Origin of the sequence: Novosphingobium sp. AAP1, from assembly GCF_001295765.1 — a bacterium.
Taxonomy (GTDB): Bacteria; Pseudomonadota; Alphaproteobacteria; order Sphingomonadales; family Sphingomonadaceae; genus Novosphingobium; species Novosphingobium capsulatum.
On the sequence record NZ_LJHO01000002.1, the window covers coordinates 519045 to 575721 of the forward strand.

The 56677-nt window shown below is 65.3% G+C and carries 53 protein-coding genes and 1 tRNA gene (2 of these 54 only partly in view); 37 read left to right on the forward strand and 17 right to left on the reverse strand.

The window, feature by feature from the left end; all coding sequences use genetic code 11:
* Positions 1-15: the 3' portion of a uracil-xanthine permease family protein gene (locus IP65_RS06265; protein WP_054131260.1), read on the forward strand. 1353 nt of this gene lie to the left of the window's left edge; only the last 15 of its 1368 coding nucleotides appear in the window; its start codon lies off the left edge, out of view; it ends in the stop codon at positions 13-15.
* Between the two features lie 106 nt (positions 16-121).
* The gene (locus IP65_RS06270; RefSeq protein ID WP_054131261.1) at positions 122-1168 is read left to right on the forward strand and encodes an aromatic ring-hydroxylating dioxygenase subunit alpha; all 1047 of its coding nucleotides are present in this window, start codon (positions 122-124) and stop codon (positions 1166-1168) included.
* Between the two features lie 16 nt (positions 1169-1184).
* On the opposite strand, the gene IP65_RS06275 is transcribed toward IP65_RS06270, so the two are convergent.
* Positions 1185-1272, reverse strand: a tRNA-Ser gene (locus IP65_RS06275).
* Between the two features lie 253 nt (positions 1273-1525).
* On the opposite strand from IP65_RS06275, the gene IP65_RS06280 reads away from it, so the two are divergent.
* The 9 genes from IP65_RS06280 (at position 1526) to IP65_RS21265 (ending at position 9705) form a co-directional block, all read left to right on the forward strand.
* Positions 1526-2542, forward strand: coding sequence for a lytic transglycosylase domain-containing protein (locus IP65_RS06280; RefSeq protein WP_054131262.1), 1017 nt, complete (start codon positions 1526-1528; stop codon positions 2540-2542).
* The gene (locus tag IP65_RS06285; RefSeq protein WP_082349815.1) at positions 2526-3542 is read left to right on the forward strand and encodes an SPOR domain-containing protein; all 1017 of its coding nucleotides are present in this window, start codon (positions 2526-2528) and stop codon (positions 3540-3542) included. The genes IP65_RS06280 and IP65_RS06285 overlap by 17 nt, the downstream gene beginning before the upstream one ends.
* A 108-nt stretch (positions 3543-3650) precedes the next feature.
* Complete coding sequence (locus IP65_RS06290; protein ID WP_054131264.1) at positions 3651-4766, forward strand: D-alanyl-D-alanine carboxypeptidase family protein; 1116 nt, start codon at positions 3651-3653, stop codon at positions 4764-4766.
* Complete coding sequence (tmk, locus tag IP65_RS06295) at positions 4763-5413, forward strand: dTMP kinase (protein WP_054131135.1); 651 nt, start codon at positions 4763-4765, stop codon at positions 5411-5413. Before IP65_RS06290 ends, tmk begins: the two co-directional genes overlap by 4 nt.
* Entirely contained in the window at positions 5407-6372 is a 966-nt protein-coding gene (locus IP65_RS06300; RefSeq protein WP_231627580.1) for a DNA polymerase III subunit delta', read from the forward strand. Before tmk ends, IP65_RS06300 begins: the two co-directional genes overlap by 7 nt.
* A 17-nt stretch (positions 6373-6389) precedes the next feature.
* Positions 6390-7958, forward strand: coding sequence for a methionine--tRNA ligase (gene metG, locus IP65_RS06305; protein WP_054131137.1), 1569 nt, complete (start codon positions 6390-6392; stop codon positions 7956-7958).
* Positions 7958-8743: a TatD family hydrolase gene (locus tag IP65_RS06310; RefSeq protein ID WP_054131138.1), complete on the forward strand. Its 786-nt coding sequence runs from the start codon at positions 7958-7960 to the stop codon at positions 8741-8743. Before metG ends, IP65_RS06310 begins: the two co-directional genes overlap by 1 nt.
* Positions 8740-9507 (forward strand): MBL fold metallo-hydrolase, encoded by a 768-nt coding sequence (locus IP65_RS06315; protein ID WP_054131139.1) that lies wholly within the window; start codon positions 8740-8742, stop codon positions 9505-9507. Before IP65_RS06310 ends, IP65_RS06315 begins: the two co-directional genes overlap by 4 nt.
* Before the next feature lie 21 nt (positions 9508-9528).
* Complete coding sequence (locus tag IP65_RS21265; protein ID WP_022678466.1) at positions 9529-9705, forward strand: hypothetical protein; 177 nt, start codon at positions 9529-9531, stop codon at positions 9703-9705.
* 77 nt (positions 9706-9782) lie between these two features.
* Here the strand turns inward: IP65_RS21265 and IP65_RS06320 are convergent, their stop codons facing one another.
* Both IP65_RS06320 and IP65_RS06325 read right to left on the reverse strand, forming a co-directional pair.
* Positions 9783-10109, reverse strand: a complete 327-nt coding sequence (locus tag IP65_RS06320) for a transcriptional regulator (protein ID WP_022678467.1) — start codon at positions 10107-10109, stop codon at positions 9783-9785.
* Positions 10106-10555, reverse strand: a complete 450-nt coding sequence (locus IP65_RS06325) for a hypothetical protein (RefSeq protein ID WP_156306440.1) — start codon at positions 10553-10555, stop codon at positions 10106-10108. Before IP65_RS06325 ends, IP65_RS06320 begins: the two co-directional genes overlap by 4 nt.
* 140 nt (positions 10556-10695) lie before the next feature.
* On the opposite strand from IP65_RS06325, the gene mazG reads away from it, so the two are divergent.
* Positions 10696-11514 carry a nucleoside triphosphate pyrophosphohydrolase gene (gene mazG / locus IP65_RS06330; protein ID WP_022678469.1) on the forward strand — a complete coding sequence of 273 codons (819 nt, stop codon included), beginning with the start codon at positions 10696-10698 and terminating at the stop codon, positions 11512-11514.
* Here mazG and hflX read toward each other — a convergent pair.
* The 7 genes from hflX to dusB all read right to left on the reverse strand — a co-directional run bounded on the left by hflX (position 11476) and on the right by dusB (position 20983).
* The gene (hflX, locus tag IP65_RS06335; protein ID WP_028658439.1) at positions 11476-12813 is read right to left on the reverse strand and encodes a GTPase HflX; all 1338 of its coding nucleotides are present in this window, start codon (positions 12811-12813) and stop codon (positions 11476-11478) included. The genes mazG and hflX overlap by 39 nt on opposite strands.
* Positions 12810-13400, reverse strand: a complete 591-nt coding sequence (gene hfq, locus IP65_RS06340; protein WP_022678471.1) for an RNA chaperone Hfq — start codon at positions 13398-13400, stop codon at positions 12810-12812. The genes hflX and hfq overlap by 4 nt, the downstream gene beginning before the upstream one ends.
* Before the next feature lie 217 nt (positions 13401-13617).
* Positions 13618-15003 carry a sigma-54 dependent transcriptional regulator gene (locus IP65_RS06345; RefSeq protein ID WP_022678473.1) on the reverse strand — a complete coding sequence of 462 codons (1386 nt, stop codon included), beginning with the start codon at positions 15001-15003 and terminating at the stop codon, positions 13618-13620.
* Positions 15004-15059: 56 nt separating this feature from the next.
* A complete protein-coding gene (locus IP65_RS06350; RefSeq protein ID WP_022678474.1) occupies positions 15060-17327 on the reverse strand; it encodes an ATP-binding protein in 2268 nt (755 codons plus the stop codon).
* A 74-nt stretch (positions 17328-17401) separates the two neighbouring features.
* Positions 17402-18847: a sigma-54 dependent transcriptional regulator gene (locus tag IP65_RS06355; RefSeq protein WP_028658440.1), complete on the reverse strand. Its 1446-nt coding sequence runs from the start codon at positions 18845-18847 to the stop codon at positions 17402-17404.
* 4 nt (positions 18848-18851) lie between these two features.
* Positions 18852-19970 carry a nitrogen regulation protein NR(II) gene (locus IP65_RS06360; protein ID WP_022678476.1) on the reverse strand — a complete coding sequence of 373 codons (1119 nt, stop codon included), beginning with the start codon at positions 19968-19970 and terminating at the stop codon, positions 18852-18854.
* Positions 19967-20983, reverse strand: coding sequence for a tRNA dihydrouridine synthase DusB (gene dusB / locus IP65_RS06365; RefSeq protein ID WP_022678477.1), 1017 nt, complete (start codon positions 20981-20983; stop codon positions 19967-19969). The genes IP65_RS06360 and dusB overlap by 4 nt, the downstream gene beginning before the upstream one ends.
* 128 nt (positions 20984-21111) lie before the next feature.
* Between dusB and IP65_RS06370 the strand changes: the two genes are divergently transcribed.
* The 3 genes from IP65_RS06370 to IP65_RS06380 are packed head-to-tail and all read left to right on the forward strand — an operon-like array spanning position 21112 to position 23416.
* On the forward strand, positions 21112-22299 hold the full coding sequence (locus tag IP65_RS06370; RefSeq protein WP_051146503.1) for a bifunctional 2-C-methyl-D-erythritol 4-phosphate cytidylyltransferase/2-C-methyl-D-erythritol 2,4-cyclodiphosphate synthase: 1188 nt from the start codon (positions 21112-21114) through the stop codon (positions 22297-22299).
* The gene (locus IP65_RS06375; protein ID WP_022678479.1) at positions 22287-22868 is read left to right on the forward strand and encodes a hypothetical protein; all 582 of its coding nucleotides are present in this window, start codon (positions 22287-22289) and stop codon (positions 22866-22868) included. Before IP65_RS06370 ends, IP65_RS06375 begins: the two co-directional genes overlap by 13 nt.
* Positions 22869-22888: 20 nt before the next feature.
* A complete protein-coding gene (locus IP65_RS06380; RefSeq protein WP_022678480.1) occupies positions 22889-23416 on the forward strand; it encodes a CinA family protein in 528 nt (175 codons plus the stop codon).
* Positions 23417-23461: 45 nt separating this feature from the next.
* Here IP65_RS06380 and IP65_RS06385 read toward each other — a convergent pair whose 3' ends face one another.
* Together IP65_RS06385 and lipA are read right to left on the reverse strand one after the other, a co-directional pair.
* A complete protein-coding gene (locus tag IP65_RS06385) occupies positions 23462-23908 on the reverse strand; it encodes a type II toxin-antitoxin system RatA family toxin (RefSeq protein WP_022678481.1) in 447 nt (148 codons plus the stop codon).
* A gap of 1 nt (position 23909) precedes the next feature.
* Complete coding sequence (gene lipA, locus IP65_RS06390) at positions 23910-24857, reverse strand: lipoyl synthase (RefSeq protein ID WP_022678482.1); 948 nt, start codon at positions 24855-24857, stop codon at positions 23910-23912.
* A 67-nt stretch (positions 24858-24924) separates the two neighbouring features.
* Here lipA and IP65_RS06395 point away from each other — a divergent pair, with 67 nt between their 5' ends.
* The gene (locus IP65_RS06395) at positions 24925-25578 is read left to right on the forward strand and encodes a carbonic anhydrase (protein ID WP_022678483.1); all 654 of its coding nucleotides are present in this window, start codon (positions 24925-24927) and stop codon (positions 25576-25578) included.
* A gap of 83 nt (positions 25579-25661) precedes the next feature.
* Here the strand turns inward: IP65_RS06395 and IP65_RS06400 are convergent, their stop codons facing one another.
* A complete protein-coding gene (locus tag IP65_RS06400) occupies positions 25662-27008 on the reverse strand; it encodes a hypothetical protein (RefSeq protein WP_022678484.1) in 1347 nt (448 codons plus the stop codon).
* A 307-nt stretch (positions 27009-27315) separates the two neighbouring features.
* On the opposite strand from IP65_RS06400, the gene gyrA reads away from it, so the two are divergent.
* From gyrA to trmFO, 3 genes are read left to right on the forward strand one after another with little or no spacing between them, the layout of a single operon-like run.
* Positions 27316-30093 (forward strand): DNA gyrase subunit A, encoded by a 2778-nt coding sequence (gene gyrA / locus IP65_RS06405; RefSeq protein ID WP_022678485.1) that lies wholly within the window; start codon positions 27316-27318, stop codon positions 30091-30093.
* Entirely contained in the window at positions 30090-30440 is a 351-nt protein-coding gene (locus IP65_RS06410; RefSeq protein ID WP_022678486.1) for a DUF952 domain-containing protein, read from the forward strand. Before gyrA ends, IP65_RS06410 begins: the two co-directional genes overlap by 4 nt.
* 3 nt (positions 30441-30443) lie before the next feature.
* Positions 30444-31781: a methylenetetrahydrofolate--tRNA-(uracil(54)-C(5))-methyltransferase (FADH(2)-oxidizing) TrmFO gene (gene trmFO, locus IP65_RS06415; RefSeq protein WP_022678487.1), complete on the forward strand. Its 1338-nt coding sequence runs from the start codon at positions 30444-30446 to the stop codon at positions 31779-31781.
* A gap of 113 nt (positions 31782-31894) precedes the next feature.
* Here trmFO and IP65_RS06420 read toward each other — a convergent pair whose 3' ends face one another.
* From IP65_RS06420 to IP65_RS06430, 3 genes are read right to left on the reverse strand one after another with little or no spacing between them, the layout of a single operon-like run.
* Positions 31895-33685, reverse strand: coding sequence for an acyl-CoA dehydrogenase C-terminal domain-containing protein (locus IP65_RS06420; protein ID WP_022678488.1), 1791 nt, complete (start codon positions 33683-33685; stop codon positions 31895-31897).
* Between the two features lie 15 nt (positions 33686-33700).
* Entirely contained in the window at positions 33701-36034 is a 2334-nt protein-coding gene (locus tag IP65_RS06425) for a 3-hydroxyacyl-CoA dehydrogenase/enoyl-CoA hydratase family protein (protein ID WP_054131140.1), read from the reverse strand.
* Positions 36034-37167 (reverse strand): thiolase family protein, encoded by a 1134-nt coding sequence (locus tag IP65_RS06430; RefSeq protein WP_054131265.1) that lies wholly within the window; start codon positions 37165-37167, stop codon positions 36034-36036. Before IP65_RS06430 ends, IP65_RS06425 begins: the two co-directional genes overlap by 1 nt.
* A 265-nt stretch (positions 37168-37432) precedes the next feature.
* Here IP65_RS06430 and IP65_RS06435 point away from each other — a divergent pair, with 265 nt between their 5' ends.
* The 4 genes from IP65_RS06435 to IP65_RS06450 all read left to right on the forward strand — a co-directional run bounded on the left by IP65_RS06435 (position 37433) and on the right by IP65_RS06450 (position 41569).
* Complete coding sequence (locus IP65_RS06435; RefSeq protein WP_054131141.1) at positions 37433-37858, forward strand: DUF2147 domain-containing protein; 426 nt, start codon at positions 37433-37435, stop codon at positions 37856-37858.
* Positions 37859-37943: 85 nt separating this feature from the next.
* On the forward strand, positions 37944-39245 hold the full coding sequence (locus IP65_RS06440) for an OmpP1/FadL family transporter (protein WP_054131142.1): 1302 nt from the start codon (positions 37944-37946) through the stop codon (positions 39243-39245).
* A gap of 153 nt (positions 39246-39398) precedes the next feature.
* Positions 39399-41021, forward strand: a complete 1623-nt coding sequence (locus IP65_RS06445; protein ID WP_054131266.1) for a long-chain fatty acid--CoA ligase — start codon at positions 39399-39401, stop codon at positions 41019-41021.
* Positions 41022-41104: 83 nt separating this feature from the next.
* Entirely contained in the window at positions 41105-41569 is a 465-nt protein-coding gene (locus IP65_RS06450; protein ID WP_054131267.1) for a MerR family DNA-binding transcriptional regulator, read from the forward strand.
* On the opposite strand, the gene IP65_RS06455 is transcribed toward IP65_RS06450, so the two are convergent.
* On the reverse strand, positions 41535-42473 hold the full coding sequence (locus IP65_RS06455; protein WP_028658446.1) for a DMT family transporter: 939 nt from the start codon (positions 42471-42473) through the stop codon (positions 41535-41537). The genes IP65_RS06450 and IP65_RS06455 overlap by 35 nt on opposite strands.
* 200 nt (positions 42474-42673) lie before the next feature.
* On the opposite strand from IP65_RS06455, the gene IP65_RS06460 reads away from it, so the two are divergent.
* The 14 genes from IP65_RS06460 to IP65_RS06525 form a co-directional block, all read left to right on the forward strand.
* Entirely contained in the window at positions 42674-42985 is a 312-nt protein-coding gene (locus IP65_RS06460) for an STAS domain-containing protein (RefSeq protein ID WP_022678496.1), read from the forward strand.
* Positions 42982-43350, forward strand: coding sequence for a response regulator (locus tag IP65_RS06465; RefSeq protein WP_022678497.1), 369 nt, complete (start codon positions 42982-42984; stop codon positions 43348-43350). The genes IP65_RS06460 and IP65_RS06465 overlap by 4 nt, the downstream gene beginning before the upstream one ends.
* Entirely contained in the window at positions 43347-45386 is a 2040-nt protein-coding gene (locus IP65_RS06470; RefSeq protein WP_054131143.1) for a chemotaxis protein CheA, read from the forward strand. The genes IP65_RS06465 and IP65_RS06470 overlap by 4 nt, the downstream gene beginning before the upstream one ends.
* 4 nt (positions 45387-45390) lie before the next feature.
* The gene (locus tag IP65_RS06475; protein ID WP_022678498.1) at positions 45391-45894 is read left to right on the forward strand and encodes a chemotaxis protein CheW; all 504 of its coding nucleotides are present in this window, start codon (positions 45391-45393) and stop codon (positions 45892-45894) included.
* A 107-nt stretch (positions 45895-46001) separates the two neighbouring features.
* Positions 46002-47939, forward strand: coding sequence for a methyl-accepting chemotaxis protein (locus IP65_RS06480; RefSeq protein ID WP_028658448.1), 1938 nt, complete (start codon positions 46002-46004; stop codon positions 47937-47939).
* A complete protein-coding gene (locus IP65_RS06485; RefSeq protein WP_051146504.1) occupies positions 47936-48484 on the forward strand; it encodes a chemotaxis protein CheW in 549 nt (182 codons plus the stop codon). The genes IP65_RS06480 and IP65_RS06485 overlap by 4 nt, the downstream gene beginning before the upstream one ends.
* Before the next feature lie 51 nt (positions 48485-48535).
* Positions 48536-50374, forward strand: coding sequence for a methyl-accepting chemotaxis protein (locus tag IP65_RS06490; RefSeq protein ID WP_054131144.1), 1839 nt, complete (start codon positions 48536-48538; stop codon positions 50372-50374).
* A complete protein-coding gene (locus IP65_RS06495; protein WP_022678502.1) occupies positions 50371-50871 on the forward strand; it encodes a chemotaxis protein CheW in 501 nt (166 codons plus the stop codon). Before IP65_RS06490 ends, IP65_RS06495 begins: the two co-directional genes overlap by 4 nt.
* 4 nt (positions 50872-50875) lie before the next feature.
* Complete coding sequence (locus tag IP65_RS06500; RefSeq protein ID WP_022678503.1) at positions 50876-51745, forward strand: protein-glutamate O-methyltransferase CheR; 870 nt, start codon at positions 50876-50878, stop codon at positions 51743-51745.
* A gap of 4 nt (positions 51746-51749) precedes the next feature.
* Positions 51750-52859, forward strand: a complete 1110-nt coding sequence (locus tag IP65_RS06505; protein WP_054131145.1) for a chemotaxis response regulator protein-glutamate methylesterase — start codon at positions 51750-51752, stop codon at positions 52857-52859.
* An 11-nt stretch (positions 52860-52870) separates the two neighbouring features.
* The gene (locus tag IP65_RS06510; RefSeq protein ID WP_054131146.1) at positions 52871-54664 is read left to right on the forward strand and encodes a hypothetical protein; all 1794 of its coding nucleotides are present in this window, start codon (positions 52871-52873) and stop codon (positions 54662-54664) included.
* 77 nt (positions 54665-54741) lie between these two features.
* A complete protein-coding gene (locus IP65_RS06515) occupies positions 54742-55374 on the forward strand; it encodes a TetR/AcrR family transcriptional regulator (protein ID WP_022678505.1) in 633 nt (210 codons plus the stop codon).
* Positions 55375-55852: 478 nt separating this feature from the next.
* Complete coding sequence (locus IP65_RS06520; RefSeq protein ID WP_022678506.1) at positions 55853-56533, forward strand: response regulator transcription factor; 681 nt, start codon at positions 55853-55855, stop codon at positions 56531-56533.
* On the forward strand, positions 56523-56677 hold the start of the coding sequence (locus IP65_RS06525; protein WP_022678507.1) for a BLUF domain-containing protein. The gene runs 295 nt beyond the window's last position; only the first 155 of its 450 coding nucleotides appear in the window; it begins with the start codon at positions 56523-56525; its stop codon lies off the right edge, out of view. Before IP65_RS06520 ends, IP65_RS06525 begins: the two co-directional genes overlap by 11 nt.

Below are 56677 nucleotides of genomic sequence, written 5' to 3' on the forward strand. Positions count from 1 at the left end.
CCCAAAGAGATTTAACCGCGCGCATTTTTGCAACAGAGCGTGAGAATCATTGCGTTTGATCGAACACCGCCGCGCCGCCATCATGGCGCCATCGCGTTGAAACGATAAGGTAATGCTGCCCATGGCCACGGCCCCGCTCGCATCTTTCGAACCGGTCCTCCCGCATGGTTGCACGTATACGCCGCAGGATTGGGCCATCCTGTCGCGCCATTGGTATCCCGTTGCCCTGGCGCGCGAGGTAGGCGAGGCACCGATCAAGGCGCGGCTGCTCGATCAACCTTTGGTGCTCTATCGCGCCCAGGATGCGCTGGTCATCGCGCCCGACCGTTGCCCCCATCGCGGCGTTCCGCTCAGCATGGGGCGGGGCAACGGACGCGGGGTGGAATGCCCCTATCACGGGCTGACCTTTGGCGCCGGCGGGCGCTGCGTGCATATTCCTGCGCAACCGCAACGGTCGATCCCAACGCAGTTCCACCTTCACACCTATCCGGCAGTGGAACGCTACGGCCTGATCTGGACCTGCCTCGATCCTGCAGCGGGCGCACCAGACGCAGACGCGATCATTGCCATGCCACATTGGGAAGAAGCGGGCTTTCAGCAGATTGTCTGCCCGTGGATCGATATTCGCGGCTCGGCCGGGCGGCAGATGGAGGGCTTTCTCGACGTCGCGCATTTTGCCTTCATCCACAGCGAAAGCTTTGCCGATCCCGATAATGCCCAGGTGCCCGATTATCGGCCGCGCCGCACGGCGCAGGGTTTCGAGGCGGAATATTGGAGCAACGTGGCCAACTATCCCAAGGGGGTGGACAAGGCGCCGCCGGGCTTTCGCTGGCTGCGCCACTTCCGCTGCCATGTTCCGTTCACGGCCACGCTCGAAGTCCATTTCCCCGGCGATGATCGAATGGTGATCCTCAATGCGGCATCGCCGGTTTCAGCCACGGAAACCCGCCTGTTCGTGCCGATTGCCCGCAATTTCGATACCGATCAGCCGGTGCAGGGCGTCTATGACTTCAACCGCCAGGTGTTCGAGGAAGACCGCGCCATGGTAGAGGCGCAATGGCCCGCGCAACTGCCGCTCGATCCCAGCGCCGAAGCGCACCTGACCGCTGACATGAGTTCGATGTTCTACCGCCGCGCGTTGCGCGACCTCGGCCTGCGTGGTGGCTGATCCGACAGGGCAGGGTTGGCGGAAGGGGTGGGATTCGAACCCACGGATGCTTGCACATCGGCGGTTTTCAAGACCGCTGCAATCGACCACTCTGCCACCCTTCCGGCGCGCCGCCGATAGCGGTTGTCATGCCATGCGCAAAGAGGTTTTGCACGACCATCCCCGTAAATTGTGCAGAGCGGCGATTTTTCGGCAGCCTTGGTGCCTCACCTGGGCGCGGGGGTGTTCCATTGTCGGGCAAGGCATGCAAGACAGCCTGCAATGATGGCCCAACTGATCCGTTTCGTTTCAACCGTTAATTCCTCGCGCCCGATGCCGGCCGCCGCGTGGGGCCGCCGGGCCTGGCGCCGCGTGGCGATGGGCGCGGCTTTGGCGCTGGCGGCGCTGGCTGGGCCGGCCGTGGCACAAGACAGTGAAGAGGCCGGCTTTCAGGGCTATCTGCAACTCCTGGCTGCCAAGGCGCGGGGCGCCGGGGTGCGCGAGCAGACCATTGCCAGCGTGCTGCCCGGGCTCACGTTCAACCCGCGCGTGATTGCATTCGATCGCAGCCAGCCCGGCGGTGCGCAGTCGGGCGGGGGTACGCCCTCGTTCGAGCCGTATCGCCGGCGCCATGTGGATTCGGTGCGCATTGCCAAGGGGCGGCGCATCTATGCCGAATCGATGCAGCAGATCGAGACCGTCAGCCGCCGCTATGGCGTGCCCGGCCCGGTGATCCTGGCGATCTGGGGGCATGAGAGCAATTTCGGCAGCTATACCGGCGATTTCGATCTGCCGCGCTCGCTCGCCTCGCTCGCCTTTGAAGGACGCCGGCGCGAGCTTTTCGCTGATGAGTTCGTGGCCGTGCTCAAGATGATCGATCGTGGCGTGCCCCGGCAAAAGCTGGTCGGCAGTTGGGCCGGCGCCTTTGGCAATCCGCAGTTCCTGCCCAGTGTCTATTTGCGCGTAGCCCAGGATGCCGATGGCGATGGCCTTCCCGATATCTGGGCGAGCCGGGCCGATACCATCGCCTCGATCGCCAACTATTTCCGCGATGCCGGCTGGCGCCAAGGCGAACCCTGGGGCTTTGCCGTGGCCGCGCCGGCCGGGCTCGACCGCAGCCGCCTGGGCACGGCGCTGGTCAGCCCGCGTTGCCCGCTGGTGTTTGCCCGGCACAGCCGCTGGCGCACCCTGCGCGAATGGCGGGCGATGGGCATCACGCCTCAAGCTGGCGTCTGGCCTGCGGGCGATGATACGCTCGCCACCTTTTTCGAGCCGGACGGACCAGGGCGCACCGCCTATTTGCTAACCGGAAATTATCGGGTCATCCTCGATTACAACTGCTCGAACTTTTACGCCCTGTCCGTGGGATTGCTCGCCGATGAAATCAGCCGCTGATCGCCTTCGCCTGACCGCCGCCGCCCTGGCCATCCCCTTGATGCTGGGCGGTGGCACAGCGCAGATGGCCTTTGCCCAAGCGGTCAGCGGCCCGGCCGCCGATTACCCCATGGTACTGGGCGCTCCGTTCGCGGTTGGCGGGGTGACCTATACCCCCGCCGATACGATGAACTATGATGCGGTTGGCTATGCCGTGCCCGATGCCGCAGGCGGGGGCGGGATCAGCGGCGCGCATCGCACGCTGCCATTGCCGAGCTATGTCGAAGTGACCTCGCTTGATACCGGGCGCACGATCCTGGTGCGGCTGGAACGGCGCGGGCCGATGGAAGGCGATGGGCTGGTGGCACTTTCGCCCGGCGCCATCGCGCAGCTCGGGCTGAGCGGCGCGCATTCGCCGGTGCGCGTGCGCCGCGTCAACCCGCCAGAGGGCGAACGCGCATTGCTGCGCAATGGGCAACAGGCGCCTGCCCGCATGGATACGCCGCCCGGACTGCTCACCGCGCTCAAGCGCAAGCTCGGCATTCTCCCGCCGGCCGAGCCCAAGCCCGAATTGCTCGCCGCCGCCCTGGCCGGTAAACAGCCGCCAGCCCCGGCGCCCAAGCCGGTCGTGCGCAACACCACGCCCATGCCCGCGCCGCGCCCGCCAGCGCCGTCAGCCCCCTCGGCGGCGCCAAAGGCCGTTGCCGCACCGGTACCCAAGCCCGTTACGCCTCGGCCCGAACCCAAGGCACCGGCAAAGGCAGAGCCCAAGCCTGCGCCCAAGGCCGAGCATCCGGCCGCCCCGCCGCCCCATGCCAAGGCTTATGTCGTGCAGGTGGGCGCCTTTTCTACGCGCGCCAATGCCGACAAGGCCGCACGCGAAGTGGGCGGCGCGGTGGCGCCGGCCGGCAAGTTCTTCCGCGTGCGCATTGCCGCTGGTTCGCAAGACGAGGCCAAGGCGGCTCTGGGCAAGGCGAAGCGGGCGGGCTATGCCGATGCCCAGATCCAGCGCGCGCCATAAGGCAGGCGGGCTGGTCCCATCGTGAATTCGGGGTTTTGCTTGCGCCGTCTGCTTTCCGTTGCCGTTGCCCTGGCCGCTGTGGCCACCATTGCCGTGCCTGCCCAGGGCATGAAATCTCCGCACGTGCAGGTGTCGGCCGATCCGGCCCATCCGCCCGAAGTGGTGGCGCCGATCGCCCTGCTGATTGACGTCAATTCTGGGCGGGTGCTGTTCGAGAGGCAATCCCACCGCCGCTTCGTGCCGGCTTCGCTGACCAAGATCATGACCAGCTATGTCGCGTTCGAACTGGCCGCGCGGGGCAAGCTCAAGCTCGATGCGAGCTTTGCCATGCGGGCCGAAACCTTCCGCCAGTGGCATGGCGTGGGCAGCACGATGTTCCTGGAAAACAACAGCCAGACCCGCGTCGCCGATCTGCTGGAAGGCATCGTGACTGTCTCGGCTAACGATGCTTGCGTCGTCCTGGCAGAGGGGGTTTCGGGCGACGTGCCCGGCTTTACCGCGCTGATGAACGCGCAGGCCCGCGCGCTGGGCATGCGTGACACGCACTACAACACGCCCAATGGCTGGATGGATGAGGGCCGCACTTACGTTTCGGCGGCAGACCTGGCCACGCTGAGCACCGCGCTGATCACCCGCCACCCCGATTTCTATCGTCGGTTCTATGGCCACGAAACCATGATCTGGAACGGGATCGAGCAGCGCAACCACAACCCACTCTACGGCGTGGTGAACGGCGCCGATGGGGTGAAGACCGGCTTTACCAACGAGGCCGGCTATGGCCTGGTCGGATCGGCGCAGCGCAACGGCCGGCGCCTGATGATGGTGGTGGGCGGCTATGGCCGGCCGCAGGACCGTGCCCGTGATGGCGCGGCGCTGATCGAATGGGGCTTTGCCGCGTTCGATGAAAAGCCGCTGTTTGCCGCCGGAGATCATGTCGGCAGTGCACGGGTGCAGGGCGGCACGATTTCTAGCGTTGGCTTGGTGGCGCCCCGTCCGCTCGCGATGCTGGTAGGCCACGGCCAGTCGATGCGCCCGACGTTGTCGATCCGCTACAAGGGGCCGCTGCGCGCGCCGATCGCCAAGGGCCAGGAAGTGGCCACGCTGGTGGTTCACGCGCCAGGCCAGCCCGACGCACGCCTTCCCTTGGCGGCGGCAGATGCCGTGCCCAAGGGCGGGCTGTTCGATCGCCTGCGCAACGGCTTTGCCGCGATGACCGGGCAATGAGCGGCACTGGTCCCACCGGCCGTTTCGTGGTGTTCGAGGGTGGCGAGGGCGCCGGCAAATCGACCCAGGCGCGCCTTCTGGTCCAGGCGCTGGCCGCGCGCGGGATCGGCGCGGTGCTCACCCGCGAACCGGGCGGGACACCCGGCGCCGAGGCGATCCGCAACCTGCTGTTGAGCACGCAAGGCGAAGGCTGGGGCGCGCGAGCCGAAGCGCTGCTGTTTGCGGCCGCGCGTGCCGACCATGTCGAGCGGTTGATCCGCCCGGCGTTGGCGCGCGGCGACTGGGTGATCTGCGACCGCTTCATCGATAGCAGCCGCGCCTATCAGGGCGGCGGCAACGGGCTTTCGGATGCTGATGTCATGGCACTCCACGCCATTGGCAGCGAAGGGCTGCTGCCCGATTGCACGATCCTGCTGGAACTGCCAGCGGAAGAGGCCGCCGCGCGCTGCGCGCTGCGTGACCAGGGCCAGGCAGACCGGATCGGCGGGCGCGATGCCGCCTATCACGCGCGCGTTGCCGCCGCATTCGCTGGCTTTGCCGCTGCCGAGCCGGGGCGCTTTGCCCGCGTTTCCGCGCTGGGCAGCCCCGAGGCGGTCGGCGCGCGCATTCTTGATGCGCTGGCGCCATGGATGCCGCCAGCATGCTGATCGGCCACGAACACCCCTGGGAAACCTGGAATGCGGCCATGGCTGGGCAGCGCATGCACCACGGCTGGCTGCTGGCCGGTCGCGAGGGGCTGGGCAAGGCCAGCTTTGCGCTGGAAGCCGCAGCCAAGCTGGTGGCCGAGCCGGGCGTGCCGCAACCGCCGGCGCTGCATCACCCCGATATCCTGGTGCTCGAGCCGCTGCCGGCCAACGACGATGAGGCCAAGAAGCGTGACGATGGGCGTCCCTATGCCCGCAAGCGCAATATCAACGTCGACCAGATCCGCACGATGCTCCATCGCCTGCACACCCGGCCGACGCTGGGCGCGCGCCGTGCGGTGATCGTGGACGCGGCCGATCATCTGGAAAAAGGCGCAGTCAACGCGCTGCTCAAGGGGCTGGAAGAGCCGCCCCAGGGCACGTTCTTCCTGCTCGTGGTGCATCAGCTTGGCCGCCTGCTGCCCACGGTGCGTTCGCGCTGTCAGGTGCTGCGCTTTCGCCCGCTCGATCTCAAGGAAATGAACGAAGCCGTTTCATTATCCGCGCCCGAACTCGATGGCGAAACGCGCGCTGCCGCCATTGCCGTGGCGCATGGCTCGCCCGGGGCTGCGCTGACCTTTGCAACGCAAGATCTTGGGCGCCCCCTGGCGCTGTTGCGCGAGATACTACGCACCGGAGATCCCGACCTTGGCCTGCGCGGCGAACTGGGCAGCGCCTTGGGCGCACGGCCCGATCGCGAGCGATTGTTGGCAACGATCGAGGCGGCGCGCACCGTTCTGGCCGAAGAAGTGACGCAGGCCGGCGCCGACAACCGTCTGGCAATCATCGCGGCGCACCAGCATCTGGTCGACCTGGCACGCGAGGTGCCAACGCACAACTTTGATCCGGCATTGCTGGTTATGGAAATCGGCGGGTTGCTGGCGCGCGCTGCGCGCACTAGAGCGGGGGCAACATCCCGCTGAAGGAAGCGACTGTCGCCATGGGCGAACCCTATTACATCACCACCGCCATTTCCTATCCCAACGGCAAGCCGCATATCGGCCACGCCTATGAAGCGATCGCCGCCGATGTGATCGCGCGGTTCCACAAGGCGATGGGCCGCGACGTGCGCCTGCAGACCGGCACGGACGAGCACGGCCTGAAAATGGCGCAGAAGGCGCGCGACCTGGATCTGACGCCGGCGCAGCTGAGCGACCAGATGTCGCAGCATTTCATTGATATGTGCGCCGCATTGAACGTCAATTATGACGTATTCCTGCGCACCACCGAGCCACGCCACCACACCGCTAGCCAGGAAATCTGGAAGCGCATGGAAGCCAACGGCGATCTCTATCTCGATCGCTACGAAGGCTGGTACTCGGTGCGCGACGAGGCCTATTACGACGAAAGCGAACTGGTCGAAGGGGAAGGGGGCAGCAAGCTCTCGCCCCAGGGCACCCCGGTGGAATGGACCGTGGAGGAAAGCTGGTTCTTCCGCCTGTCGAAGTATCAGGACAAGCTGCTCGCGCTCTATACCGACAATCCCGATTTCATCCGGCCCGAGGCGCGCCGCAACGAGATGATCGCGTTCGTCTCGCAGGGACTGCGCGACCTTTCGGTCTCGCGCACCAGCTTTGACTGGGGGGTAAAGGTTCCGGGCAGCGACAACCACGTGATGTACGTGTGGGTCGATGCGCTGACCAACTATCTCACCGGCCTCGGCTGGCCGGAGGAAACCGACGCCTTTGCAAAGTATTGGCCGGCAAACCTGCACCTGATCGGCAAGGATATCGTGCGATTCCACACGATCTACTGGCCCGCCTTCCTGATGAGCGCCAACCTGCCGGTGCCGCACCAGGTGTTCGGTCATGGCTTCCTGCTCAACCGGGGGCAGAAGGAATCCAAGTCACTCGGCAACGTGACCGACCCGATCGCGCTGGCCGAACGCTTTGGCGTCGACGCAGTGCGCTATTTCTTCATGCGCGAAGTGGCGTTTGGCCAGGACGGCTCGTGGTCGGCCGAAGCGATCGTGACGCGCTGCAATGCCGAGCTGGCCAACAGCTATGGCAACCTGGTGCAGCGGGTTCTTTCCATGATCTTCAAGAACATGGACGGCAAGCTCGACACGTTTTCGAGCACCGATGCCGATGATGTCCTGCTCGCCACGGTCCACGCTGCCGCTGCCGAAGATCTGCCGCGCGAATTTGCCGCGCTCAACTTCTCGGCCGGGATCGATGCGTGGATGCGCGCAGTCTTTGCCTGCAACGCCTATATCGACGAGCAGGCACCGTGGACGCTGCGCAAGACCGACCCGGAACGAATGCGCGCCGTGCTGCTTACCCTGTTCATGGCCATTCGCGACCTGACCATTGCCATCGCCCCGATCGTGCCGACGGCGGCGGGCAAAGTGCTTGACCAGCTGGACATTCCGGCCGGCGAGCGCGGCTATGGCGCCTTGCACCATGCGGGCTGGTACATGGAGCGCGTGGCCACCGGGGAAGCCTTGGCGCAGCCGGTCGGCGCGTTCCCACGGCTTGAGCTGCCGGCCGAGGAAAGCGCGAGCGCCTGATGCTGATCGATTCCCATTGCCACCTCATTTACGAAGGCCTGGTTGATCGCCAGGCCGAGGCACTGACGGCAGCCCGCGCGCGCGGTGTGCGCGGCTTCCTCAACATCTCGACACGGCAGCGGGAGTGGGAAGAAGTCGTGGCCGTGGCCCATCGAGAGCCTGACGTGTGGGCAAGCGTGGGCATCCATCCGCACGAGGCGGATAGCCATGCTGATCTGGGCGCTGCGGTGCTGGCAGCGGCCACGGCAGACCCGCGCGTGATCGGCATCGGTGAAACCGGGCTCGATTACTTTTACGATCACTCCGACCGCCAGGTGCAGCAGGACTTGTTCCGCATGCACATTGGGGTGGCGCGAGACACCGGCTTGCCGCTGATCATCCATACCCGCGATGCCGAAGACGATACGCTGCGCATTCTGACCGAAGAAATGGGGAAGGGCGCCTTCCCGGCGTTGATCCATTGCTTCACCGCCAGCGCCGGCTTTGGCCGCGCGGTGCTCGACCTGGGCTTGACGATCTCGATTTCGGGCATCGTCACGTTCAAGAATGCCAAGGACTTGCAGGCCTTTGTTGCCGACATTCCCGATCATCGCCTGCTGGTGGAGACCGATGCGCCGTTCCTCGCGCCGATCCCCCATCGCGGCAAGAAGTGCGAACCGGCGTTCGTGGCCGATACCGCCGCGTTTGTCGCCGCGCTGCGTGGCGTCGCGATTGAGCAACTGGGCGCAGTGACCACCGACAACTTCTTCCGCCTGTTCAGCAAGGCGGAAAGGGTCACGGCATGAAGCTGGTCATGTTGGGATCGGGCACCTCCACAGGGGTGCCGCGCATCGGCAACGACTGGGGGGAATGCGATCCGGCCGAGCCGCGCAACCGCCGCACCCGCGTGGCGATCGTGGTGGAAGGCGCCGATGGCGCACGCATCCTGGTCGATACGCCAACCGATCTGCGCCACCAGTTGCTCGCCACCGAAATCGACCGGATCGATGGCGTGGTGTGGACGCACGACCATGCCGATCACACCCATGGCATCGATGATCTGCGCCCGCTGCGCATGGGCCGCGGCGCACCGATCCCGGGTTATGCTGCCGATGAGACCGTGCGCCGGCTGCGCCAACGCTTTGGCTATGTCTTTGCTGGCCAGCATGGCTATCACACGATCTGCAACCTCGATAACCTCGATCGCGTGCGCATGGTCGCCGGCATTGCCATCAGCCATTGCCAGATGGCCCATGGCCCGGCGCAATCAACCGCTTTCCGGTTTGAGCAGAATGGCAAGTCCATTGGCTATGCGACTGATTTTTCTGAAATAAATGATGAAATGATCAACCTGTTCTATCGGGTTGACGTGCTGGTAGTCGATGCCTTGCGGCGGCAGCCACATCCCACGCACGCCCATCTGGCGATGGCCCTGGAACTGGTCGACACCTGCCGGGCAGGCCAGGCGGTTCTGACGCATCTCGACAAGTCGATGGATTATCGCACCTTGTGCGGCGAAACGCCCGACAACGTCCAGCCAGGCTATGATGGCCTGGAAATCAGCCTGTGAGCGCACTGAAAGGATAGCGCCATGATCACGCCCGATCGCATCGTCGCCTTGATCGGCCTGATCATGGCGCTGGTCCTGGTATCCCGCAACGGCGCGCTGCGCCGCGTGCAATGGCCGGCACGGCTCCAGATGGCGCTGATCTGGGGCGTGATCATCGTGCTGACGGCCTTAGTCTATACCTGGCTCAAAGCCCGCTGATCCGGGCTTCAAGTCAAGTTCATTTTACATAATAAATCTTATCCATACCGCGGATAGCGCGTGACGGGCGGTGCCGATCACACCGCCGCACCCGCCAGGATCTGCTTGAGCGCGGCGACGTGTTTGCCAAAGCGCGTGCGCCCGATTGCGGTGATCCGCGCCCAGGTGCGCTGCCGCCCATCGACCGGCGCCTTGCGCAGTGCGATCAGGTCTGCGTCAGCCAGGGCCGACAGATGCTTGGACAGCACGGAATCGCTGCACTTGGTAATCTCGCGCAGCCGGGCGAATTCGGCATCCTGCACGTGGCTCAACACCGCCATGACTTGCAGCCGCGCTGGCGCCTGGAGCAAAGGTTCCAGCCCATCGAGATCGGCCGTGGTTTCAGCCTCGGTCGCCACGCTCATGCCTCTTGCATTTCGCGCACGAACACGCGCTGCCACGTCACGCTGCCCCAATAGCTGATGCCAAAGGTGATGACGGCCAGCGCCAAGCTGAGCAGCGGCATGCCGGCATGCAGGCTGGCCCAGACACTGGCGATGTAGAGCGCGGCGATACCCAGCAACAGCAGCAGCGCCACGCGCCGCGTGCGCCCACGGCGATAGCCATTGATGAACACACCGAGCCGGCGGCGGTCGGACATCACGCAGGCGATGATCCCGGCCATGACGGCGACAAACAGCGCGATGCGCCAGCCAAACGCCACCGCTGGCGTTGCCACCAGCACCGCTTCGCACAAGGCGAAAGCCGCGTGGCGCCAGGGCGGACAGGCGAGCGTGGACAGCTCGCGCTGGGCGCCAACGACGGCACCCAAGGCGGCGCGGGCTTCATCTTTTCCAATTGCGCTCATCATGTCATTCCTCACTTTCCATGTTGGAAAGCGATACAGCAGACTTTCCGATTCGGAAAGAGATAATTTTCCAGAATGGAAAGTGATCATGTCGGATTGCTAGAGGGGTGCCATTTGACCGTTTGCAGCCTAGAAACAGCGTCATGTCTGACTCCGTTTCCGCACCCGCCTTATCGTCTCCCTCGCTGATCCGCCTTTTGGCGATCATGGCCCGCCTGCGTGATCCGCACGGCGGCTGCGAATGGGATCTGGCGCAAAACTTCGCCTCGATCGCGCCCTACACGATCGAGGAAGCCTATGAAGTGGCCGATGCCATCGCGCGCGACGACATCGCCGCGCTGCGCGAGGAACTGGGCGATCTGCTGCTCCAGGTGGTGTTTCACAGCCGCATGGCGCAGGAGGCCGGCCATTTCGCCTTTGACGATGTTGCCGCCGCGATCGCCGACAAGATGGAAGATCGCCATCCTCACATCTTTGGCGGCGAGGATGATCACGGCCAATCGCGCGAGGAACGCTGGGAAAACCGCAAGGCTGCCGAACGCGCCGCCAAGGGCGCGCAGAGTGCGATGGATGGCGTCGCCCTCGCCCTGCCCGCGCTCATGCGCGCGGAAAAGCTGCAGAAGCGCGCCGCGCGCGTGGGGTTCGACTGGCCCGATACGGCAGGTCCCACCGCCAAGGTGATCGAGGAGCTCGACGAGCTCGCCGCGGCGCAAACCACAGCGGAACAGCTGGATGAAGCCGGCGACCTGCTGTTTGCCGCCGTCAACGCCGTGCGCGCCTATGGCATTGCCCCCGAAGACGCGCTGCGCCACGCCAATGCCAAGTTCGAGCGGCGTTTCCGCGCGATGGAGGCATTGGCGCAAGGACGCTTTGCCACGCTGGACCTGGATGCCCAGGAAGCACTGTGGCAGGCGGTGAAAGTGTCAGAGCGTGGTGAAGCGGCCGATATCAGCGAGGCTTAACCGCACGCTGAGGCGCAGTGCCGTCTGGTCTTCGTTGGGCTCTTCGCGCAGCACTTCACCATGGGCGTGCAGCCAGGCCAGGCGCTGGCCATCGCTGACGGGCACAGTGAGTTCCAGCACTTGCGCATTCCCGGTCAGCATGTCGCTCAAGACACTGAGCAGGGTATCGGTGCCCTCCCCCGTCATGGCGGAGATCGGCACGACCTTCTGCTCGGGCACGCCATGAGCAATCATCGCCTCGCGCATGGCGCGTTCGTCTTCGGCGAGCAGATCCCACTTGTTCCAGGCCTCGATGATCGGGATTTCGCTGCCACCCTCACCGATCACGCCCAGATCCGTAAGGATTTCTTCCACCTCGGCCTTTTGCTGGGCCGCCGCCGGGTTGGCGATATCGCGCACGTGCACGATCACATCGGCCGCCGTCACCTCTTCCAGCGTGGCGCGGAACGCCGCGACCAGCTGTGTCGGCAGATCGGAAATGAAGCCGACCGTGTCTGACAGGATCGCCTTTTCCACCCCCGGCATGCGGATGGCGCGCATGGTGGGATCGAGCGTGGCGAACAGCAGGTCTTCGGCCATCACCGCGGCGCCGGTCAGGCGGTTGAACAGCGTAGATTTTCCGGCGTTGGTATAGCCGACAAGGGCAATCACCGGCCATGGCGCGCGCTGGCGCCGTTCGCGATGCAGGCCACGGGTGCGGCGCACCTGTTCCAGTTCGCGGCGCAAGCGTGCCATGCGGTTGCGGATCATCCGCCGGTCCGCCTCGATCTGGGTTTCACCTGGGCCGCCAAGGAAGCCAAAGCCGCCGCGCTGGCGTTCGAGGTGGGTCCAAGAGCGAACCAGGCGCCCAGCCTGGTAATCGAGATGGGCGAGTTCCACCTGCAGCCGCCCTTCGGCGGTGGCGGCACGTTCGCCAAAGATTTCGAGGATCAACCCGGTGCGATCTATCACCTTGCGCTTGAGCTTGTCTTCCAGGTTGCGCTGCTGGATTGCCGACAGCGCCCCATCGATGATGACGAGCTCTGCCTCGTTCTGTGTGGCGCTGACGGCGAGGCGTTCGACCTGCCCTTCCCCGAACAGCGTGCCGGGGCGCACCGCGCGGATCGGCACGATGAACGCGTCGACCACTTCGATGCCAATGGCGCGGGCCAGGCCCTGCCCTTCTTCCAAGCGCGCTTCGGCATCCTCGCCCAAGCCGCCGCGCTGGCGAATATCGGGCAGAACAACAATGGCGCGCGCGCCACGGGTGACTTCGCCTTCGATGTCACCCGCATTGCGTCCAAATTCGAAAGTGCTCAGTTCGCTTCGCCTTCCCAGTCACCCGTCAGATCGACATGGCCGGCCGGCTGAATCGTCGAGACGGCATGCTTATAGGCAAGCTGCACATAGCCTTCGCGTTCCAGCAGCATGCAAAAAAGGTCGTAGGCCGCGACCTTGCCCTGCAGCATGACGCCGTTGACGAGGAACATGGTAACCTGCACGCCGGCATCGCGCACGCTCGACAGGAACACCTCCTGCAACAGGCGCTTCTTGCCGTTTTCGTCGTTGCCGCTCTGGAAGTGGGCAACCGAAAGCTGCTGGCCCGGCATGATCGTGGAGATCGCATGCTTGTAGACCAACTGAGACTGACCATCGCGGCGCAGCAGGATCGAGAAATTGTCAAACCAGGTGACGATGCCCTGCAGCTTGACGCCCTTCACCAGAAACATGGTGACGGGAATCTTGTTCTTGCGCAGATGGTTGAGGAACACGTCCTGAAGGTTCTGGCCCTTCACCGCGCCGCCGCTGGCGACAGGTGCGGGCGTAGTCGCAGGCGCAGCGGCCTCGGCAGGGGCTGCGGCTTCAGACTTGGCGCGGGGACGCGCAGACAGGGTCTTTCCGGTCATTCTTGTGACTCCGTTCTATTGGCGGGCCCCGGTCCTTTCGGCGCTATTCCGGGGCTTCGCGATCTGGCTCACGATCATTGCGGTGCAAGATGACACGACAATGGCCATGGGCCGGCTTCGAACCTTGTCTTATGGCCGCTTTGCGGCTGCGTAAACCGGGTTTTTGTCGCAAACGTTCGCTTGTGCGTAAAAGCCTGGTGGAACGCCCGCCAGGCGGTCAGTCGTCTTCCTCGTCCTCGCGCCGCTCGGCCATGCCCAACAGCTTGAGCTTGCGATGCAGGGCAGAGCGTTCCATTCCGATGAAGCTGGCGGTCTTTGAGATGTTGCCGGAAAAGCGCCGGATCTGCACCTTGAGGTACTCGCGCTCGAAATTCTCGCGCGCCTCGCGCAGCGGCACGCCCATCAACGCCGAGGTGCCGGTATCGGCGCCAAGCCGGGTGGAGACGATTTCGGCGGGCAGCATGTCTGCCTCGATCCGGGCCAGGCGCTCGCGCGGGGTGAGGATGATCGTGCGCTCCACCACATTGCGCAGCTGGCGCACATTCCCCGGCCAATCATAACTTTGCAACGCGGCCATGGCCTCGGGCGTGATGCCCGGCGGCGAAACGCCCTGCTCGCTGGCATAGCGGGTGAAGAAATGATCGACCAGCGAGGGGATGTCGTCGCGCCGATCGGTCAGCGGCGGGATCGCGACTGGTACCACGTTGAGGCGGTAGAACAGGTCTTCGCGGAAACGCCGCTCGGCGATTTCCTTTTCGAGCGGGCGCGAGGAAGAGGAAACGACCCGCACGTCCACGCGGATTTGGCGATGGCCTCCCACGCGCACGAATGCCTGCTCGGTCAAGACGCGCAGGATACGCGCCTGGCTCGAGGCTGGCATGTCGGCCACTTCATCGAGGAAGAGCGTGCCGCCATCGGCCATTTCCAGCAAGCCGGCGCGCACCAGCTTGCCATCGGCTTCTTCGCCGAACAGTTCCTGTTCAAAGCGTTCGGGCGTGATGCGCGCGGAATTGACGGTAATGAAGGCGTTCTGCGCGCGCGGGCTCCAGCTGTGGAGCAGGCGCGCGGCCACTTCCTTGCCCGACCCGGCCGGGCCGGTGATCAGCAAGCGGCTGCCGGTGTTGGCCACCCGCTTGAGCGTGGCGCGCACCTGGTTGATTGCCGCCGAATTGCCGGTGAACTCTTCCGAGGCGACGAAGCCCTGGCGCAGGCGCTGATTTTCCCGGCGCAGGCGTTCCGTTTCGGTGGCACGTTCCACCAGCAGCAGCAGGCGTTCGGCCTCAAACGGCTTTTCGAGAAAATCCATCGCACCGCGGCTGATGGCCGAAACGGCGGTATCGATATTGCCGTGGCCGGAAAAGATGATCACCGGCAGTTCCGGCTCGCGCTTCTTGATCTCGTCCAGCACTTCGAGCCCGTCCATCGGGCTGCCGTGCAGCCACACGTCGAGCAGGACCAGGCTGGGGCGGCGTTCGTCCACCGCTGCCAGGGCCGAAGTGCTGTCACCGGCCAGGCGGCAGCCATAGCCTTCGTCGCTGAGCACGCCCGCCACGAGTTCGCGGATGTCACGTTCATCGTCGACGATCAGGATATCGAGAGCCATGGGAATTTCTGAGTCCTGTGGAAAAAGCCTGATGGAATCGTGCGGTCCAGAAAGGATCAATGCGGCGCGGCAGCCACTGTATCGACGGGCGGTGCATTGGCAGGGGCCACGCCCCCGGCCTGGGCCAGGGGATCGCGGGCAAAGCGCATGGTCACGCGGGTGCCACCTTCCGGCTCGTTGGCAAAGGCCATGTCGCCGCCATGCTCCTCGACAATCTTGTTGACGATTGCCAGGCCCAGCCCGGTGCCCTTTTCACGCGTGGTGACGTAGGGTTCGAGAATGCGCTCGCGCTCCACCGGCAGGCCAACGCCATTGTCGATCACGGTGACCACGACGGCCGCATCATCGGCATGCAGCTGCACCGCGATGCGGCCGCGGTAATCAAGGTCAGACACCTTTGCGCGCTGCTGCTCGATCGCCTCTACCGCGTTCTTGAGCACGTTGGTCATCACCTGGCCGAACTGGTGCCGATCGCACTGGAATGGCACGGCCGGCGCATCGCTGGTAAAGCTGAAGCTGACCTCGCCATGCGCCACTTCCTGAAGGAACAGCGCCTGGCGCACCAGATCGCTGGCATCCTCACTGCGGAACACCGGCTTGGGCAGGCGCGCGAACGAGGAGAACTCGTCCACCATTTTGCGCAAGTCGCCCACCTGGCGGATGATCGTGGCAGTCAGTTCCTCGAACAGTTCGGGATCGGTCACGATCTGCCGGCGATAGCGGCGCTTGAGGCGCTCGGTCGCCAGCTGGATCGGCGTCAGCGGGTTCTTGATCTCGTGTGCGATGCGGCGGGCGACGTCCGACCAGGCCGCGCGGCGCTGGGTGATCAGCTGGCGGGTGATGTCCTCGAACGTGATCACGTGGCCGTGGCGATCGGCCCGTGCCTTGACCGCGAGGGTGAGCAGTTCACCCTGGCGGGCATATTGTACGATGCCGCTGCTTTCGCCGTTGGCAACAAGCTGCGCGATCTGTGGCGCGATTTCGGTCAGCGTGCGGCCATCGGCAGAGACGCGGGGATCTTCGAGCAGGAGCTTCTGCGCCGAAGAGTTCATCAGCTGGATGGTGCCATCCGGCCCAACCGAAACGATCCCGGCCGTGATCGATTCCAGCACGGTTTCGATGAACACGCGCCGCACGTCGAGCTGGGCGTTGGCATTGACCAGCGCCTGGGTCTGCCCTTCCAGTTGCGCCGTCATGCGGTTGAAAGCGCGGGTCAGCATGCCGACCTCGTCGATGTTCTTGACCGGTGCCACGCGCATGGCAAAATTGCCGCTGCCCACGCTGCGCGCGGCCTTGACCAGTTCGGCCAGCGGGGCAACCTGGCGATCGGCAAAGCGCAACGCCACCCACACTGCCAGCATTACCAGCGCCAGGCTGATCACGAACAGCGCGACATTGAAACGCAACTGGATCGCGCGCGCACTGCGGCTGAGCATGTCATAGGCGGACAGCACGCTGTTGGCGCGCTCGAACTGGCTCAGCGCCAGCTTGTCGGAGTTGCGTGCCACATACAGATAGATGCCGCGCTGGTGATCGATTGGGGTGACCGCCTCGATCCGCTCGGCTGAGGCGTTGACGACGACCTGCTCCCCGGCATCGAGCTTGCGCAGTTCATCGGGCGTAACGCGCTCGCGGTTGTCCTTCGCATTGGGATCAACGATTGCAGCGGTGCGCAGGGTGCCATCGCGGCCGCGCTCGATGATCGCGCTCTCGTCCATCTTGCGGCTGTAGACCTGCCAGGAATAGCCGGCGAGAAAGTCCTGGCTGGTGATCGGGGCCTGGTCGAAATAACCGCGCACGTCGCCGGCCATGGCCACGCTTTCGCGGCCGACATCGCGCAGCTTATCGGCGTAATAGCCGCGGGCCAGGCTGTTGGCATTTTCCAGCATGCCGCGGGAATCGCTGGAAAACCAGAATTCCACGCCAGATTGGAAAAGCAGCGAGGCAAAGATCACGACCAGCAGCGTGGGGATCGCCGCGATCAGCGAAAACAGCCAGACCAGGCGCACGTGCAGCCGCCCGCTGGTGCCAAGGCCGCTGCGCGCGGCCCGCGCCAGGGCCAAGCGGCGGCCCGCCAGCACGATAAGCGCCATGGCCGGCACCAGCGAGCCGATGAGCAGGACCGAGGTGAGCCGTGCCGGCAACAGTTGATTGGCGGCGCTGTTGGCGCTGACCGTCTGCCATGAGACCATCAGCATGGTGATCAGCGCGGTTCCGGCAGTCATTTCCAGCAGGAGGAACACGTTGGCGCGGCGCAGCGACACCAGCAGCCGTCGCCACCAGCGCGGCAGTCGTTTGCCCGAACGTGTTGCATTTGCGACCATCGTGGCGCCTTTACAACGCTGCTGTTGCAAAAATGCAAGTGCTTTTATGACACACCGCGTCTGGACGAGGCGCGTCAGCGACCACCCAAGGCATCTTCCGGCGCAATGCCCAGATCGACCAGGCGCTTGCGCAGCGTGTTGCGGTTGATCCCCAGCAGTTGCGCGGCTCGCAACTGGTTGCCGCCGGTCTGCGCCAGGGCATGAAGGAACAGCGGCCGCTCGAACGCGGCCAGCGCGGTGTCATAGAGCATGCCCGGCTCGGGGCGCGCCTGGATCAGGAATGCGTCGAGGGCCGTAGCGAAATCGGCCGGGGCAGCGTTGCCGATGCCCGCTTCGGGCTCGCCAGCGCGCTGGGCCGCGTTATCGCTGGCCAGCAGTGGTTCGATCGTGGCGTCATCGACCACATCGTCGCGCGCCAGCAGGGCCAGGCGGAAGATGAAATTGCGCAATTCGCGCACGTTGCCGCGCCAGGGCTGGCGCGCGAGCAGTGCCGCACCCGCGGCCGACAGCTGCCGCCGGGGCAATCCCTCGGCTGCGGCCCGCGCCAGGAAATGGCGGGACAGCGCCTCCACGTCGTCAGCCCGCTCGCGCAGTGGCGGCAGTTCGATCGGCACGACGGCGAGGCGGTAGTAAAGGTCTTCGCGAAATGTGCCGGCGGCGATCATCGGCACCAGATCGCGATTGGTTGCCGCAATGATCCGACAGTTGAGCGCGATTTCCTCCGTGCCGCCCACGCGGCGGATGCGCCCGGATTGCAAGGCGCGCAGCAAGCGGGTCTGCGCCTCCAGCGGCATGTCGCCGATTTCGTCGAGAAACAGCGTGCCGCGCGCGGCCTGTTCGAACTTGCCGATCTGGCGGGCAACGGCGCCGGTGAACGCGCCCTTTTCGTGGCCGAACAGCTCGCTTTCGATCAACTCGTGCGGGATGGCAGCGGTGTTGACCGCCACGAACGGCCCGTCCCGCCGGTTGCCCAGTTGGTGAATCGCTTCGGCCACGAGTTCCTTGCCGGTGCCGGATTCGCCCAGGATCAGCACGGTCAGATCATTGCGCAACACGCGCGTGATCATGCGATAGACCGCCTGCATCGCCGCGCTACGCCCGACCAGCGGCAGGCCCTGCCCCAGGTCTTCGGCAGCATCGGGCAGATCGCTGCCGTCCAACGCGCCCAGCGCCTGGCGCACGGTGCGCACCAGTTCTTCCAGGTCGAACGGCTTGGGAAAATATTCAAACGCGCCAGTATCGCTCGCCCGCACCGCGGTATCGAGCGTGTTCTGCGCCGACAGGATGATCACCTGCATGCGCGGAAACGCCGCGCGCACGGGGGGAAGCGTTTCGATGCCGTCACCATCGGTCAGCATCACGTCGGTCAACATCAGGCCATAGGGCTTGCTCGCCAGCAGGCAATCGCGCCCGGCAATGCTGTCGCAGCGGTCAACGTGCAGGCCCTCGGCCTCGAGCGCCGCGGTGATGACGATGGCGATGGAGGAATCATCCTCGACCAGCAGAATCGACTCTTTCATGCGCTCAATCATTCTGCACAGTGCCGGCAACGGGCAGATGCAGGCGGAAATGCGTCCACCCCCCCACCTCGTCGCGATCATGGGTAATGCGCCCGTTCATTTCCCGCACCAGCTTCTGCACCAAGGCGAGGCCCAGGCCCTGGCCGTTTTTCTTGGCGGTAACGAAGGGCTCGAAGATATGGTCGCGCAGCGCGGGGTCGATACCCGGGCCATTGTCGCTGACGCGCACCTCGATAGGCAAGCGCAGCGGCTTGCCCGCGCGCGAATGCACCTGGATGCCGCTGGCAAAGCGCGTGCGCACCACGATGCGGCGGTTGTCCTGCCCCTCGCATGCCTCGCGCGCATTGGTCATGAGATTGAGCAGGATCTGCACCAGGGCATCGGGATTGGCCGTGACCGGGGGCAGCGAGGGATCGAATTCCTCCCGCACCACCACGCCACCCGGGTCGCTGGCGGCGATCACCGCCTGGGCGCGGCGCACCGCTTCGTGCAGGTTGCAGGGCACGGCAGGCTCGCGGATGCGGCGGGAAAGCGACTGCATGTGATCGATCAGCTTGGCGATGCGATCGACCTCGGCGGTGATCAGCCCGGTCAGCGCGCGGTCCGCCTCGCCCAGCTTGCGGTCGAGCAATTGCGCCGCGCCGCGAATGCCGGCGAGCGGATTCTTGATTTCATGGGCCAGCACCTCGGGCGCGCGCAGGGCGCCGGTCTCGCCCGCACCGGCACCGGGCACGTCGTCGCTTAAGCCTTCCACCCCGCTCATTTCGTGCAGGACCAGCATTTGCCAGCCCGGATGATGCTGGACCGGCGCGGTCATCACATCGAGCGCGCGGGTGCTGCGCCCGGGCAGGCCAACGCGCACGCGCCGCGCCACCAGGTGCGTCTCGGCATCGGCAAGGCGATGCAGGATCAGCGGTTCTTCAAAGGCCAGAACGTCGATCAGGGCCTTGCCGACCAGGCGCCGCGCCCCCTGGCTCAGCAATTGTTCGGCCGCCGGATTGACCGCCGAAATCGTCATGTCGGGCGCCAGCAGCAATACGGCCAGCGGAAAGCTGGCAATCATGCGCTTGGGATCGGGCCGCACCAGATGCTCGGCGCGGGCGCGGTCCAGCCCTTGCGTCATGCCGCTTCGCGGTGGTGCAGCGGGGCGTAGAACGCTTCGAGATTGGCGAGCACGTCCTGCGCATCATCGATGAAGTTGACACGGTTGCGGAACTCGGCCGACCCCGGCAGGCCCTTGGTGTACCAGCCCAGGTGCTTGCGCGCCATGTTCACGCCGGTGACGGCGCCATAGTGGTCGAGCATCGACTGGTAGTGTTCCACGATCAGGCGGTATTGCTCCTCGATCGTGGGATCGGGGCGCACCTGGCCGGTCTGCAGCCAGTGCATCACCTGCCCCAGCAGCCACGGGCGGCCATAGGCACCGCGCCCGATCATCACGCCATCGGCCCCGCTTTGCGCCACGGCCTGCGCCACTTCCTCGATCCCGCAGATATCGCCGTTGACGATCACCGGAATGGTCACCGCTTCCTTGACCTTGCGAACAAACGCCCAGTCGGCGCTGCCCTTGTACATCTGGTTGCGGGTGCGGCCGTGGACGGTGATCATCTGCGCGCCAAGATCCTGCGCGATCCGTGCCAGTTCCGGGGCATTGAGGCTGTCATGGCACCAGCCCATGCGCATCTTGACCGTGACCGGAACCTTCACCGCCTTGACCGTCGCTTCGATCAGGCGCGCCGCCAGCGGCACTTCGCGCATCAGCGCAGACCCGGCATAGCCGTTGACCACCTTGCGCACCGGGCAGCCCATGTTGATGTCGATGATGGCCGCGCCGCGATCTTCCGACAGCTTGGCCGCTTCGCCCATCTGCTCGGGATCGCAGCCGACCAGCTGCATCGAGACCGGTTCCTCGGTGGGGTGCCAGGCCCATTTCTGGATCGACTGGCGCGTTTCGCGGATCGCGGCGGGGCTGGCGATCATTTCCGTCACGTTGAGGCCCGAACCGAAGCGCCGCACCATCAGGCGGAACGGCAGATCGGAAACGCCCGTCATCGGCGCCAGCACCACCGGGCAGCCAATGCGCACGGGGCCAACGTCGAGCGGGGCGAGAACGGGGGGAGTGGGAACCTGGGTCATGACCGAACGATACTGCCTAAAAAACAGGCAGCCCTTAGTCGAATACGCGCGAGTGGGCAAGCGCCCGTCCGGGAGGGCCAAGCCGCCGCTTGGCTTCCCTCCGCCCTGCTGGTAGAGGCGCACCCGGAATGAACCCTGTCCCTCCCCCTTCAGACCAGCAGTCCTTTAGCAGGACGGCCGCCATCGTGGTCGCCGCCGGCAAGGGCCTGCGTGCCGGTGGCAGCGTGCCTAAGCAGTTTGCCCTGTGGCAGGGCCAGCCACTGGTGCGCCACAGCGTGGAATCGCTGATTTCTGCCGGTGTCGCGCCGGTGATGGTGGCGATCCCGCGCGGTTGGGAAGAGGTAGCGGCCGCAGCCCTGCAGGGATTGCCCGATGTCGTATTCGTCCATGGCGGAGAGACGCGGCGAGAATCGGTAGCGTGCGCGCTGGAAGCACTGGCTGACGATGCACCGGACCATGTGCTGATTCACGACGCTGCCCGTCCGGTCCTGCCGCGCGCAGTGATCGATCGCTTGTTGGCGGCGCTGGCATCGGCGCCTGGTGCCATTCCGGCGCTGCCGGTGGTCGACAGCGTGGTGCGTGGGCGCGAGGATGGCCGACGCGATGTTGCCGTGGCGCGCGAGGGCCTGTTCCGTGTGCAGACGCCGCAAGCGTTTCATTATCCTGCCATCCTTGCCGCCCATCGTGGCTGGAACGGCGGCGCCGAAGCGGGCGATGATGCACAGGTGGCCGATGCCGCGGGCCTGGCCGTGGCGCTCGTTGCCGGAGACGAGGCCTTGCGCAAGGTGACCTTTGCCAGCGATCTGGAGACTGCCCCGATGCCAGCCCCCCTTCCCCGCACGGGCATGGGTTTTGACGTTCACCGCCTGGTCACGGGGCAAGACCTGTGGCTGTGCGGCGTCAAGATCGATCATGCCAAGGGCCTTTCGGGCCACAGCGATGCCGACGTGGCGATCCATGCCCTGGTCGATGCGCTGCTCGGCGCTATTGCAGCCGGTGACATCGGCGATCACTTCCCGCCGTCCGATGCGCAGTGGAAAGGCGCCTCGTCCGATCGTTTCCTGGCGCATGCCGCCGCGCTGGTGGCGCAAAGCGGCCATGCGATTGCCAATGTCGACGTGACGATCATCTGCGAAGCGCCCAAGATCGGCCCACACAAGGCGGCGATGCGCGCCCGCCTCGCCGAAATCCTGGGCCTGCCGATCGACCGCGTCAGCGTGAAGGCGACGACCACCGAGCGCCTGGGCACGACCGGTCGCGGTGAAGGCATTGCGGCGCAGGCCGTTGCCACCGTGGTGCCGCAATGGTCAGCCTGACCCTTGCGCGCCGCAGCGCCGCCACGCTCGCCCTTGCCGGATTGCTCGCGGGGCAGCAGGCCTTTGCGGCAGACGCCCGCGCCTGCCTGGAGCCGGCCGATGTCGATGCCATGGTAGCCTATGCCCTGCCATCGGCGATGGACAGCGCGATCACGTTCTGCGCGCCGCACCTGGCGCCGCAGGGCTATTTCGCCCGCGAGGGCCAATCGCTGGTGCAGCGCTATGCCCAGGCCAAGCCGGCTGCCTGGCCGCGCGCCAAGGCAGCGCTGCTCAAGCTGGGCCAAGCCGACGCCAAGGGCGGTGACCAGACTATCGCGCAGATGGCCCGGTTGCCCGACAAGGCCCTGCAGCCGTTTGCCGACGGCATGGTGGGGCAGATGGTCACCGAATCGATCAAGCCGCAAAGCTGCGCGCCGCTGGAACAGATGACGCGCCTTCTGGCGCCATTGCCGCCGGAAAACACCGCCAGCCTGTTCACCTTCATCATCCGCATGGTCGATTCGCCATCGCGCAAGCCGGGCATCGTGCCCCGCAAACCTGGGCTGCCCCTGTGCCCGGAAACCCCATGACAACGGAACACCCCCCAATCATGCCCCCCGAAACCGACTCCCTTCTTCCGCACGACATCGTCGCGCTGGCCCAGCGCGTGATCGAGGCCAATCGCAGCATCGGCCGCACGGTCGCTTTGGCCGAAAGCTGCACCGGCGGTCTGGTGGCAGCAGCGCTGACCGAAATCGCCGGCAGTTCGAGCGTGCTCGATCGCGGTTTCGTGACCTATTCGAACGAGGCCAAGCACGAGTTGCTGGGTGTATCGCTCGATGTGATCGACGCGGTGGGCGCGGTATCGGTGGCGACCGCCTGGTCGATGGCGCAGGGCGCCCTTGCCCATTCGCAAGCGGATGTTGCGGTGGCGATCACCGGCATTGCCGGCCCAGATGGCGGTTCGGAACAGAAGCCGGTCGGCACCGTGGTGTTTGCCCGTGCGCACCGCGGCCAGAACCCGGAAGACATCATGGCCGAAACCCGGCTGTTTGATGACTGCCAGACCCGCAGCGCCGTGCGCCACCAGGCCACGCTTTGCGCCCTCGAACTGCTGATGCCGCCCGAAGCGGACTGAGGCCACGCGGCCCCGCGCAAAAGCGGGGCCGAAGCTCAGCCGTGATCAGGCCTCGACCGGGCCATAGAGCTTGGCCGCGCGGGTTTCGAAGGCGGCGACCATCTTGCGGAACGCGCGATCGAGGTACTGGCCTGCCAGCTTTTCGAACAAGGCGTTGCGAAAGCTGAAATCAACGCAGAAATCGATCACGCAGCCAGTGCCGTCGTCACCCGGGCGAAACGACCAGGTGTTGGACAGGCTTTTCATCGGGCCATCGAGGTATTCCACCTCGATCCGGTCAGGCTTCGCCTTGCGCACGCGCGAGGTGAACTTTTCACGCAGCGCGTTGAAGCCGACGAGCATGTCGGCGACCATCTCGGTTTCACTGTCCGCCTTGATCCGCGTGGCCACGACCCAGGGCAGAAACTCTGGATAGCGGCGCACGTCGGCGACGAGGTCGAACATCTGTTCCGGCGACCATTGCAGCCGCCGCTGTTCGGCGATGCGCGGCATCTTATGCCCCGGCGCGCGCCGCTGCCTTGGCCAGCTGCGCCTCACGCGTGGCGCGCATCTGGGCAAAGTCTTCGCCGGCGTGATAGCTCGAACGCGTCAGCGGGCTTGACGCCACTTGCAGGAAGCCCTTGGCCCGGGCAATCGCGCCATAGGCATCGAACGCCTTGGGCGTGACGAATTCCATCACCTTGGTGTGCTTGGGCGTGGGCTGGAGATACTGGCCCATGGTGAGGAAATCGATCTGCGCCGAGCGCATGTCGTCCATCACCTGGTGCACTTCCAGGCGCTCTTCACCCAGGCCCAGCATGATGCCCGACTTGGTGAAGATCATCGGGTTGAGCCGCTTGACCTGTTCGAGCAGGCGCAGCGACGCGTAATAACGCGCGCCGGGCCGGATCGTGGGATAGAGCCGGGGCACGGTTTCCAGGTTGTGGTTGTAAACGTCCGGCCCCGCCTCGACGATGGCGGCAACCGCGCCTTCCATCTTGTTGCGGAAATCGGGCGTGAGGATTTCGATCGTGGTCTGCGGCGTCTGTTCGCGCAGCGCCTTGATCACCTTGACGAACTGCGAGGCGCCGCCATCAGGTAGATCGTCGCGATCGACCGAGGTGATGACGATGTGTTCCAGCCCCATGCGGGCCGCCGCTTCGGCCACGTGGCCCGGCTCGGAAATGTCGACCTTGCGCGGCATGCCGGTCTTGACGTTGCAGAACGCGCAGGCGCGGGTGCACACGTCACCCAGGATCATCACGGTGGCGTGCTTCTTGGTCCAGCATTCGCCGATGTTGGGGCAGGCTGCCTCTTCGCACACGGTATTCAGCTTCAAGTCGCGCATCAATTGGCGCGTCTCGCCATAGCCCTTGCTGGTGGGCGCCTTTACACGAATCCAGTCAGGCTTGCGCATGCGCTGAGGCTGGGCGGGCTCAAGGTTCGAGGCAGTGTCGGTCATGCCTGCGCAGATAGGCGTAACTTGGGGCACTTGAAAGTGCCAATCGAACACGGCATGGCGTTTGCTCATGGCAAACGCGACATCCCCCGAGCTGGATCAGCTCCTCGCCGGCTACCGCCGCTTCCGTGACCATGGTTGGACCCCGCATCGTGAGCGCTGGGAGCGCTTGCGCGAAGGGCAGGAACCCAAGGTGATGATCATCGCCTGTTCCGACAGCCGCGTCGACCCGGCCCAGGTGTTCGACACCGATCCGGGCGAAATGTTCGTGGTCCGCAACGTGGCAGCCATGGTGCCGCCGTTCGAAACCTCGCCCGGTCATCACGGTGTTTCCGCCGCGCTGGAATTCGCCGTGCAGGTGCTCAAGGTCAAGGAAGTCGTGGTGATGGGCCACGGCATGTGCGGCGGCTGCCGCGCCGCGCTGACTCAGGAAATGGCCGGGGCCGCACGCGGCGCCGGTGGCTTTGTGGCCGACTGGATTTCGCTGCTCGACGAGGCACGCAAGCCGGTGGTCGAAGAGCACGGCACCAGTGGCCGCACGGCCGAGCGCGCGATGGAACTGGCCGGCGTGAAGGCCAGCCTTGCCAACCTGCGCACCTTCCCGTGGGTGAAGGAAAAGGAAGACGCCGGCGACCTTACCTTGCGCGGTGCATTCTTTGCCATTTCCGATGGCATCCTGCACCTGCTGGACGAGGAAACGGGCACGTTCGCCCCGGCAGCCTGATTTCAGCTAGCAAAAAGATCCCAGAAAGGAAAAGGGCGGCCCCGCAAGGAGCCGCCCTTCAACCTTTGTGGCGTTAAAGGCGCTTACTTGGCGCCCTTGGTCACCACGTACTGGATCCAGAGCTGCGCCAGGGGCAGGCGCACGCCGCTGGTGATCGTGGAAAACGCTGCCTTGGCTTCATCGTACTTGCCCTGATCGGCCAGCGCGATGCCCAGGCGGGTTTCGATGCGGTCCTTGTCGGCTTGGGCTGCGATGCCCTTGCTCAGCGCCGCCTTGTAGAGCGTTTCGGCCTTGGCCGCATCGCCATACGAGAGGTAGGCGTCAGCGGTGATCGCCGAGAGCTTGCCATCGGCGGTCTTGGCCGCATCGCGTTCCATGGCCGGGAGCGAGGCCTTGTCGCCAGCGGCGATACGGGCCTTGGCCTGGGCCAGGGCATCAGACACGAACGGGTCGGATGCCTTGAGCGCGCCCGAAGCAATGCCCTGTTCGGCCAGCTTCTGCACTTCACCGGGCAGACGACGCGGGTCGGCCGCCTGGATGTATTCCACGAATTCGCGGCCGGTGTACTGCTTGTCGACACCCAGCGCGCCGGTGCGTTCGAACAGGCGGCCCAGATCGACCGACTCTTCCTTGCCGAACTGGCTGAATTCGCGGGTCAGCTGACCAGCGCCGAGCCAGTTGATCGGGGTGGGATCAGCCGCAACCGACAGCAGGCCCCATTCGATCGCCTGCGGGCCCAGCTTGGCGTTGTAGGCAATGACCTGGCCACGCTTGTACCAGCTCACCGGCACGGTGCCGTTCGCAGCCTTGCGGGCGGCGATGGCAGCCTTGAGCGCGTCGAGCGCCTGGGTCGGCTGGTTCTGCTGGACATAGGAATCGGCCAGCAGTTCGGCGGCGTTGTCTTCGCTGTAGTTGGCGTCGATGGCAGCGCGCAGCGCCTTGGTGGCGGTGGCATAGTCCTTGTTCTGATAGGCAGTGGCGCCCAGGAAGTACTGCACCATCGGCACCTTGTCGGCGCTGAGCTGGCCGCTGTCGGCCATGTTCTGCAGGCCCTTCTGCTGCAGCGCGCCGTCACCCATGGCACCGCCCAGGATCTGCTGCCACTGGCCCAGGATCAGGCGATCGAGGGGGGTCTTGGCGCCGGCTTCCACCGGGCCGATTTCACCGGCCAGCTTCTGCGCGCCAGCCTTGAATTCAGCCTCGGGGGCCTTGCCCTTGGTGGCCTGCCAATCATTGAAAGATTTCTGGAACGGCGCGGCCGCTGCCGCAAATTCCTTGGAGTTGCCGCCAGCGGCAGGCTGCTCCTTCTTGGCTTCCTTGGCGATCGCAGGAGCGATCATGCCGCCAAGACCAAGCCCCGATGCCAGCGCAACGGCCATCGCCGTACGCGCAACCGTGCCCTTACCCGAATTCCACAAAGAACCGCGCATCTCTTATCTCCTGTTCGACCCCGACGGTGCCCGTGTCGCATGTTTCGGATTCACGTGGCCCCGCCGTTTACCCTGGTCGGCCCTGCGCTAGTGGCGCGGAATGGCTCCCTTGGCAACTCTGCGCTTGCTAGGTGGCACGGGGTGAACGCGGATTGAATGGCATTTCGTCCTGCTGTTCAGGCAGCTTGTCGCATGTGTGGAAAAGTGATGGTTAGTTGGGTCGGAAACGGCATGGTTTGCTGGCCTTTTGCGCGCAAGGCGCCTAGGGCGGTTACTTTCCAGACAACGAAATGACAAAGCCACCATCGTGAGCGACGACACCCCGAACCTCGATCCCACCCCCGGCACGCCGGACCATGAATTCCAGCGGATCGACATCGTCGACGAAATGAAGACCAGCTACCTCGATTACGCGATGAGCGTGATCGTGGCGCGTGCGCTTCCCGATGTGCGCGACGGGTTGAAGCCGGTGCATCGCCGCATCTTGTGGACCAGCCACGAGAACGGCTTCACCTCGACCAAGCCCTATCGCAAGTCTGCCCGTATCGTCGGCGATACCATGGGTAAGTATCACCCCCATGGCGACGCGGCGATCTATGACGCGCTGGCGCGTATGACCCAGGACTGGTCGATGCGCCTGCCGCTGATCGACGGCCAGGGCAACTTCGGTTCGATGGACCCCGATCCGCCAGCCTCGATGCGCTATACCGAAGCGCGCCTGGCCAAGGTGTCGGACTCGCTGCTGGCCGATATCGACAAGGACACGGTCGACTTCCAGCCCAACTATGACGGGGCGGAGCACGAGCCGCAGGTTCTGCCGGCGCGCTTCCCCAATCTGCTGGTCAATGGCGCCGGTGGCATCGCGGTGGGCATGGCCACCAACATTCCGCCGCACAACCTGGGCGAAGTGATCGACGGCTGCCTGGCCTATATGGACAACCCGTTGATCACGATCGACGAACTGATCCAGATCATTCCCGGCCCCGATTTCCCCACCGCCCCGTTGATCCTGGGCGCCGCCGGTGCGCGCAAGGCCTATACCGAAGGCCGCGGCTCGATCATGATGCGCTGCCGCCACGAGGTGGAGGAAGGCCGCGGTCGCGACGCCAACCGGCGCTCGATCGTGCTGACGTCGATCCCCTACCAGGTCGGCAAGTCCAACCTGGTCGAAAAGATTGCCGAGGCCGCCAAGGACAAGCGGATCGAAGGCATTTCCGACATCCGCGACGAATCCAACCGCGAAGGCGTTCGCGTGGTGGTGGACTTGAAGCGCGATGCCTCGCCCGAGGTCGTGCTCAACCAGCTGTGGCGCAATACCCCGGCCCAATCCAACTTCCCGGCCAACATGCTCGCCATCCGTGGCGGGCGTCCGGAGATCCTGACCCTCAAGGATATCATCGAAAGCTTCGTGCGCTTCCGCGAGGAAGTGATCACGCGGCGCACCAAGTTCGAGCTGAACAAGGCGCGCGACCGCGCCCACGTGTTGCTTGGCCTGGTGGTGGCGGTCACCAACCTCGATGAAGTGGTCAAGATCATCCGCGGCTCGGCCAATCCGGCGCTTGCCCGCGAGGCGCTGCTCGCCCGCGAATGGCCGATGGGCGAAATCGCGCCCTATATCCGCCTGGTCGAGGCGATCGAGGACGACGCGGTTGCCGGCGAAGGCACCTATCGCCTCTCGGAAATCCAGGTCCGCGCGATCCTCGACCTGCGCCTGCACCGCCTGACGGCACTGGGCCGCGACGAAATCGGCGAGGAACTGGAAAAGCTGGCCGCCGCGATCGCCGAATACCTGGCTATCCTGGCCGACCGCCAGAAGCTTTACGCTGTGATGCGCCAGGAACTGGTGGAAGTGCGTGCGGCCTATGCCACGCCGCGCCTGTCGCAGATCATGCCGGCCGCCGATGGCATCGACGATGAAGACCTGATCGAGCGCGAAGACATGGTCGTGACCGTCACCCTCGACGGCTATATCAAGCGCACGCCCCTTTCCACGTTCCGCGCCCAGGCGCGCGGTGGCAAGGGCCGCTCGGGCATGGCTACCAAGGAAGAGGATGCCGTCGCGACGATGTTCGTGGCCAGCACCCACACCCCGGTGCTGTTCTTCTCCACCGCCGGCAAGGTCTATCGCCTCAAGGTGTGGCGCCTGCCCGAAGGCGGCGCGGCCACCCGCGGCCGACCGGTCGTCAACCTGCTGCCCGCGCTTGACCAGGGCGAAACGATCGCCGCCGTGCTGCCCTTGCCCGAAGACGAGGCCGAATGGGGCGCGCTCAACGTCATGTTCGCCACGGCCAAGGGCAACGTCCGCCGCAACGCGATGGATTCGTTCGCCAACATCCCGTCGAACGGCAAGTATGCCATGAAGTTCGAGGAAGATACCGACGATCGCCTGATCGGTGTCGCGCTGCTGTCCGAAGGGGACGACGTGCTGCTGGCCAGTCGCGCCGGCAAGGCCATCCGCTTCCCGGCCGACGACGTGCGCGAGTTCCAGAGCCGCACCTCCACTGGGGTGCGCGGCATGGCGCTCAAGGACGGGGACGAGGTCATCTCGCTCTCGATCCTGCATCGCGCCGGGGTCAAGGACCAGGACGAGCGCGAGGATTACCTGCGCTTTGCCCCGTGGAAGGCCGAGAAGGAAGGCGAGCCGCAGATGAGCGCCGAACGCTACCAGGAACTGGTGGCCAAGGAGCAGTTCATCCTCACGGTCTGCGCCAACGGCTATGGCAAGCTGTCTTCGGCCTATGAATATCGCCGCACCGGCCGCGGTGGCCAGGGCATTACCAACATTGACAACATCGGCCGCAATGGCCCGGTCGTCGCCAGCTTCCCCGCCTCGCAGGCCGACCAGCTGATGCTGGTGACCGACCAGGCCAAGCTGATCCGCCTGCCGCTTTCGTCGCTGCGCGTGATCGGGCGCGGATCGGCCGGCGTGCGCCTGTTCAACGTTTCGGGTGACGAGCACGTGGTGGGCGCGGTGCGCCTGGCCGAGCAGGACGCCGATGACGTTGAAGGTGAAGCGATCGCGGACGAAGCAATCGCCGGCGACGCTGCCGAAAGCGATGGCGCAGAAGGGGGTGCGGACGAATGAGCGGGCATCCCGTGATCGCCTACAAGGTGCTGACCGCGCCGCAGCGCGCCGAACTGGAACAGGGTTCGTTCGGCGGCGCGCCGGTCGATCTGGCCGACGGCTATATCCATATGTCCACAGACGATCAGCTGACCGTTACCGTGGATAAGCACTTTGCCGGGCAGGACGACCTGCATGTGGCCGCCATCGACCTGTCGGGCTTTGGCGAAACCCTGAAATGGGAAGTGTCACGCGGCGGGGCGCTGTTCCCCCATCTCTATGCCCCGTTGCCGCTGGCCGCGGTGGTGGCGATGGAGCCGCTTTCGCGGCAAAGCGATGGCAGTGTGGCGCTGCCCCGGGCGCGCTGAACGATGACGCACCAGATTCACATCATCGGCGGCGGAATGGCCGGCAGCGAGGCTGCCTGGCAACTCGCCCGGCGTGGCTTTCGCGTGCGGCTTTCAGAAATGCGCGGCAGCGGCGAAACCACCGCCGCGCACCAGGGCGATGGCCTGGCCGAATTGGTCTGCTCCAACTCGTTCCGCTCGGACGATGACGAAAAGAACGCGGTCGGCCTGCTGCATCACGAGATGCGCCGCTGTGACAGCCTGATCATGGCCGCCGCCGACAAGGCGCGCGTGCCCGCCGGCTCTGCCCTGGCGGTGGACCGCGACGTATTCTCGGCCGCCGTCGAAGCGGCGCTGCGCGAACTGCCCAACCTGGAAGTGGTGCGCGAACGCGTCGATGCCCTGCCTGCCGAGGGCATGACCATCGTGGCCACCGGGCCGCTGACCGCTGCGTCGCTCGCCAGCAGCATCGGCACCGCCACGGGCGCGGAAAGCCTGGCGTTCTTCGATGCCATTGCCCCCATCGTCTATCATGATTCGATCGACATGGACGTGTGCTGGATGGCGAGCCGCTGGGACAAGGCCGCCGGCCCGGAAAGCACCGGCAAGGACTATATCAACTGCCCGATGAACAAGGAGCAGTACCAGGCATTTCGCCAGGGCCTGCTCGATGGTGACAAGACCGTGTTCAAGGAATGGGAGGCCAACACCCCCTATTTCGACGGCTGCATGCCGATCGAGGTGATGGCCGAACGGGGCGAGGACACTCTGCGCTTTGGCCCGATGAAACCGGTTGGTCTGGACGATCCGCGCACTGGCCGCTGGCCCTATGCCGTGGTGCAGCTGCGCCAGGACAACAAGCTGGGCACGCTGTGGAACATGGTGGGCTTCCAGACCAAGCTCAAGCATGCCGAACAGGTGCGCCTGTTCCGCACCATTCCGGGCCTGGAAAACGCCGAATTTGCGCGGCTGGGCGGCTTGCACCGCAATACGTTTATTCACTCTCCCACGCTGCTCGATCGGCAGCTGCGCCTGAAATCTGCGCCGCGCATCCGCTTTGCCGGGCAGATCACCGGCTGCGAGGGCTACGTCGAAAGCGCATCGGTCGGCATGCTGGCTGGCCTGATGGCAGCGGCGGAACTGGCCGGCCGTGAATGGACGCCGCCGCCGGTAACCACGGCGCTGGGCGCCCTGCTTGGCCACATCACCGGGGATGCCGAACCCGACACCTATCAGCCGATGAACGTGAACTTCGGGCTGTTTCCGCCGGTCGATCCATCGGTGAAGAAAAAAGTGCGCAAGGAAGCCTATACCACGCGCGCCAAGGCCGATTTTGGGCCTTGGCTTGAGACGTTGGCGTAAGGCTTCCACCACCCCCCGACCCCCTCCTCTAAAGAGGATGGGGCTTTAACCTGCTCCTCCCCCTCCTCTTCAGAGGAGGGAGTCGGGGGGTGGTGCGAAGCCTTACCCAAGCCTCAGAACGCTTCCTCGGCAAAGTCCATGACCGAGCCCTTGCCGGCCTTGATCGCCAGGTACAGCGAGGCCGACTGCGGCAGCAGCTTTTCATAGAAGAAGCGCGCGGTGTCGATCTTGGCCTTGTAGAACGCCGCCTCGCCAGTGCCCGACATCAGCTCGCGCGAGGCAAGCTTGGTGGCCTTGGCAAAGCAGTAGGCCATGGCGACCAGGCCCATCAGGCGCAGATAGTCGGTTGCCGCCGCGCCCCCTTCCTCAGGGTCTTTCATGCCACGTTCGGCGATGATTGCGGTTGCACCCTGCAGCGCTTCGAATGCGCGCTTGAGACCGGCAACCATCTTGCCAATCGCCGGATCTTCCAGGTTGGCATCGATGAAATCGCTGACCGGATGGAAGAAGCTGCGCAGGTAGCGGCCCATTTCGGCAGGCAGCTTGCGGCCCACCAGGTCAAGCGCCTGGATGCCATTGGTGCCTTCATAGAGCATGGCGATGCGCGCATCGCGCATATACTGCTCAACCCCGCTTTCGCGGATGAAGCCGTGGCCGCCATAGCACTGCACCGCGAGGCTGGCGCTTTCGAGGCCCAGGTCGGTGAACATCGCCTTGACCACCGGGGTCATCAGCGCAACGAAGTCCGACGCGCGCTGGCGCTGTTCCGGCTCTGCCCCATGCTTTTCGGCATCGAGCGCGCGGGCGACCCACGCGGAAACGCCACGGCAGCCTTCGTTCCACGCGCGCATGGTCAGCAGCATGCGCCGCACATCGGGATGCACGATGATCGGATCGGCCGGCTTGTCGGGATGCTTGGTGCCCGACAGCGAGCGGCCCTGGAGGCGATCCTTGGCGTACCACACGGCCGACTGATAGGCAGCCTCGCCAATGCCCAGGCCCTGGATGCCCACGCCGACGCGCTCGGCATTCATCATCGTGAACATGGCTTCGAGGCCGCGATGCGGTTCGCCCACCAGCCAGCCCTTGGCATCTTCGAACAGCATCTGGCACGTGGCCGAAGCCTTGAGACCCATCTTGTGCTCGATCGCGGTGCAGCGCGCACCGTTGCGCACCGACGGGTTTCCGTCAGCATCGGGCAGGTACTTGGGCACCAGGAACAGGCTGATGCCCTTCACGCCCTTGGGCGCATCGGGCAGGCGCGCCAGCACGAGGTGGACGATGTTGGTCGTCAGGTCATGCTCGCCGGCCGAGATGAAGATCTTGGCGCCCGACAGCTTGTAGCTGCCATCTTCGCCCGGTTCGGCGCGGGTGCGCAGCAGGCCCAGGTCGGTGCCGCAGTGCGGCTCGGTCAGGCACATGGTGCCCGACCATTCGCCGCTGACCATCTTGGGCAGGTATTCCTGCTTGAGCGTGTCGTTGGCATAGACGGTGAGCGCGGCGATGGCGCCGTTGGTGAGGCCGGGATAGAGGCTGAACGACACGTTGGTGGCGCAGATCATCTCTTCCACCAGCTTGCCCACGGCCTCGGGCGCGCCCTGCCCGCCCCATTCCGGCGGCAGGACAAGAGCGTTCCAACCGCCCTCGGTAAAGGCCTTGTAGGCCTCGATAAAACCCTTGGGCGTGCGGACCACGCCGTTTTCCAGGGTGCAGCCTTCCTCATCGCCGCTGCGGTTCAAAGGCAGCAGCACGTCCTGGCACAGCTTGGCGGCTTCAGACAGCACGGCCTCAGTCAGGTCAGGCGTGAAATCAGCAAGCGCGGGAATGTCACCAAAGCCGTCGTCGGTGTGCAATTCGTTGAGCACGAAGCGCATGTCGCGCAGGGGAGCGGTATAGATCTGCATGGCAAATCTCCTCAATCAGTTGCGAAGCGGCTTGCCGGTCTTGAGCATATGCTCAATCCGGGCCTGTGTCGCGGGGTTACGGACGAGGCTGGTGAATTCCCGGCGTTCGGCAGCCAGCAGTTCATCCTCGGTCACGGTATCGATCAGGTCAGCATCGCCGCCGGTCAAGATGCGCGCAAGGGCACCCGATACCACCTCGTCATGCGAGGTGGCCATGCCGCGGGCGCGGAAGCCCTGCACCGCCATGTCGAGCGCGGCCTTGCCACCGGCACCCGGCAGGCGGAACACCGGCGGTTCGGGCGGCTGATAGCCTTCGGCCAGGGCCAGAACGCGGGCCTTGGCATCGGCCAGAAGACGATCACGGTTCATCGTCACCTGGTCGGTCGGGCGCAGGAAGCCGAGTTCGATCGCCTGGGCGGCCGACTTGGACACCGTGGCGGTCGACACCGTTTCGAACACCTTGGCCACGGCCGGCATCGGCCCCTTGGGCAGCGCCGGATTGTGCCGCCAGCGATCGAGCAGTTCGCCATTGCCGCCCCAGCCCGGCACGAGGCCGACACCGCATTCGACCAGGCCGATATAGCTTTCGGCGTGCGCCTGGATGGCGTCGCAATGCAGCAGGACTTCGCAGCCGCCGCCCAGCGCCATCCCCGATGGCGCGCCGACCACCGGGAACGGCGCATACTTGAGCGCCTTCATCGCCTGCTGGCCACCGGCAACGAGCTTTTCGATCTCGCCCCAGGCGGCGATGTTCATGGCGAACAGCGCCAAACCCAGGTTGGCACCCGCCGAGAAGTGGCTGCCTTCGTTGTAGATCACCAGGCCCTTGAACTTTTCCGCCACCAACGGAATGGCCTGGCCGATCAGCTTCATCACCTCGGCATCGAGCGCGTTCATCTTGCCGGTGAATTCCAGCGCGGCAACGCCATCGCCAACGTCCCAGAGCGCGGCAGAGGCGGTCTTGAGCAGGGGCTTGGCGGCCAGCTTGATGTCTTCGAGCAGCACCACACCCGCGGCACGCGCCACATCGTGGTATTCCCCATCAAGGCCCAGCGCCTGGCGCTTGCCCGCTTCGACCCGATAGAACGGCCGACCGGCGGCCAGTTCCACGATCGCCGGCACGGGCTTGCCTTCGGCCTTGAGGCGTTCGGCAAAGGCGGCCGTGCCGAGCTTGTCGATCAGTTCGAACGGGCCGGACTTCCAGTTGTAGCCCAGCTTCATCGCCACATCGATGGCAACGATATCGTCAGACGCGCTAGGCACGAGCGACGCGGCATAGGACAGCGTCGGCGCCAGCACGGCCCAGGCATAGGCACCCAGCTTGCCGGGCAGGCCAACCAGCGCCTTGAGATCCTTGAACACGGCGCCGGGCAGCGATGGCGGCTTGGCGGCAGCGCGGTATTCGCCGGTGGCCAGATCGATCGCTTCCTTGCGCTTGCCCGCCTCGCGGTTGAGGCGATAGAAACCGCCCTTGCCCTTGCGCCCGGTATAGCCATCGGCGATCATCTTCATGATCAGCGGATGATCGATCGCGATGGCGCGATAGGCATCATCTTCCGGCAGCGTGGCGGTAAGGCTCGCCTTCAAGTGCGGCATCAGATCGATGCCGACCAGGTCAACCAGCCCGAACACGCCGGTCTTGGGCACGCCCATCGGCTTGCCCACCACGGCATCGGCTTCTTCCACGCTCAGCCCCAGATCGATCGCGGCGTTGATCGCCTGCTGGATCCAGAACGTGCCGACGCGGTTGGCCAGGAAACCCGGGGTATCCTTGGCGCGTACCACGGTCTTGCCCAGCGCGCGATCGGCAAAATCGCTGACCTTGGCGACCAGCGCCGCATCGCTGGCCGGGCCAGCGACGACTTCAAGCAGGCGCATGTAGCGCGGCGGGTTGAAGAAGTGCGTGATCAGGAAATCACGGGCAAAGCCTTCGCCGCGCCCGGCGATCAGTTGTTCGAGCGGGATCGTCGACGTGTTGGACGAAACCGCCGTGCCGGGGCGGCGCACGCCTTCCAGCTTTTCGTAGAGCGCGTGCTTGAGATCGAGCCGTTCGACAATCGCTTCGATCACCCAGTCGCACTCGGCAACGCGGGGCAGATCGTCTTCGATATTGCCAACCTCGACCAGCTTGGCGGCGCGCTTGCTCATGAACGCCGCCGGCTCTGCCTTGGCCAGGCGATCGAGCGCGCCCTGGGCCACCGCATTGCGGTCGGCCGGATCGCGCACGATGTCGAGCAGCAGCACCGGCACGCCGGCGTTGGCCACCTGGGCGGCGATGCCGGCGCCCATGGTGCCCGCGCCGATGACGCAGACCTTCCTGATGGACTCGCTGTGGGTTGCCTCTGGCATCAGATCGCCTCCAGAACCGTGGCGATGCCCTGGCCGCCGCCGATGCACTGCGTGGCGAGCGCATACTTGCCGCCCGTGCGCTGCAACAGGCTGGCCGCCTTGCCGACGATGCGCGCGCCGGTGGCGCCCAGCGGGTGGCCCAGCGCGATCGCGCCGCCATCCAGGTTGATCTTCGCCTGATCGAGGCCAAGATCGGCGATGCAGGCCAGCGCCTGGCTGGCAAAAGCTTCGTTCAGTTCGATCACGTCGAGATCGGACACGGAAATGCCGGCACGCTCCAGCGCCTTGCGGCTGGATTCGACCGGGCCGATGCCCATGATTTCGGGCGCACAGCCGGAAATCGCCATGGCCTTGATCCGGGCCAGAATGGGCAGGCCATGGGCGCGGGCATAATCCTCGCTCGCCACGATCACGGCGCTGGCGCCGTCGGTGAGCGGCGAGGACGTGCCGGCCGTGACCGTACCGGTGGCGCTGAACGCGGGCTTGAGCCCGGCGAGGGTTTCGGCGGTGGTGCCAGGGCGCGGGCAGCCATCGGTATCGACCAGGCCGACCTTGGTTTCGATGCCGACGATCTCGTCCTTGAGCTTACCAGCGGCGATGGCAGCGGCGGCCTTGTCCTGGCTGGCGACGGCGAAGGCTTCCTGCGCCTGGCGCGACAGGCCGTACTGACTGGCGAGGTTTTCGGCGGTGTCACCCATGCCGATATAGGCCTGGCTGGCCTTGGCCAAGGCCGGATTGGGCAGCGGGTTGAAGCCCATCATCGGCACCCGGCTCATCGATTCGACCCCGGCGGCGATGAACAGCTCACCCGCGCCGGCTGCGATCTGGCCCACGGCATAGTGGATCGCGCTCATCGACGAACCGCAGAAGCGGTTGACCGTCATGCCGCCAACCGAACGCGGCAGGCCGGCAATCATGCCGATCAGGCGCGCAACGTTAAAGCCCTGTTCGCCTTCGGGAAAAGCGCAGCCGACGATCAGATCCTCGATCGCGGCGGCGTCAATCCCGGTGCGCTGGACCAGCGCCTTGACCACGGCCGCGGCAAGATCGTCGGGCCGGGTACGGGCAAGCGCGCCCTTGCCGGCAAGGTGGAACGGTGACCGGGCATATCCGGCAATGACCGCATTCGGCATGATTTCTGGCATCCTCGTCAGGTGGGGCAGCTGCCGCCTGTGCCTCCGATACCACGGAATCACCCTTGGCGCTGCTTTCGTCCGTAATGGTGCTCAACTTTCCCTATACGTCAACCAAAATTTGGGGCATAGAGTGAGTCGCACACCGGCAAAGGCAAGAAAGGCCGGGTGATAACCGGATACCGAAACGCACGAAGCGCGCTTTGGGTTCTTGGGTCGAGGATGAAGAACGATGAGAGGTAAGCCGTTATTGGCCATCACCGTAATGTCCCTGATGGGGGCAGCGGCGGCCACCTATGCTCCGGCCTCCTACGCTGCCGGACAATCCGCATCCGAACAGGCCATCGGCCGCTGGGCCACGCCCACCAAGCATGGCATCGTTGAAATTGCCCCGTGCGGCGCGTCGATCTGCGGGCGCCTGGTCGAATCCGACAGCATCCGCGCCAATCCGGCCTTCGCCGATGGCAAAAACAAGAATCCGGCCCTGCGCAGTCGTCCGCTCAAGGGCCTGACCATTCTGCAAGGTTTTACGCGCAGCACCGACGGTTGGGAGGGTGGCTCGATCTACAATCCCGAAGACGGCGGCACCTACAAGGCGACGATCACGATCGCCGATGCTGACACGCTCAAGCTCAAGGGCTGCATCGTGTGGCCATTGTGCAAGACCCAGACGTGGAAGCGCCTGCGCTGATGCAGCCGGAGCCGGCCAGACCAAACACCACCGGCACCGTTGAAACCACAGACACCACAAAAATTCGCATGGGAGTGAGAGAGAGATGAACCTGAACCACCGCCGCACGCTGGCCTGCGCCGTGCTTCTGGCCGGCACCGCCGGACTTGCCAGCCCTGCCCTGGCAGGCGGCTTTTATCTTCAGGACCAGTCCGCCAAGGCCACCGGCCGCGCCTATTCGGGCGAAGTGGCCGACACGGGCGCGGAAAGCCTGTGGTGGAACCCCGCCAGCATCGGCGGCATGACAGGCGGCGAAGCCATGCTGAGCGCCACCGGCATCCTGCCCTCTGGCGACGTGGTCAACAACGGCACCCTGATCAAGCGCCCTGGCCAGCCTGCCACGGCCGTGGGCGGCGACAGTGTGGCCCACAACCCGATCCACAAGGGCGTCGTGCCCTCGGGCGCGATCGCGCATTCGCTGGGCAACCGCGTGGCTGTGGGCCTGGCGGTGACTGCGCCGTACAACTTCACCACCGAATATTCGAACAGCAGCTGGGCACGCTATACCGCGCTGACCACGCGCCTGCGCACGATCGACATCCAGCCCTCGCTGGCCGTGCAACTGACCCCGGTGATTTCCATCGGCGGCGCGGTGAACGTTGAGCACGCCGATGCCACGCTGGGCAATGCCCTGCCCAACCTGCTGGCCGTGCTGCCCGATGGCAGCCAGACGCTCAGCGGCAAGGGCTGGGATGTGGGCTGGTCGGCCGGTACGCAGTTCCGCGGCAAGACCGTGACCGTGGGCCTGAGCTACAAGTCGGCCATCAAGCACAAGCTCAAGGGTGACGTGACCATTGCCGGCCTGCTCGGCCCGCTGGCGGCGAACAACGCCAACATCTCCACCGAGGCAGACTTCACCACGCCCTGGCAGCTGACGTTCGGTGGCCGCTGGACGGTCACGCCGGGATTTACACTCAATGCCCAGGCAACGCGCTTTGGCTGGTCCAAGTTCAACGCCATCCAGCTGGGCAGCCCGCTCAACACCGCGATCCCCGAAGACTATCGCAACACCTGGGCGGTTGCCGTCGGCTTTGACGCTGACCTCAGCCCCAAGTGGACCGTTCGCGGCGGCGTGCAGCGTGACGTTTCGCCGGTTCGCCCGAACGAACGCGATGCCCGCGTGCCCGATAGCAACCGCTGGAACTTTGCCTTGGGCGCCACCCATGCATTCAGCCGCGCGTTCAAGATCGACGTTGCCGCCAACTACCTCACCCTCGCCGATGCGCCGGTCAACCGCCTGACCGCCGCCTATGCCGGCACGCCGGCGCAGACCCCGATCCTGGTCAACGGCATGCTGCAAAAGGCCCATGTCGTGGTGCTGTCGCTGGGCGGACGGGTCGCTTTCTGATCGCCCGAAGGCGCCGGGGCCATCTTGGCCTCGGCGCCATTTCCCTTCCTCTTGCCGGAACCTGACATGGTCGCTGCCCCCCCGATCGAGGCCACACCCATCGCCCCTTCACGCGCACCCGACAGCCTGCCGCCAGACTGGTCACCGCCGGCCATGCTGCTGGGTGACTTCATGGACAACGCCGTGCGCGATCATGGCGACCGCCCGGCGGTGGACTTCATGGGCCGCACTTGGACCTATCGGGCGCTGGGGCGGATGGTCGAACGGGCGGCGCGCGGCTTTCAGGACCTGGGCCTGGGCAAGGGCGATCGGGTGGCACTGTGCCTGCCCAACACGCCCTATTACATCGTGCTCTACTTTGCCGCGCTCAAGATCGGCGCGGTGGTGGTCAATCTCAACCCGCTCTACACCCAAAGCGAGATGCGCCATCTGTTGACCGACAGCGGCGCCCGCGTTGTTGCCGTGCCAGACCTGCGCGAAATCCACGGCAAGGTGCGCGCCATTGCCGACGAATGTCAGTTGGCCACCATCCTGGTCTGCCCGATGGCCGGCATCCTGCCCCGGGTAAAGGCATGGGGCTGGCGCCTGTTCAAGCGGCGCGACCATGCCCGCTATGCCCATGATGCGCTGCACATGCGCTTTTGCGACCTGATCGCACGCGGCGATCCGCCACGGCCGGTGGCACTGGTGCCCGATGACCTGGCCGTGCTGCAATATACCGGCGGCACCACCGGCACGCCCAAGGGCGCGATGCTGACCCATCGCAATCTCACGGCCAATGCCCTGCAGCAACAGGCGCATATCCATGGCGATCTGCCTGCCCCGCAGCGCACGCTGGCCGTGCTGCCGTTCTTCCACGTCTTTGCGCTGACCGCCGTGCTCGATTTCTCGATCCTGGTGGGATCGGAACTGGTGCTGATGCCGCGGTTCGAAATGGACGCGATGCTGGCCACCATCAAGCGCAAGCCGCCCACGCTGTTTTTCGGCGTGCCGACGCTGTTCATCGCGATGAACGCGCTCGACGATGCCAAGATTCCCAATCTTTCGGCACTGCGCGCCTGCATATCCGGCGGTGCGCCGCTGCCGCTGGAAGTGCGCCAGACGTTCGAACAGCGCACCGGCGGGCGCATCTGCGAAGGCTATGGCCTGACCGAAGCCTCGCCCATCGTGACCTGCAACCCGGTTGATGGCGATATCCGCGCCAACAGCTGCGGCCAGGCCTTCCCTGGCACGCAAATCGAAATTCGCGATCCCGAAAACCCCGAGACGGTGCTGCCGCTGGGCGCCAATGGCGAGGTCTGCGTGCGCGGGCCGCAGGTGATGGCCGGCTATTGGCAGCGCCCCGACGACACCGCCAAGGTCTTTGTCGATGGCGCGCTGCGCACGGGCGACGTGGGCCACCTCGACGAAGATGGCTATCTCTACCTGGTGGACCGCCTCAAGGACGTGATCCTGAGCGGCGGGTACAATGTCTATCCGCGCGTCATCGAGGAAGCGGCCTATCTCCATCCGGCGATCGAGGAGGCCATCGCAATCGGCATTCCCGATCGCTATCGGGGGCAAAGCGCCAAGCTGTTCGTCAAGCTGCACGACGGCCAGGACGTCTCGCCGCAGGAGATCCTCGCGTTCCTGACCGAGCATCTCAACAAGATCGAGGTGCCGCGCGCTGTCGAAATTCGCCAAAGCCTGCCCAAGACCATGGTGGGCAAGCTTTCGAAAAAGGAACTGGTCGCCGAAGAGCGTGCCAAGGCCGAGGCCGCCACGCCCGCGGTTTAAGTGCAAGGTGCGATTGGGGGCAGTTGCAATCCACATTTTGCGGCGCAATAGGTAGCGCCATTCTGGGGGGAAAATTGGCCACCATGATCGATACTTTGCCCGATCCGCCCGAACCCACGGCGGAACCAACGCCCGCCGCGCCCGAGGATGGCCTGCAAGGCATCCAGGATGTGGCGCGCCGCCTGGGCGTGACGCACCGCACCTTGCGTTTCTATGAAGACAAGGGCCTGATCGAGCCGGCCCGCGTAGGCAACACGCGCATATATTCGCACCGCGAAGTGGCACGCATGCAGTTGATCCTGCGCGGCAAGCGGCTGGGTTTCAGCATCCGCGAGATCAAGGAATTCCTCGATCTCTACGATGTCGATCCCACCCGGCTGGAGCAATTGCAGCATCTGGTGGCGCACATCCGCAGCCGGCTGCGCAAGCTGGAAAGCCAGCACAGCGCCTTGCTCAAGACCATGACCGAGCTTCAGGCCATGGAGGCCGAGGCGATCGACAAGATCGGCGAGCTTACGAGTTCACCGCGGGACGAAAACGCCGCTTGAACAGGCGCGCGGGCAGCGCATCGGCCGTGCTGACGATGATGATGCCCGCCAGGATCATCAAGGCGCCGCCGATGAACGCGGCGTCCAGCTTGTCACCCAGCACGATCACGCCGGCGGCCACACCAAACATCGGCGTCATGAAACTCAACACCCCCAGCCGCGCCGCGCTGTAGCGCCGCAGCAGGGCATACCAGGTGAGATAGCTGAGGAACGCCACGACCACGACCTGGAACGCCATGCTGGCCAGGAGCGGGGCGGTCAGGCTCACGGCCGTTTCACCCAGCACCGGCGCGGCCAGCGTGCACAGCACGAAAGCGCCCATCAGCTGATAGAACAGCGTGACCGAGGCCGGTGCATTGGCCAGCGAAGAATTGCGCAGCACCAGCGTGGTGCAGGCCCAACCGCAGGCGCCGCCCAGCGCCAGGGCATCGCCCAGCCGACCATCGGGATAGCCCGCCCCTTCCTTGCCGCCGCTGAACGCCAGCACCACGCCAGCAAACGACAGCGCGATGCCCACCCACTGGCCAGCGCGCAGGCGCTCGTCAGGGCGCAGCAGACCCAGCGCCAGGGCAGCGCCAATTGGCGCGGTATAGAGATAGATGGTGACGTGGGAGGCGCTGGTGAAGCGCAGCGCTTCGCCCGCCAGCAGGAATTCGGTGCCAAACAGCAGCCCGATGGCCAGGCCCGGTGCCAGGGTCTGGCGGTTGATCACCCGCCCTTCCCCACGCCACAGCACAATGGCCAGCGTGGCAAGGCCCGCCAGGCCCGAACGCAGGCCCATCTGCAACAACGGGCTCATCGCGCCCGCCACCAGCTTGATGGCAACCTGCTGCGAACCCCAGATCGCGCAGAGCACGATCATGATGGCAACGGCAGCGGCATCGACAGGCTTGCGATCGTTCACAAACAAAAGGTCCGGGCTGAAATGGTGTGGGGAGAAATTCCCGCGCGCCTTAGTCGATAATCGTGCCGGGAGCCAGCCATTGGAACCCAGCCATTAGAACGTTGCGCGTTTCGCCCGCTCTAGGGGAAATGCCGCAGGGGCGCCTTACGCCGATTTCAGCGACCACCCCGTAATCCATGGTGCGTTCTGCGGAGTGTGCCATGAGTTTTACCCTCAGCCTTGGCCCGGTGGCCAACATGCAAACCATCACCACGGCCTGGTCGAACATGACCGAGTCCCTGGAAGCGCATGCCGCGATGGTGCTCGATCTGTCGGATCTGGTCGATGTCGATCTTTCCCTGGTGCAGTTGGTGGAAACGGCGCGCCAGCATGCCCTGCGGGACAGCCGCGCGCTGCGTCTGTCGGCGCCGGCCAATCCGGCCGTGACGGCACTGCTGCGCCGCGCCGGGTTCCTGACCGATCCCAGCACCGAAACCCTCGATTTCTGGTTTCACGGAGAACTCCCGCAATGACGGCCTCGATCCTCACCGTAGACGATTCCAGCAGTCTGCGCCTTGCCACGCGGATCGCGCTGACTGGCGCAGGCTATAGCGTGACCGAGGCCTGCGACGGGCTGGAAGGCCTGGGCAAGGCGCAGGGTCAGAAGTTCGACATGATCATCACGGATCTCAACATGCCCAACATGGATGGGCTGAGCATGATCCGCGAGATCCGCAAGCTGCCCGTGCAGATGGGCACCCCGATCATCTTCCTCACCACCGAGTCAGATGATGCCATCAAGCAGGAAGCCCGCGCCGCTGGCGCCACGGGCTGGCTGGTCAAGCCGTTCCAGCCCGATCAGCTGCTGCGCATTACCAAGAAGGTGCTGGGCCGGTGAGCGAAACAGATCCCATTGCCGCGTTCCGCGTGGAAGCTGGTGACCTCCTCGACCAGATCGAACAGGCACTGCTCGATCTGTCGAACCAGTTGGACGATCGCGGGCTGATCGATGCGGTGTTCCGCGGGCTGCACACGCTCAAAGGCTCGGGCGCGATGTTCGGCTTTGATGCGCTGGCCACGTTCACCCACCATTGCGAAACCGCATTCGATCGGGTGCGCAAGGGCTTGTTTCCCGCCACGGCCGAACTTGTCCACGTGATCCTGTCGGCCATGGACCACATGCGCGCACTGGTCGATGGCGATGGCGCGGGGCTCGAGGCGACAGGCGATGCGATCCTGGCGCGGCTGCATGCCGCCTTGCCCGAAACCGGCGCAATGCCTACCACGGCAACGGGCGAAACAGCCCCGCCAACATCAGCGGCAGCCACATCGACGGCTGGTGGATGGCATCTGCGTTTTCGCCTGCCCGCCTCGGCCATGGCCAACGGCACCAATCCGCTGAGCCTGCTCGACGAACTGCGAGCATTGGGCGAATGCCGGGTGGTGGCGCTGTGCGATGCCTTGCCCGCCCTGCCCGATCTGGTGCCCACCGAATGCCTGATCGGCTGGGACGTGACACTGCTGGGCGAGATCAGCCGCGACGCGATCGAGGACGTGTTCATCTTCGTGATGGACGACATGGATATGGAGCTGACGCCGCTGGCCGCAACGCCGGCGGAGACGGACGCGGCCACGACCGCAGCCGCTCCGGGCGCCGTTGCTGCCGCTGCCACGGGAACGCCAGCGAGCGTCGCTGTCCAGGTGCCGGCCCAGGCCGATGCCGCCGCCCGCCAGGCGCCGCGCGCCGGGGAAAGTGTGCGCGTCCCGGCCGAACGGCTCGACGTGCTGATGGACCGCGTGGGCGAGCTGGTGATCGTGCAAAGCCGCCTGTCGCAATTGGCGAACAGCGGGCTGATCGGTGCGTCGGGCGAAGTGGCGCTGCGCTCCATCTCGGAAGAGATCGAGCGCCTGGTCAGCGAAATGCGCGACACCATGATGGTCTTGCGCATGGTGCCAGTGGCCAACCTGTTCGGCCGCTTCCGCCGCCTGATCCACGATCTGGCGCGCGACACCGGCAAGGCGATCGAACTGCTGACCGACGGCGAATCCACCGAGGTGGACAAGACCGTGACCGAGCAATTGGCCGATCCGATCGTCCACCTGATCCGCAATGCCTGCGATCATGGCCTGGAAACACCCGAGGAGCGCCTGGCCGCCGGAAAGCCGGCCACTGGCCGCGTCATGCTGACCGCCGCCCATGCCGGCGGTGAGGTGCTGATCACCATCACCGACGATGGCCGGGGCATCAACCGCGAGCGGGTGCGCGCCAAGGCGGAGGCCAATGGCCTGATCCAGCCGGGCCAGAGCGTGACCGATCACGAATTGTTGCAGATGATCTTCCACCCCGGCTTTTCCACGGCCGCCCAGGTCACCAACCTGTCTGGGCGCGGTGTGGGGATGGACGTGGTCAAGCGGACGATCGAGGGGCTGCGCGGCACGATCGATATTGCCAGCCAGGAAGGCCAGGGCTCCACCTTTACCCTGCGCATCCCGCTGACGCTGGCGATCATCGAGGGGCTGCTCGTGCGCGTAGCCAACGGATGCTATGTCATTCCATTGGCGGCGGTCGAGGAATGCATCGAGCTTTCCGCCGACGAAGACCTGCGCACGCGCGGCCGCAGCATGATCCGCCTGCGTGATGCGCTGGTGCCGTTCCTGCGCCTGCATGACCTGTTCGAGACCGGCGCCCAGCCCGATCAGCACCAGAAGATCGTGGTCATTTCCGCCGCAGGGGAACGTGTGGGCCTGGTGGTCGACCAGATCATTGGCAGTCACCAGACGGTGATCAAGTCGATGTCTGGCGTGCACCGCGCGGTCAACAGCTTTTCGGGCGCCACGATCCTGGGAGACGGCAGCGTCGCTCTCATTCTCGACATCATGCAACTCGTGGCCACCGGCCAGCAACGGGAGGCACGGCTGCGCGCCGTGGGCTGACACCATGACCGACACCCAAAAGACCCGCTGGGACGAACACGGCAACCTGGAAGTGCTGACGTTCGACGTTGGCAGCGAATGCCTGGCGATCGAGGCGACCGACATTCGCGAAATCGTTGACCTTTTGCCCGAAACGCGTGTGCCCGGCGCCGCGCCGCTGGTCGCCAGCATCGTCAACTATCGCGGCAAGATCATTCCGATTGCCGATCTGCGCGTGGCTTTCGGCATGGCGATCACCCCGCCAACGCCCGACAGCCGCATCGTGGTGATCGAAACCCAGATCGATGGCGAGATGACGCACATCGGCCTGCGCACCGACAAGGTTCATGAGGTGGCGATGCTGTCGCGCAGCGACAGTTCCGATCCGCCGCAGGTTGGCCTGCGCTGGCGCCGCGAATTCGTGCGCGAGTTCGTGCGCCAGGCCGATGGGGTGATCGTGCTGCCGGCCCTTTCCGCCATTTTCGAAGCGGCACCACGCCAGCTCGGCGGGGGTAGCCTGGCGGCCTGATGGCCCCTGGCGATGTCTTTGCCAACGATCGCAACCCGATGACCAAGCCTGATGCGGCCCCCCGTTCTGGCCGCCAGCGACGCGCCAGAAACAAGGATTTTCCGACCATGCGTGCCACGATCAAGTTGAAACTGGGAGCTACCTTTGTCGCCCTCATCATCCTGATGATGGCCATCGCCGGCCTGTCGATCAATGCGCTCGGTTCGCTCAACACCAGCATCGCCGACCTCATTTCCGGCCCGGCGGCCCGCCTGTCACTGGCCCAGCAAACCGCCATGACGATGAGCCAGCTGGTCCGTTTCGAAAAGAACATGGCGTTGACCAGCGACATGGATCTGACGCGCGAGTGGAACACGCAGTCGGACAACACGGTGCGCAAGGTCAGCGAAATGCTCGATCAGGGCCGCCAAACCGCCACCGACCAAACGCGGCCGATGTGGAACCGCGCCGATGAACAATGGGCTACGCTAAAGGACGCGAATGCCCGCATGCGTGCGCTGGCCATGCGCAACCAGAACGATGCCGCCGGTCAGATCTCGATCACCGATGGCCGCCGTGCGGCAGTGGAGCTGGAAAAGACGCTCAACCAGATCGTCGATGACCAGGGCAAGGAGATGAAGGCCGCCGGCACGGAAACCGCCAATCTCTACGGTTCGGTGCGCAGCACGCTGATCGTCACCACGCTGCTCGCACTGATCGTGGCGGTGGCCGGTGCCGTGTGGATCGGCCGGATGGTGGCGCGCGGCCTGCGCCAGATCAACACCGCAGTGGGCACCGTAGCCGAGGGCGATCTCGACAACATGATCGACATGAAGGGCGATGACGAGATCGCCGATGTCGTCCGCTCGCTCAACACCATGATCGGCAATCTGCGCAAGACCGCCCTGTTTGCCGACAATATCGCCCTGGGTGACCTGTCCAACGACGTGGAACTGCTGTCTGACCGCGATCGGCTGGGCAAGGCACTGATGGCGATGATTGCCAACATGCGGGCGGCCGCCACAGTGGCCAACAGCCTGGCCGATGGTGATCTGACGGTAAACCACGCTGCCCTATCCGACCGCGACCAGTTGGGCCTGGCCCTGGTGGCAATGATTGACCGCCTGCGCAACGTGGTCAGCGAAGCGACCGGTGCATCGGAAAACGTCTCGTCCGGCAGCCAGGAACTCGCCGCCAGTTCGGAACAGCTCTCGCAGGGCGCGACCGAACAGGCTGCGGCGGCGGAACAGGCTTCGGCTTCGATGGAGCAGATGGCCGCCAACATCAAGCAGAACGCCGACAACGCGGCCCAGACCGAAAAGATCGCGCGTCAATCGGCCAAGGATGCCGAGCAATCAGGCGTGGTGGTCAACCGCGCGGTCGATGCCATGCGCACGATCGCCGAAAAGATCGGCATCGTTCAGGAAATCGCCCGGCAGACCGATCTGCTCGCACTCAATGCCGCCGTCGAAGCGGCCCGCGCCGGCGAGCATGGCAAGGGCTTTGCCGTGGTAGCGAGCGAAGTGCGCAAGCTGGCCGAACGCAGCCAGAGCGCGGCCTCGGAAATCGTCGCCGTATCGTCCGACACGGTAAAGGCTGCGGCCGAGGCCGGCGACATGCTGAGCAAGCTGGTGCCCGACATCCGCCGCACGGCCGAACTGATCAGCGAGATCAGCGCAGCCTGCCGCGAACAGGATATCGGCGCCACCCAGATCAACGAAGCGATCCAGCAGCTTGACCAGGTGACCCAGCAGAATGCCGGTGCCTCGGAAGAGATTTCGGCCACGTCGGAAGAACTCGCCGCCCAGGCCGAAGAGCTGCAGGCGAGCATCTCGTACTTCCGCGTCGATCCCAATGCACGCACCGCATCGCGCAGCGCCGCGCCCGCAGGCCGGGCCAAGGCGATCGCCACAAAATCTGGCAAGGCTGCAGCCAAGCCTGCCCGCAAGGCGGCGCGCCCCGGCTCGATCGGTGATCAGCAGGCGCGGCTCAAGGGCTTTGCCATCGATCTCTCGGCTGGAACGGCCGATGCCGACGATGCCGATTTCGGCCAGGCCGCCGCATGACCTCCCCCCGTTCCTTGGCCGAAGCGCCCGCCCGCGAAGATCTTCAGGTCGTGACGTTCGGCCTGGGGCGGGAAGTCTTCGCCGTGCCGGTGGTGCTGGTACGCGAAATCTTGGATTATCAGGCGCCCAGCCATGTGCCGGGCGGCCCGGCGCATTTCCTGGGTCTTACCGACGTGCGCGGCCAGGGCGTGCCCACAATAGACTTTCGCCGCCGCCTGGGGCTGCCATCAGTAGAACCGACGCTGACCACGCGCATCATCATTCTGGATGTGCCGCTGCCCGATCGCACCCTGGCGCTGGGCGTGGTGATCGATCGTGTGCTGGCAGTGGTGACGGTGCCGGTCGATCGTATCGAAGCGGCGCCCGACATTGGCACCGCGTGGAACGCGGGCTTCGTCCAGGGCGTGGTGCGCGAGGCGGATGGGTTCATCGTGATCCTTGACCTGCCGCGCATCTTTGCTGGCGACGATCCGGTGCACGCCGCAGGCACCGCTACCGTCGAAAACGCTGCAGGCGGGAGGCTGGCCATGTCCACCGCTGCCTGATCCGCCCCACTCGCCCATCAATTCTGCCCCACCGCACGAAGGGGAATCCCCATGCGTCCCACCATCAAATTGAAGCTGGCGGCCACGTTTGCCGTCCTCATCATCGTCATGGCCGGCGTGATCGGGCTTTCGATCAGCCGCCTCAGCACCCTCAATTCCGCTATTTCCGATGTGATCGCCGGCCCGGTCGTGCGCCTCAACACCGCGCAGGAACTGGTGATCGAGGTCAACCGCCTGTTGCGCCGTGAAAAGAACATGGCGCTGACCAGCGATCTTGATCTGACCGCCAAGTTCAACACCGAATCCGATGCCAACGTGACCAAGATCGAGGACATCCTCGTCAGGGGCAGCCAGCAGGCAAGCGAAGAAGGCAAGCCCTATTGGGCCAAGCTCGCGCAGCAGTGGCAAGTGCTCAAGGAAGCCAACCGCCGCATGCGCGCCGCCGCGATGGAAAACCGCAACGAAGAGGCTGGCAGGATCTCGATCACGGATTCCCGTTCGGCCGCGACCACCATGGAAGGCACGCTGGAACAGCTGGTGGAAATCCAGCAAACGCAGATGAAAAAGGCCGATAACGATACTAACGAGCTTTACGCAACAGCGCGCTCCCTACTGCTGGTTTCTGGCGCTGTAGCATTGATCATCGCCTTGCTGGGCGCCTATTGGATCGGGCGCGTGGTGTCGCGCGGGCTGGCCAAGATCACCGGCGTGGTCGATGCCGTGGCAGTGGGCGATCTTGACGTCAGCATCACGGCCGACAGCGACGACGAGATTGCCGACCTGATCGCGCTGGTCAACCAGATGACCGCCAATCTGCGCAAGACCGCTGACCTTGCCGACACGATCGCCAATGGCGATCTGACGGTGAACCATGTCGCGCTGTCCGAGCGCGACAAGTTGGGCCTGGCACTGATCGCCATGGTCGACCGTCTGCGCGATGTGGTGTCCGATGCCAGCGCCGCGTCGGAAAACGTCTCTGCCGGCAGCCAGCAGCTTGCCGCCAGCTCGGAGCAGGTCTCGCAAGGGGCGACCGAACAGGCCGCCGCCGCCGAGCAGGCCTCTGCCTCGATGGAAGAGATGGCTGCCAACATCAAGCAGAACGCCGACAACGCCGCCCAGACCGAAAAGATCGCGCGCCAATCGTCCAAGGACGCCGAACAATCGGGCGTGGTCGTCAACCGCGCGGTCGATGCCATGCGCACGATCGCGGAAAAGATCGGCATCGTCCAGGAAATCGCCCGGCAAACCGACCTCTTGGCGTTGAATGCCGCGGTCGAGGCCGCACGGGCCGGCGAGCATGGCAAGGGCTTTGCCGTGGTGGCCAGCGAAGTGCGCAAGCTGGCTGAACGCAGCCAGACGGCGGCTTCGGAAATCGGTGCCGTCTCGTCCGACACGGTCAAGGCCGCGACGGAGGCGGGTGAAATGCTCACGCGCCTGGTGCCCGATATCCGCCGCACCGCCGAGCTGATCAGTGAGATCAGCGCCGCCTGCCGCGAACAGGATATCGGCGCCGCGCAGATCAACGAGGCGATCCAGCAGCTTGACCAGGTGACCCAGCAGAACGCCGGAGCCTCGGAAGAGATTTCCGCTACCTCGGAAGAGCTCGCCGCCCAGGCCGAAGAGCTGCAAGCCAGCATCTCGTACTTCCGCGTCGATGCCCATGCCCGCGCCGGGGGCCAGGGCACTGCCCCTGCCGCCCGACCCAAGCCGGTCGCGGCCAAGCCGGCCAAGGCTGCCAAATCGGCGACAAAGGCGGGCAAGCCCGCCCGCAAGGCCGCACGTCCTGGCTCGATCGGCGATCAGCAGGCTCGCCTCAAGGGTTTTGCCATCGACATGTCAGCCGGCGCAGCGGACGACGATGACGCCGATTTCGGTCAGGCCGCCGCATGACCGCCCCCCGCCCCTTGGCCAATGCGCCCACCCGCGATGATCTTCAGGTCGTGACGTTCGGCCTGGGGCGGGAAGTGTTCGCCGTGCCGGTCGTGCTCGTGCGCGAAATCCTGGACTACCAGGTGCCCAGCCACGTGCCCGGCGGACCGGCGCATTTCCTGGGCCTGACCGACGTGCGCGGCCAGGGCGTGCCCACGGTAGACTTTCGCCGCCGCCTGGGCCTGCCGGCGGTCGAGCCGACACTGGCCACGCGCATCATCATTCTCGACGTGCCGCTGCCAGATCGCACCCTGCCGCTGGGCGTGGTGATCGACCGTGTCCTGGCGGTGAGCACCCTGTCTGGCGCGCGTATCGAGCCGGCGCCCGATATCGGCACGGCCTGGCGCGGTGAATTTGTCGATGGCGTGGTGCGCGAGGCCGAAGGGTTCGTGGTGATCCTGGATGTAGCGCGCATCTTTGGCAGCGAAGACACCGTGCTGCTGCCGGCGGAGGTTTGAACCTGTGGCCACACCTGCCCCTGCCCAAATCCCGCAAAACGCCGCGATCGTGGGCGACGGCATCACGCCGCGCACGTTCAAGCATTTGTCCGCCTTCATCTATGATCAGTGCGGCATCCGCATGCCGGCCGCCAAGCAGACCATGGTGGAAGGCCGGCTGCGCCGCCGCGCCCGTACGCTCCACTTCGAAAAGCTGGAAGAATATTGCCGCTTCGTCTTGGGTGAAGGCGCCGGCAGCGACGAGGTGGTGCATCTGATCAATGCCGTCACCACCAACAAGACCGATTTCTTTCGCGAACCGCGCCATTTCGAACGCCTGGCGCAGAACATCCTGCCCGGTTTTGCGGCCAAGCGCCGCCAACTGGTGCGCGCCTGGAGTGCGGCCTGCTCCACCGGAGCCGAACCTTACACCCTGGCCATGGTCATGGACGATTTTGCGCAAGCCAACGGCGGGCCCGATTACGCGATCCTCGCCACTGATCTTGATACCAACGTGCTCGCCACCGCCCAGAAGGGCATCTATCCGCGCGAGATGATGGAGCCGGTGCCGGCCCTGCTGCGCCAACGCTATGTCGGGATGGGCCAGGGGGCCAGAGCGAACGAGGCACGCATCCACCCTGGGCTGCGCGCCAAGGTGGGCTTTGCCCAGCTCAACCTGATGGAGCCGACCTATGCCATCGGCCATCAGGTTGACCTGATCTTTTGCCGCAACGTGCTGATCTATTTCGACAAGCCGACCCAGAAAAAGGTGGTGTCGCGCCTGGTCGAATGCCTGGCGCCGGGCGGATACCTGTTCGTGGGCCATTCGGAATCGATCGCCGGCTTCGATCTGCCGCTCGATTCTGTCGGCAACACCATATTCCAGAGGAGATAGACCGATGCCGGCCCCCAAGATCCGCGTCCTGGTCATCGACGACAGCGCCAGCGTGCGCCAGACCATGAAAGCCATCCTGGAAGAAGATCCCGAACTGGAAGTGGTGGCGACGGCAGCCGATCCCTTTGCCGCCGCCCGCCACATCCAGGAACAGGTGCCCGACGTGATCACGCTCGACGTGGAAATGCCGCGCATGGATGGCATCACGTTCCTGCGCAAGCTGATGCAGCAATGCCCCGTGCCGGTGGTGATGTGCTCGTCGCTGACCGAGGAAGGCTCGGATACGCTGCTCGAAGCCATGCATGCGGGCGCAGTCGACGTGATCCTGAAACCGCGCGTGGGCGTGGCCGATCACCTTTCCGAAAGCCGGCTGATGATCCGCGACACGGTCAAGGCAGCCGCGCGGGCCAAGGTGCGTGGCGGCCGCCGCTCTGCCGCAGCCAGCGCGCCGCCCTCGCTCCATCCCCAGCCCAAGCTGACCGCCGATGCCGTGTTGCCGCCTCCCCCGGCACGCGCCGCGGGCAGCAAGGCGATGAGCCGCACCACCGAAATGGTGGTGTGCATCGGCGCCTCCACCGGCGGCACCGAAGCCTTGCGCGAAGTGCTGGAAGCGCTGCCCGCCAATTCGCCCGGCATCGTCATCGTCCAGCACATGCCCGAACATTTCACCCGCGCCTTTGCCCGCCGGCTCGATGGCCTGTGCGAGGTATCGGTGAAGGAGGCCGAAGACGGCGACACCGTGATGCGCGGCCACGTGCTGATCGCGCCTGGCGGCAAGCATACGCTGCTCGAACGCCAGGGCGCGCGCTACCTTGTCTCGGTGCGCGACGGGCCACTGGTCAGCCGGCATCGTCCCTCGGTCGATGTGCTGTTCCGCTCCGCCGCGCGCTGCGCCGGATCGAACGCAGTGGGGATCATCATGACCGGCATGGGTGACGATGGCGCGCGGGGGCTGCTGGAAATGAAGGAGGCCGGCGCGCGCACTGTCGCCCAGGACGAAGCCACCTCCATCGTGTTCGGCATGCCCAAGGAAGCGATCGCGCGCGGCGCCGCCGATCGCATCGTGCCGCTTGGCGCGATCGCCCAGGAACTGTTGCAGGCTACGGCGCGATAAGGAGAGCCGCGATGCAACCCGAACCGCTGATGCCGCCCATGGCAGATACCCCGCCGCCGCCGGCCGATGCCGCGCTCACCGCGCCATTGCGCCTGCGCCTGGCGGATATCCTGCATGGTCTCGACGATCATTTCACCCGCATCGGCACCACGCTGGAGCGGACGGTAGAGGCTATTTCGGCTGTGGTTGGCACCCTCGGCCAGATCAGCGCCGCCCTGGGCGATGGCGATGGTTCGGGCGCGGTGGGAAACCTCACCCGCGCGGCCAAGCGGCTTTACAGCGTGGCCGATCAGGCCGCCCGTCGGGCCGACCAGGTGGGCCACATCCGCGCCGTATCGGCCCGCCTCACGGCACAAATCCATGATCTGCAACGCACGCTCGATGCGCTCAAGATCTATGGCATGAACGTCAAGATTGCTGCGGGTGGCGCGCGCGACTTTGTCGATTTCGCCGATCTCATGGCGCAGAAACTGGACATGGGCAAAGCCGACGCCGCCGGCTTCGACGGGCGTCTGGCCGAGCTGGAAGCCGGCCTTGCCAGCATGCTGCGATCGGATTCGCGGCTGGTCAACGAATGCGCGCGCGTGGTGCCACAGGTGCCAGACCGCCTGATCCGCGATGCCGGCGCGCTGGCCAGTCACCAGGATGGCCTGGCCGCGATGGCGCGCACAACCGGAGAGATCGCCGCGACGATCCAGGCCAAGGTCGCGACCGTGCTGGGCGCCATCCAGATCGGCGATATTGCCCGCCAGCGGTTGGAACATGTGTTGGCCGGATGCGAGATGCTCGACGCGCACCTGGGCGGGCGCCCGCCCGGCTCCCCCGCCGAAGAGGCGGCCTGCCACCATGTGCTGGCCCTGCTGCACGCCCAGCTTGAAGAAACCGCCATCGATTTCCGCCGCGAAACGCTGGTGCTTGTGGGATCGCTGCACGATCTTGAGCCTGAGGCCAACCGCCTGCTGGCGTTGCAGGCCCCCGCCGCGCCGGCCGATCACGATCCCGCGCAGCAGCATGCCGGCGAAGCGGCGTTCCTGCGCGAGCTGGAAAGCGGGATTGCCGAAGCCACCGCCATGATCGCGCAACTGCAAGAGGCAGATGCCCAGGCCGAACAGACGCTGGGCCTGATCATCGCCACCGTGGCTGACCTCATAGCCCGTGCCGCCGCAATCCGTCACTTGCGGGTCGACGTGCAACTGATGGCGATCAATATCGGCCTGTCCTGCCGGCGGGTTGAAGCGATCGGCCGGCCCATGACCGTCATCGCCAACGAAATTCGCAGCCACGCCGAAACGCTGGACGGTGCGGTCACGCATATCAACGCCGCCGCCAGCGATCTCGACGGATGCTCGGCCGCGATGCGCGGCACAGACCGTTCCGGCGAGGTCGGCACTGGCGACGAACTCGCGCTCTCGCTGGCGATGATCCGCCAAGGCGCGCAGCGCACGGAACAGGCCATCGCCGTGGCCAGCCAGCAGAGCGACACCATCGCCACCATGCTGCGCAAGACGCGGGACGAACTGGAAGTGAGCCTCGACCTGGCCAAGACGATCGAGGCGATCGCGGTGCGCACCGCCGACCTTGCCGGCAGTGGCAACAGCGATGATCCCGCCGCCCATGCTGCGATCGCCGCGCTGATGAACGCGCTGGGACAGATCTATACCATGGCGAGTGAACGCGTGGTGCACGATCGCTTTCTCCTGCACGGGATGGTGCCGCTCGCCAACAGCCAGCCCACGTCCGGCTTTGGTCCCGGTGACGCCCAAGACGATGACGACGACGCCTTGTTCGACGACGCACTGTTCTGATCTGCGGCGGCGGCGAATGCGACGCAGGCAGCACCCGTGCTGGACCTGCGCGCCTGCCTGCCTATAGTCTGCGGCATATGAACCAAGTCGCGATCCCGCCAATGCTTGCCACACCCGGTGGTCCCTCCCGTGGCAGACCGCGGCAGTTCGATCCCGATGCAGCCTTGCTCGCCGCTCTGCACGTGTTCTGGACACGCGGCTATGACGGCGCTTCGTTGTCTGACCTGACGGAGGCGATGGGGATTACCCGGCCCAGCCTCTATGCCTGCTTTGGCAACAAGGAATCCTTGTTTCGCAAGGCCTTGGACCTTTACGAGCGGGACAAGCTGGCGTTCATGACCCAAGCGCTTTTGGCGCCAACCGCGCGCGGTGTGGCGGCGGCCATGCTACGCGATGCCCTGGCAATGTTGACCACCAGCGAGGGCGGACGGGCGTGCTTTGGCGTGATGCACGCAGTCGCTTCCTCCACCTATGACGAATCGATGCGCCAAGAAGTGATTACCCGCCGCGCTGCCTATGAGCAGGCGCTGCTTGCACGGTTCGAGCGGGCCGAGGCGGAGGGCGATTTTCCCGGATACACCGCGCAGGCGCTATGCGCCTATTGCCTGTGCCTGTTGAGCGGAATGAGCGTCCAAGCCGGTTCAGGTGCTGATTTTGCGCGCCTTCATACGATCGTCGAAACCGCCTTGGCACTCTGGCCGGGGCGTTGAGCAACGCCCGCCGTTTGCGATACCGAGCGGTATATAAACTTGTTGACGCGGCATCTGCGGGTTTCTATACCAATTGGTATTGAAAGTCGCGGGGCCAGCCGGCTTCTCCCCCCATTGGCCGGCATCCCCCCATCCCCATGGTCCCTCGCGGGCTTTCTTTATTCGACGCGTCCCCCGCGCGTCGGCAAAGGGCGGCCGGGCAATAGGCTTTTTCGTAAAGCAGCCCGGCCGGGCCTGGCCCCGGTTTCGTCGATGCGCGTGCGTGCCCGCTATTGCGCGTTGACGAAACCGGTTCCCTGCAAGCTAATTTGCACAGCAACACCGATTGCAGCTGTCGTTTTCTCCTAACTCATGTCAGTTTGTTGCAATTACTCGGCGTAGATCACCGTACCCCGTATCGCTACGGTATTGGTTGCCGAGCCTGCAATCTAAGGCTGATTTCGGTTATAACTGAACAGGTTCGGTCTGCCGAACCGGGATGGGCGAGATCAACGTGGCGCAACGCACCGTTCACATCGTGGATAGCGATGCCCTGCATCGTCGGGATCTGGCACAATTGATACGTCAGCAAGGGCTGGACTGTCATCCTTTTGCCGCGTCTGCCGATCTGGCAGACGCGCTGGGCTATCTTCCCGCCGGCTGCGTCCTGCTGGCCTGGCGCACGCCTGAGCCCCCTGCCCAAGCCACGCCCATCGCCGGCGAAGAGGAAGGCCCTGGCCCGATGGTGCGCGCGGTCCTTTCGCAACGGCCAGAGATGGCCGTGATCGTCATGGCCGTTTCCCCTACGATCCCGCAGGTGGTCCAGGCCCTGCGCGCCGGCGCCGTGGATTTCCTGGAAATGCCGGTTCAGGCCGATGCCTTGCGCCCGGTCCTCGAACACGGCTTTTCGATCCTGCCCGCTCGCGTCGCCCAGCAGCAGCGCGTGGGCCAGGCTACGGCCTTGACCACACAACTGACCCCGCGCGAGCAGGAAGTGCTGCGGGGCGTGGTTGCCGGGCTGACCAACCGCGCCATTGCCGAACGGCTAAGGATCGGGGTACGCACAGTGGAAATGCACCGGGGCAACATCATGCAAAAGCTGCAAATGGACAATCTGGCTGCCCTGATCCGTTTCGCCGTGTTCACCGGCGTTCTGGATCAAGGGCTTGATGCAGCCTGAGGGTGGGGCCACCGTGCAGCATTGGCTCTATGCCAGCAATTGCGCCGTTGCGCCCGCCTGGGCCGGTCCTACCGTAGAGGCCCTGGTTGCCCACGCGGCGCTGCGCAATGCCGAATGCGGCCTCAGCGGCGCCCTGCTGTTTAC

Coding starts and splice junctions, on each gene's coding strand:
- IP65_RS06270 (WP_054131261.1), top strand. CDS start 122: ATGGCCACGGCCCCGCTCGCATCTTTCGAACCGGTCCTCCCGCATGGT.
- IP65_RS06280 (WP_054131262.1), top strand. CDS start 1,526: ATGGGCGCGGCTTTGGCGCTGGCGGCGCTGGCTGGGCCGGCCGTGGCA.
- IP65_RS06285 (WP_082349815.1), top strand. CDS start 2,526: ATGAAATCAGCCGCTGATCGCCTTCGCCTGACCGCCGCCGCCCTGGCC.
- IP65_RS06290 (WP_054131264.1), top strand. CDS start 3,651: ATGAAATCTCCGCACGTGCAGGTGTCGGCCGATCCGGCCCATCCGCCC.
- tmk (WP_054131135.1), top strand. CDS start 4,763: ATGAGCGGCACTGGTCCCACCGGCCGTTTCGTGGTGTTCGAGGGTGGC.
- IP65_RS06300 (WP_231627580.1), top strand. CDS start 5,407: ATGCTGATCGGCCACGAACACCCCTGGGAAACCTGGAATGCGGCCATG.
- metG (WP_054131137.1), top strand. CDS start 6,390: ATGGGCGAACCCTATTACATCACCACCGCCATTTCCTATCCCAACGGC.
- IP65_RS06310 (WP_054131138.1), top strand. CDS start 7,958: ATGCTGATCGATTCCCATTGCCACCTCATTTACGAAGGCCTGGTTGAT.
- IP65_RS06315 (WP_054131139.1), top strand. CDS start 8,740: ATGAAGCTGGTCATGTTGGGATCGGGCACCTCCACAGGGGTGCCGCGC.
- IP65_RS21265 (WP_022678466.1), top strand. CDS start 9,529: ATGATCACGCCCGATCGCATCGTCGCCTTGATCGGCCTGATCATGGCG.
- IP65_RS06320 (WP_022678467.1), bottom strand. CDS start 10,109: ATGAGCGTGGCGACCGAGGCTGAAACCACGGCCGATCTCGATGGGCTG.
- IP65_RS06325 (WP_156306440.1), bottom strand. CDS start 10,555: ATGATGAGCGCAATTGGAAAAGATGAAGCCCGCGCCGCCTTGGGTGCC.
- mazG (WP_022678469.1), top strand. CDS start 10,696: ATGTCTGACTCCGTTTCCGCACCCGCCTTATCGTCTCCCTCGCTGATC.
- hfq (WP_022678471.1), bottom strand. CDS start 13,400: ATGACCGGAAAGACCCTGTCTGCGCGTCCCCGCGCCAAGTCTGAAGCC.
- IP65_RS06345 (WP_022678473.1), bottom strand. CDS start 15,003: ATGGCTCTCGATATCCTGATCGTCGACGATGAACGTGACATCCGCGAA.
- IP65_RS06350 (WP_022678474.1), bottom strand. CDS start 17,327: ATGGTCGCAAATGCAACACGTTCGGGCAAACGACTGCCGCGCTGGTGG.
- IP65_RS06355 (WP_028658440.1), bottom strand. CDS start 18,847: ATGAAAGAGTCGATTCTGCTGGTCGAGGATGATTCCTCCATCGCCATC.
- IP65_RS06360 (WP_022678476.1), bottom strand. CDS start 19,970: ATGACGCAAGGGCTGGACCGCGCCCGCGCCGAGCATCTGGTGCGGCCC.
- dusB (WP_022678477.1), bottom strand. CDS start 20,983: ATGACCCAGGTTCCCACTCCCCCCGTTCTCGCCCCGCTCGACGTTGGC.
- IP65_RS06370 (WP_051146503.1), top strand. CDS start 21,112: ATGAACCCTGTCCCTCCCCCTTCAGACCAGCAGTCCTTTAGCAGGACG.
- IP65_RS06375 (WP_022678479.1), top strand. CDS start 22,287: ATGGTCAGCCTGACCCTTGCGCGCCGCAGCGCCGCCACGCTCGCCCTT.
- IP65_RS06380 (WP_022678480.1), top strand. CDS start 22,889: ATGCCCCCCGAAACCGACTCCCTTCTTCCGCACGACATCGTCGCGCTG.
- IP65_RS06385 (WP_022678481.1), bottom strand. CDS start 23,908: ATGCCGCGCATCGCCGAACAGCGGCGGCTGCAATGGTCGCCGGAACAG.
- lipA (WP_022678482.1), bottom strand. CDS start 24,857: ATGACCGACACTGCCTCGAACCTTGAGCCCGCCCAGCCTCAGCGCATG.
- IP65_RS06395 (WP_022678483.1), top strand. CDS start 24,925: ATGGCAAACGCGACATCCCCCGAGCTGGATCAGCTCCTCGCCGGCTAC.
- IP65_RS06400 (WP_022678484.1), bottom strand. CDS start 27,008: ATGCGCGGTTCTTTGTGGAATTCGGGTAAGGGCACGGTTGCGCGTACG.
- IP65_RS06410 (WP_022678486.1), top strand. CDS start 30,090: ATGAGCGGGCATCCCGTGATCGCCTACAAGGTGCTGACCGCGCCGCAG.
- trmFO (WP_022678487.1), top strand. CDS start 30,444: ATGACGCACCAGATTCACATCATCGGCGGCGGAATGGCCGGCAGCGAG.
- IP65_RS06420 (WP_022678488.1), bottom strand. CDS start 33,685: ATGCAGATCTATACCGCTCCCCTGCGCGACATGCGCTTCGTGCTCAAC.
- IP65_RS06425 (WP_054131140.1), bottom strand. CDS start 36,034: ATGCCAGAGGCAACCCACAGCGAGTCCATCAGGAAGGTCTGCGTCATC.
- IP65_RS06430 (WP_054131265.1), bottom strand. CDS start 37,167: ATGCCGAATGCGGTCATTGCCGGATATGCCCGGTCACCGTTCCACCTT.
- IP65_RS06435 (WP_054131141.1), top strand. CDS start 37,433: ATGTCCCTGATGGGGGCAGCGGCGGCCACCTATGCTCCGGCCTCCTAC.
- IP65_RS06440 (WP_054131142.1), top strand. CDS start 37,944: ATGAACCTGAACCACCGCCGCACGCTGGCCTGCGCCGTGCTTCTGGCC.
- IP65_RS06445 (WP_054131266.1), top strand. CDS start 39,399: ATGCTGCTGGGTGACTTCATGGACAACGCCGTGCGCGATCATGGCGAC.
- IP65_RS06450 (WP_054131267.1), top strand. CDS start 41,105: ATGATCGATACTTTGCCCGATCCGCCCGAACCCACGGCGGAACCAACG.
- IP65_RS06460 (WP_022678496.1), top strand. CDS start 42,674: ATGAGTTTTACCCTCAGCCTTGGCCCGGTGGCCAACATGCAAACCATC.
- IP65_RS06465 (WP_022678497.1), top strand. CDS start 42,982: ATGACGGCCTCGATCCTCACCGTAGACGATTCCAGCAGTCTGCGCCTT.
- IP65_RS06475 (WP_022678498.1), top strand. CDS start 45,391: ATGACCGACACCCAAAAGACCCGCTGGGACGAACACGGCAACCTGGAA.
- IP65_RS06480 (WP_028658448.1), top strand. CDS start 46,002: ATGCGTGCCACGATCAAGTTGAAACTGGGAGCTACCTTTGTCGCCCTC.
- IP65_RS06485 (WP_051146504.1), top strand. CDS start 47,936: ATGACCTCCCCCCGTTCCTTGGCCGAAGCGCCCGCCCGCGAAGATCTT.
- IP65_RS06490 (WP_054131144.1), top strand. CDS start 48,536: ATGCGTCCCACCATCAAATTGAAGCTGGCGGCCACGTTTGCCGTCCTC.
- IP65_RS06495 (WP_022678502.1), top strand. CDS start 50,371: ATGACCGCCCCCCGCCCCTTGGCCAATGCGCCCACCCGCGATGATCTT.
- IP65_RS06505 (WP_054131145.1), top strand. CDS start 51,750: ATGCCGGCCCCCAAGATCCGCGTCCTGGTCATCGACGACAGCGCCAGC.
- IP65_RS06510 (WP_054131146.1), top strand. CDS start 52,871: ATGCAACCCGAACCGCTGATGCCGCCCATGGCAGATACCCCGCCGCCG.
- IP65_RS06515 (WP_022678505.1), top strand. CDS start 54,742: ATGAACCAAGTCGCGATCCCGCCAATGCTTGCCACACCCGGTGGTCCC.
- IP65_RS06520 (WP_022678506.1), top strand. CDS start 55,853: ATGGGCGAGATCAACGTGGCGCAACGCACCGTTCACATCGTGGATAGC.